This window comes from Caballeronia sp. NCF2, from assembly GCF_023631205.1.
GTDB lineage: Bacteria > Pseudomonadota > Gammaproteobacteria > Burkholderiales > Burkholderiaceae > Caballeronia > Caballeronia zhejiangensis.
The window spans coordinates 57,672-113,948 of the sequence record NZ_JALQDN010000050.1 but is presented as its reverse complement, the minus strand read 5'-3'; the positions used below and the strand labels follow the sequence as shown (position 1 = coordinate 113,948).

General features: G+C 64.6%; 54 protein-coding genes and 1 pseudogene (2 of these 55 running past the window's edge). 31 read left to right on the top strand and 24 right to left on the bottom strand.

The features are described from left to right. Positions 1-808, bottom strand: partial view of an FAD-dependent oxidoreductase gene (locus tag NCS02_RS16950; RefSeq protein WP_250502941.1) — the 5' end (the start) only. 932 nt of this gene lie to the left of the window's left edge; only the first 808 of its 1,740 coding nucleotides appear in the window; the start codon lies at positions 806-808; the stop codon falls past the left edge of the window. Then, positions 805-2,583, bottom strand: coding sequence for an FAD-dependent oxidoreductase (locus tag NCS02_RS16945; RefSeq protein WP_250502940.1), 1,779 nt, complete (start codon positions 2,581-2,583; stop codon positions 805-807). Before NCS02_RS16945 ends, NCS02_RS16950 begins: the two co-directional genes overlap by 4 nt. A gap of 94 nt (positions 2,584-2,677) precedes the next feature. On the opposite strand from NCS02_RS16945, the gene NCS02_RS16940 reads away from it, so the two are divergent. From NCS02_RS16940 to NCS02_RS16925, 4 genes are all read left to right on the top strand, one after another. After that, positions 2,678-3,565: an NAD-dependent epimerase/dehydratase family protein gene (locus tag NCS02_RS16940; RefSeq protein WP_250502939.1), complete on the top strand. Its 888-nt coding sequence runs from the start codon at positions 2,678-2,680 to the stop codon at positions 3,563-3,565. 67 nt (positions 3,566-3,632) lie between these two features. Then, the gene (locus NCS02_RS16935) at positions 3,633-5,327 is read left to right on the top strand and encodes a SulP family inorganic anion transporter (RefSeq protein WP_250502938.1); all 1,695 of its coding nucleotides are present in this window, start codon (positions 3,633-3,635) and stop codon (positions 5,325-5,327) included. A gap of 174 nt (positions 5,328-5,501) precedes the next feature. Further along, positions 5,502-6,329, top strand: a complete 828-nt coding sequence (locus NCS02_RS16930) for a shikimate dehydrogenase family protein (protein WP_250502937.1) — start codon at positions 5,502-5,504, stop codon at positions 6,327-6,329. Positions 6,330-6,586: 257 nt separating this feature from the next. After that, the gene (locus NCS02_RS16925; RefSeq protein ID WP_250523240.1) at positions 6,587-7,051 is read left to right on the top strand and encodes a hypothetical protein; all 465 of its coding nucleotides are present in this window, start codon (positions 6,587-6,589) and stop codon (positions 7,049-7,051) included. Here the strand turns inward: NCS02_RS16925 and NCS02_RS16920 are convergent. Further along, positions 7,018-8,367, bottom strand: a complete 1,350-nt coding sequence (locus NCS02_RS16920; RefSeq protein ID WP_250523239.1) for a hypothetical protein — start codon at positions 8,365-8,367, stop codon at positions 7,018-7,020. The genes NCS02_RS16925 and NCS02_RS16920 overlap by 34 nt on opposite strands. Before the next feature lie 382 nt (positions 8,368-8,749). Here NCS02_RS16920 and NCS02_RS16915 point away from each other — a divergent pair, with 382 nt between their 5' ends. Further along, positions 8,750-9,595, top strand: a complete 846-nt coding sequence (locus NCS02_RS16915) for an alpha/beta fold hydrolase (RefSeq protein ID WP_250502935.1) — start codon at positions 8,750-8,752, stop codon at positions 9,593-9,595. 200 nt (positions 9,596-9,795) lie between these two features. Then, positions 9,796-10,272: a hypothetical protein gene (locus tag NCS02_RS16910; protein WP_175979286.1), complete on the top strand. Its 477-nt coding sequence runs from the start codon at positions 9,796-9,798 to the stop codon at positions 10,270-10,272. Positions 10,273-10,275: 3 nt separating this feature from the next. Here the strand turns inward: NCS02_RS16910 and NCS02_RS16905 are convergent, their stop codons facing one another. Together NCS02_RS16905 and NCS02_RS16900 are read right to left on the bottom strand one after the other, a co-directional pair. Continuing rightward, positions 10,276-11,598: an MFS transporter gene (locus NCS02_RS16905; RefSeq protein ID WP_250502934.1), complete on the bottom strand. Its 1,323-nt coding sequence runs from the start codon at positions 11,596-11,598 to the stop codon at positions 10,276-10,278. A gap of 102 nt (positions 11,599-11,700) precedes the next feature. Then, complete coding sequence (locus tag NCS02_RS16900) at positions 11,701-12,660, bottom strand: MBL fold metallo-hydrolase (protein ID WP_250440560.1); 960 nt, start codon at positions 12,658-12,660, stop codon at positions 11,701-11,703. Between the two features lie 122 nt (positions 12,661-12,782). On the opposite strand from NCS02_RS16900, the pseudogene NCS02_RS16895 reads away from it, so the two are divergent. Next, positions 12,783-14,392, top strand: a pseudogene (locus tag NCS02_RS16895) (IclR family transcriptional regulator). Here the strand turns inward: NCS02_RS16895 and pdxY are convergent. Next, positions 14,389-15,270 (bottom strand): pyridoxal kinase PdxY, encoded by an 882-nt coding sequence (gene pdxY / locus NCS02_RS16890; RefSeq protein WP_033536161.1) that lies wholly within the window; start codon positions 15,268-15,270, stop codon positions 14,389-14,391. The pseudogene NCS02_RS16895 and the gene pdxY overlap by 4 nt on opposite strands. A gap of 469 nt (positions 15,271-15,739) precedes the next feature. Here pdxY and glgC point away from each other — a divergent pair, with 469 nt between their 5' ends. Together glgC and glgA are read left to right on the top strand one after the other, a co-directional pair. Beyond that, positions 15,740-17,014 carry a glucose-1-phosphate adenylyltransferase gene (gene glgC, locus NCS02_RS16885; RefSeq protein WP_008353483.1) on the top strand — a complete coding sequence of 425 codons (1,275 nt, stop codon included), beginning with the start codon at positions 15,740-15,742 and terminating at the stop codon, positions 17,012-17,014. Positions 17,015-17,057: 43 nt separating this feature from the next. Further along, a complete protein-coding gene (gene glgA, locus NCS02_RS16880) occupies positions 17,058-18,521 on the top strand; it encodes a glycogen synthase GlgA (RefSeq protein ID WP_250502933.1) in 1,464 nt (487 codons plus the stop codon). On the opposite strand, the gene NCS02_RS16875 is transcribed toward glgA, so the two are convergent. Continuing rightward, positions 18,497-19,915 carry a dienelactone hydrolase family protein gene (locus NCS02_RS16875; protein WP_250519896.1) on the bottom strand — a complete coding sequence of 473 codons (1,419 nt, stop codon included), beginning with the start codon at positions 19,913-19,915 and terminating at the stop codon, positions 18,497-18,499. The two genes, glgA and NCS02_RS16875, sit on opposite strands and share 25 nt — an antisense overlap. Before the next feature lie 115 nt (positions 19,916-20,030). Between NCS02_RS16875 and NCS02_RS16870 the strand changes: the two genes are divergently transcribed. Then, complete coding sequence (locus NCS02_RS16870; protein ID WP_175979254.1) at positions 20,031-20,831, top strand: SDR family oxidoreductase; 801 nt, start codon at positions 20,031-20,033, stop codon at positions 20,829-20,831. Between the two features lie 14 nt (positions 20,832-20,845). Further along, positions 20,846-22,282, top strand: coding sequence for a dihydrolipoyl dehydrogenase (locus NCS02_RS16865; RefSeq protein WP_175979253.1), 1,437 nt, complete (start codon positions 20,846-20,848; stop codon positions 22,280-22,282). A 60-nt stretch (positions 22,283-22,342) separates the two neighbouring features. Here NCS02_RS16865 and NCS02_RS16860 read toward each other — a convergent pair whose 3' ends face one another. From NCS02_RS16860 to NCS02_RS16850, 3 genes are all read right to left on the bottom strand, one after another. After that, positions 22,343-22,699, bottom strand: coding sequence for a hypothetical protein (locus tag NCS02_RS16860; protein WP_033536128.1), 357 nt, complete (start codon positions 22,697-22,699; stop codon positions 22,343-22,345). A 268-nt stretch (positions 22,700-22,967) separates the two neighbouring features. Further along, positions 22,968-23,861 (bottom strand): 3-hydroxyisobutyrate dehydrogenase, encoded by an 894-nt coding sequence (gene mmsB / locus NCS02_RS16855; protein WP_250519895.1) that lies wholly within the window; start codon positions 23,859-23,861, stop codon positions 22,968-22,970. Between the two features lie 12 nt (positions 23,862-23,873). Next, on the bottom strand, positions 23,874-25,406 hold the full coding sequence (locus tag NCS02_RS16850; protein ID WP_250502930.1) for a CoA-acylating methylmalonate-semialdehyde dehydrogenase: 1,533 nt from the start codon (positions 25,404-25,406) through the stop codon (positions 23,874-23,876). A 190-nt stretch (positions 25,407-25,596) separates the two neighbouring features. Here NCS02_RS16850 and NCS02_RS16845 point away from each other — a divergent pair, with 190 nt between their 5' ends. The 6 genes from NCS02_RS16845 to infA all read left to right on the top strand — a co-directional run bounded on the left by NCS02_RS16845 (position 25,597) and on the right by infA (position 30,557). Then, on the top strand, positions 25,597-26,577 hold the full coding sequence (locus NCS02_RS16845; protein WP_502800883.1) for a LysR family transcriptional regulator: 981 nt from the start codon (positions 25,597-25,599) through the stop codon (positions 26,575-26,577). A gap of 292 nt (positions 26,578-26,869) precedes the next feature. Beyond that, the gene (locus NCS02_RS16840; protein WP_008353496.1) at positions 26,870-27,820 is read left to right on the top strand and encodes a M23 family metallopeptidase; all 951 of its coding nucleotides are present in this window, start codon (positions 26,870-26,872) and stop codon (positions 27,818-27,820) included. Further along, a complete protein-coding gene (locus NCS02_RS16835) occupies positions 27,807-28,172 on the top strand; it encodes a hypothetical protein (RefSeq protein WP_250456711.1) in 366 nt (121 codons plus the stop codon). Before NCS02_RS16840 ends, NCS02_RS16835 begins: the two co-directional genes overlap by 14 nt. A 60-nt stretch (positions 28,173-28,232) precedes the next feature. Next, positions 28,233-28,667: a bactofilin family protein gene (locus tag NCS02_RS16830; protein WP_175979247.1), complete on the top strand. Its 435-nt coding sequence runs from the start codon at positions 28,233-28,235 to the stop codon at positions 28,665-28,667. Positions 28,668-28,836: 169 nt separating this feature from the next. Next, entirely contained in the window at positions 28,837-29,814 is a 978-nt protein-coding gene (corA, locus tag NCS02_RS16825; RefSeq protein WP_008353501.1) for a magnesium/cobalt transporter CorA, read from the top strand. Between the two features lie 476 nt (positions 29,815-30,290). Further along, positions 30,291-30,557 carry a translation initiation factor IF-1 gene (infA, locus tag NCS02_RS16820; RefSeq protein WP_250502928.1) on the top strand — a complete coding sequence of 89 codons (267 nt, stop codon included), beginning with the start codon at positions 30,291-30,293 and terminating at the stop codon, positions 30,555-30,557. A 137-nt stretch (positions 30,558-30,694) separates the two neighbouring features. On the opposite strand, the gene NCS02_RS16815 is transcribed toward infA, so the two are convergent. The 3 genes from NCS02_RS16815 to zwf are packed head-to-tail and all read right to left on the bottom strand — an operon-like array spanning position 30,695 to position 33,991. Next, positions 30,695-31,573 carry an HAD family hydrolase gene (locus tag NCS02_RS16815; protein WP_250502927.1) on the bottom strand — a complete coding sequence of 293 codons (879 nt, stop codon included), beginning with the start codon at positions 31,571-31,573 and terminating at the stop codon, positions 30,695-30,697. After that, a complete protein-coding gene (locus tag NCS02_RS16810) occupies positions 31,573-32,394 on the bottom strand; it encodes an ROK family protein (RefSeq protein WP_372492552.1) in 822 nt (273 codons plus the stop codon). Before NCS02_RS16810 ends, NCS02_RS16815 begins: the two co-directional genes overlap by 1 nt. Positions 32,395-32,434: 40 nt before the next feature. Next, a complete protein-coding gene (gene zwf / locus NCS02_RS16805) occupies positions 32,435-33,991 on the bottom strand; it encodes a glucose-6-phosphate dehydrogenase (protein ID WP_250502926.1) in 1,557 nt (518 codons plus the stop codon). A 208-nt stretch (positions 33,992-34,199) separates the two neighbouring features. On the opposite strand from zwf, the gene NCS02_RS16800 reads away from it, so the two are divergent. The 6 genes from NCS02_RS16800 to NCS02_RS16775 all read left to right on the top strand — a co-directional run bounded on the left by NCS02_RS16800 (position 34,200) and on the right by NCS02_RS16775 (position 38,633). After that, positions 34,200-35,042, top strand: coding sequence for an arylamine N-acetyltransferase family protein (locus NCS02_RS16800; protein WP_250502925.1), 843 nt, complete (start codon positions 34,200-34,202; stop codon positions 35,040-35,042). Positions 35,043-35,055: 13 nt separating this feature from the next. Beyond that, positions 35,056-36,759, top strand: coding sequence for a peptidoglycan D,D-transpeptidase FtsI family protein (locus tag NCS02_RS16795; protein ID WP_008353508.1), 1,704 nt, complete (start codon positions 35,056-35,058; stop codon positions 36,757-36,759). 104 nt (positions 36,760-36,863) lie between these two features. Continuing rightward, positions 36,864-37,229 carry a hypothetical protein gene (locus NCS02_RS16790; protein WP_008353509.1) on the top strand — a complete coding sequence of 122 codons (366 nt, stop codon included), beginning with the start codon at positions 36,864-36,866 and terminating at the stop codon, positions 37,227-37,229. 12 nt (positions 37,230-37,241) lie between these two features. After that, entirely contained in the window at positions 37,242-37,532 is a 291-nt protein-coding gene (locus NCS02_RS16785) for a hypothetical protein (RefSeq protein WP_034471787.1), read from the top strand. Positions 37,533-37,805: 273 nt separating this feature from the next. Further along, entirely contained in the window at positions 37,806-38,111 is a 306-nt protein-coding gene (locus tag NCS02_RS16780) for a hypothetical protein (RefSeq protein WP_008353512.1), read from the top strand. Positions 38,112-38,300: 189 nt separating this feature from the next. Further along, complete coding sequence (locus NCS02_RS16775) at positions 38,301-38,633, top strand: hypothetical protein (protein WP_008353516.1); 333 nt, start codon at positions 38,301-38,303, stop codon at positions 38,631-38,633. Positions 38,634-38,640: 7 nt separating this feature from the next. Here NCS02_RS16775 and NCS02_RS16770 read toward each other — a convergent pair whose 3' ends face one another. Together NCS02_RS16770 and NCS02_RS16765 are read right to left on the bottom strand one after the other, a co-directional pair. Further along, entirely contained in the window at positions 38,641-39,498 is an 858-nt protein-coding gene (locus tag NCS02_RS16770) for a formate/nitrite transporter family protein (protein ID WP_008353518.1), read from the bottom strand. 82 nt (positions 39,499-39,580) lie between these two features. Further along, positions 39,581-40,648, bottom strand: coding sequence for a HoxN/HupN/NixA family nickel/cobalt transporter (locus NCS02_RS16765; protein WP_008353519.1), 1,068 nt, complete (start codon positions 40,646-40,648; stop codon positions 39,581-39,583). Positions 40,649-40,813: 165 nt separating this feature from the next. Between NCS02_RS16765 and NCS02_RS16760 the strand changes: the two genes are divergently transcribed. The 7 genes from NCS02_RS16760 (at position 40,814) to NCS02_RS16730 (ending at position 46,482) form a co-directional block, all read left to right on the top strand. Then, complete coding sequence (locus NCS02_RS16760; RefSeq protein ID WP_175979242.1) at positions 40,814-41,818, top strand: fatty acid desaturase; 1,005 nt, start codon at positions 40,814-40,816, stop codon at positions 41,816-41,818. Between the two features lie 25 nt (positions 41,819-41,843). Beyond that, complete coding sequence (locus NCS02_RS16755) at positions 41,844-42,656, top strand: phosphate/phosphite/phosphonate ABC transporter substrate-binding protein (protein ID WP_250502923.1); 813 nt, start codon at positions 41,844-41,846, stop codon at positions 42,654-42,656. Positions 42,657-42,779: 123 nt separating this feature from the next. Continuing rightward, positions 42,780-43,775: an LLM class flavin-dependent oxidoreductase gene (locus NCS02_RS16750; RefSeq protein WP_008353522.1), complete on the top strand. Its 996-nt coding sequence runs from the start codon at positions 42,780-42,782 to the stop codon at positions 43,773-43,775. 241 nt (positions 43,776-44,016) lie between these two features. After that, positions 44,017-44,262 (top strand): hypothetical protein, encoded by a 246-nt coding sequence (locus NCS02_RS16745; RefSeq protein WP_008353523.1) that lies wholly within the window; start codon positions 44,017-44,019, stop codon positions 44,260-44,262. A gap of 364 nt (positions 44,263-44,626) precedes the next feature. Then, positions 44,627-44,959 carry an H-NS family nucleoid-associated regulatory protein gene (locus tag NCS02_RS16740; RefSeq protein ID WP_008353524.1) on the top strand — a complete coding sequence of 111 codons (333 nt, stop codon included), beginning with the start codon at positions 44,627-44,629 and terminating at the stop codon, positions 44,957-44,959. Between the two features lie 463 nt (positions 44,960-45,422). Further along, positions 45,423-45,827, top strand: a complete 405-nt coding sequence (locus NCS02_RS16735; protein ID WP_008353526.1) for a helix-turn-helix domain-containing protein — start codon at positions 45,423-45,425, stop codon at positions 45,825-45,827. Positions 45,828-45,876: 49 nt separating this feature from the next. Further along, positions 45,877-46,482, top strand: a complete 606-nt coding sequence (locus NCS02_RS16730) for a copper-binding protein (protein ID WP_250502922.1) — start codon at positions 45,877-45,879, stop codon at positions 46,480-46,482. Between the two features lie 180 nt (positions 46,483-46,662). On the opposite strand, the gene rhaS is transcribed toward NCS02_RS16730, so the two are convergent. The 6 genes from rhaS to rhaM are packed head-to-tail and all read right to left on the bottom strand — an operon-like array spanning position 46,663 to position 52,521. Continuing rightward, on the bottom strand, positions 46,663-47,676 hold the full coding sequence (gene rhaS / locus NCS02_RS16725; RefSeq protein WP_008353534.1) for a rhamnose ABC transporter substrate-binding protein: 1,014 nt from the start codon (positions 47,674-47,676) through the stop codon (positions 46,663-46,665). A 52-nt stretch (positions 47,677-47,728) separates the two neighbouring features. Next, the gene (locus NCS02_RS16720; protein ID WP_175979240.1) at positions 47,729-48,733 is read right to left on the bottom strand and encodes an ABC transporter permease; all 1,005 of its coding nucleotides are present in this window, start codon (positions 48,731-48,733) and stop codon (positions 47,729-47,731) included. Next, positions 48,726-49,766: an ABC transporter permease gene (locus NCS02_RS16715; protein ID WP_502800884.1), complete on the bottom strand. Its 1,041-nt coding sequence runs from the start codon at positions 49,764-49,766 to the stop codon at positions 48,726-48,728. Before NCS02_RS16715 ends, NCS02_RS16720 begins: the two co-directional genes overlap by 8 nt. After that, complete coding sequence (locus NCS02_RS16710) at positions 49,766-51,280, bottom strand: sugar ABC transporter ATP-binding protein (RefSeq protein ID WP_008353538.1); 1,515 nt, start codon at positions 51,278-51,280, stop codon at positions 49,766-49,768. The genes NCS02_RS16715 and NCS02_RS16710 overlap by 1 nt, the downstream gene beginning before the upstream one ends. A 10-nt stretch (positions 51,281-51,290) precedes the next feature. Then, on the bottom strand, positions 51,291-52,175 hold the full coding sequence (locus tag NCS02_RS16705; RefSeq protein WP_008353541.1) for an amidohydrolase family protein: 885 nt from the start codon (positions 52,173-52,175) through the stop codon (positions 51,291-51,293). Positions 52,176-52,206: 31 nt separating this feature from the next. Further along, positions 52,207-52,521, bottom strand: a complete 315-nt coding sequence (rhaM, locus tag NCS02_RS16700; protein ID WP_250502921.1) for an L-rhamnose mutarotase — start codon at positions 52,519-52,521, stop codon at positions 52,207-52,209. Between the two features lie 163 nt (positions 52,522-52,684). Between rhaM and NCS02_RS16695 the strand changes: the two genes are divergently transcribed. Beyond that, on the top strand, positions 52,685-53,653 hold the full coding sequence (locus NCS02_RS16695; RefSeq protein ID WP_008353543.1) for a LysR family transcriptional regulator: 969 nt from the start codon (positions 52,685-52,687) through the stop codon (positions 53,651-53,653). On the opposite strand, the gene lra1 is transcribed toward NCS02_RS16695, so the two are convergent. The 3 genes in view from lra1 to NCS02_RS16680 are tightly spaced (at most 29 nt apart) and all read right to left on the bottom strand, a layout consistent with a single transcriptional unit that may run on beyond the window. Then, positions 53,647-54,429, bottom strand: a complete 783-nt coding sequence (lra1, locus tag NCS02_RS16690; protein WP_008353544.1) for an L-rhamnose 1-dehydrogenase Lra1 — start codon at positions 54,427-54,429, stop codon at positions 53,647-53,649. The genes NCS02_RS16695 and lra1 overlap by 7 nt on opposite strands. Positions 54,430-54,439: 10 nt before the next feature. Continuing rightward, positions 54,440-55,618: an L-rhamnonate dehydratase gene (gene rhmD / locus NCS02_RS16685; protein WP_008353545.1), complete on the bottom strand. Its 1,179-nt coding sequence runs from the start codon at positions 55,616-55,618 to the stop codon at positions 54,440-54,442. A gap of 29 nt (positions 55,619-55,647) precedes the next feature. Further along, on the bottom strand, positions 55,648-56,277 hold the 3' end of the coding sequence (locus tag NCS02_RS16680; RefSeq protein WP_008353546.1) for an MFS transporter. 690 nt of this gene lie beyond the right edge of the window; the window shows 630 of its 1,320 coding nt (coding positions 691-1,320); the start codon falls outside the window, past its right edge; the stop codon is at positions 55,648-55,650.

The window sequence follows — 56,277 nt, the reverse complement described above, 5'->3', positions numbered from 1 at the left end:
CGCACGCGAGCACGACGCCGCGCCGCGCGCGCACGTCGTGCATGACGCCATCGATCTCGACGCGCGCGCCCGTCACGCGATTCGCCTCGCGCGTCAGCGATACCGCCTTCGCCCGCGTGCGCAGATCGACGCCGCGATCCGCCGCCGACTTGAGCAGCCGCGCGACGAGCGCATTGCCGTTCACCAGATGCATCGAGCGCCGATAACGCAGCATGTGCCACGCAAACGTGGCGAAACGCTTCGCGACGTGCCACGCCGACTTCGCGCTGCGCGTCGCGTTCAGGAAGTGCGCGAGGTCTTGTCCCGACGCGATCGCCATGCCCTTGATCGTTACTTCGGCGAGCGGCGGACGCAGCTTGTCGATGAGCGGGCCGAGCTCGCGTCCGTCGAACGGCATCGCGCAGACCGAGCGGCCGCCCGTCGCCGCGCCTTGCGTCGTGTGGAAATCGGGGATGCGGTTGCCGTCGATGAAACGCATCGACGTATTGCGCTCGAAGAATTCGATCATGCGCGGACCGTGCTCGATGAGCGCATCGGCTTTCGCGGCATCGAAATGCGCGCCGAGTTCGCTCTTCAGATACGTGCGCGGCGCGCTTTCATCCTCGACGATGCCCGCGCGCGTCGCGAGCGGATTGCGCGGAATCCACATCCAGCCGCCCGACCACGCGGTCGTGCCGCCGAACACGTCTTCCTTCTCGCAGACGAGCACGGACAGGCCGCGCGTGGCCGCCGTGACCGCGGTCGACAAGCCGCCCGCGCCGGAGCCGAGCACGAGCACGTCGCATTCGAGAATCGGTTCGAGCTTCATTTGGCGTGCGCGTGCATTGAAAGATCGACCGGAAGATCGAGCGCTTCGTCCTGCTTCGGTTGCTTCGCGCGCGACGTCGCGTGGCGCGCCGCGAGGTAGCCGAACGCGAGACCGGGTCCGAGCGTGATGCCGGGGCCGGGATACACGCCGCCCATCACCGATTGCGCATCGTTGCCGCAGGCATAGAGGCCGACGATCGGCCGGTCGTCGCGGTCGAGCACGCGCGCGTCGGTATCGATAACGAGGCCGGTCGCCGCGCCGATATCGCCCGGATAGAGCCGCACCGCATAGAACGGCGCCTGGCCGATCGGACCGAGGCACTTGTTCGGGCCGGTCCAGTTGGCGTCGCCGTTGGCGTTCTGATAATCGGTCGTGCCGCGCTGGAAATCCGCGTCGACGCCGGTTTGCGCGTAGCGATTCATGCGCGCGACGCTATCGGCGAGACCGGCCTTGTCGATATCGAGCTTGTCCGCCAGTTCGTCGAGCGTCTTGCCTTCGACGAGATAGCCATCGGCGAGAAACGGCGCGAGTCCCTTGCCGCCCGGACGCACCATGCCAAGGCCGTACTTGCGCAATCCTTCGGAGTCCGTGACGAGATAGGCGGGCACGGCGGGCGTCGTCTTGTTCGCCGTCTGCATCGCAATCCCGAACAGGTGATACGACGTGTTTTCGTTGAGAAACCGCCTGCCGGACTTGTCGACGGTCATCATGCCGGGCTTGCCGCGATCCATGATGAAGTGCGGAAACACGGCGGTCGTACCGTCGGCGCGCTTGCGCACGGAGACCGGCGCCCAGAACGCGTTCGACAGCCCGCCAACGCCGAAGCGCGCGCCCGCCGCGAGCGCGAGATCCTGCGCGTTGCCGCTGTGGCCGGGCGCGCCGGGACACCACGCCGCATCGGCGCCCGGCAGCATCTCGGCGCGCCGCATCGGATGACGATTGAATCCGCCGCTCGCGAGAATCACGCCGCCCTTCACGTTGACGCGCCGACGCTCGTTGATCTGGCTCAGCGTCACGGCTTCGATGCCATTCGTGCCCGCGTGCAAAGCCTCCACCTTCGTGCTCGTCAGCACGGTCACGCCGCGCTGAAGCAGCGAGTAAAGCAGACGCCCGATCAGCGCGTTGCCCATCACGAGACGCGTGCCGCGCGGCGAGCTCATGCGGTCGCGTGCATGACGCGCGAGCAGTTTCGCCGCGTGCCTGAACGATGCCAACGACTTCGTCATGTTCAAAAGATGCCCGACGTCGTCGCGGTCGACCATCATGCCGCCGAGCACGGTGAATTCGGGAATCGGCGGACGAATCAGCGAGAACGCGCGGCCGAGCTTGCGGCCGTCGAACGGCAGCGGCTCCAGCGCGCGGCCTCGCAAGGTCGAGCCTTCGATTTCCGACAGATAGTCCGGATGGAACGGCCGCGCGCGATATTTGACATCGGAGTTCGCTTCGATGTGCGCGACGGCCTTCGGGCCGGCGTCGAGGAACGCGCGGCGCATCGCGGCGCTGCTGCGCTCGCCGACCGCGCGATTCAGAAAGCCTTCGGCATTCGCGGACGAATCGTCGCGATTGACGCTCGCCGCGTGCTTCGACGCGGGAATCCACGTCGTGCCCGCCGAGTACGCGGTCGTTCCGCCGACGTATTCGGTGCTCTCGACGAGCAGCACCCGCGCGCCATCGACCGCCGCGACCAGCGCCGCCGACATGCCCGCGCCGCCCGCGCCGACCACGATTACATCGAAGGTCTCGTTCTGTTCCAGTTTGTCCAGTGTCTCCGCCATGTGCGCGCTTCCTGTAGAACTCTCTTTGATATTGGAATGCTATTCCATAAACGCGACGTAAGCCAAGTTCTTTTTGAGACGATGGAGAAACGGTATGCGAGTGCTGGTTACAGGCGGAAGCGGCTTTCTGGCAGCGTGGGTCATGCGGCGGCTGCTCGCGCGCGGCATGGATGTGCGCGCATTCGATGTCCGCGAGGACGCGCGCCTTCTGTACGCGCTCGCGCCCGAACGCGCCGGTGACGTGCAATGGCGGATCGGGGATATCGGCGAGGCGCGCGATGTGGCGAACGCGCTCGACGGCTGCGATGCCGTCGTACATCTCGCGGGCGTGCTTACGCCCGCGTGCGCCGCCGATCCTGTGCGCGGCGCGCGCATCGATCTGATCGGCACGCTGAACGTGTTCGATGCGGCCATCGCGTGCAATTTGCGCTCGGTGCTTTACGCGAGCAGCGCGGGCGTCTTCGGCCCCGACGATGGCGCGACGCCCTTTCCGCTGACGCACTACGGCGCGTTCAAACTCGCGTGCGAAGGCTCGGCGCGGGCGTACTGGCACGATCATGGAATCGCGAGCATCGGATTCCGGCCGCTCGTCGTGTACGGCGCCGGACGCGAGACCGGTTCGAGCGCGGGTCCGAGTCTCGCGTGCCGTGCGGCCGCGCGCGGCGAGCCGTACACGATTCCCTTCACGGGCGCGACCGGCCTCGTCTACGCCGATGACGTCGCCGCCGCCTACGAACTCGCGCTCGTGACCGCGTTCGACGGCGCGCACGCGTTCACGCTCGCAGGCGACATCACGCCGATGCAAAGCGTGGTCTCGACGCTCGAGCGCATCGCGCCCGGCGCGCGCATCGACGCAGCAGGCGCGCCGTTGCCCATCGCGACATCCTTTCCCGACGATCCCGCGCTCGCCCGATCGCTGCCCGGCGTTCCGAAAACGCCACTGATCGACGGATTGCGGCAAACCGTGGCGTTCTATCGATAGATGAAGCGGGTCTTGGCACCGCCTGTTCCTTGGGGCACGATCGCCTCTTCAGGAACACGGTGCCAGCATGCAAAAAACGACACTGCTCAAAGGCATCCTGCCGATCAGCCGCGCCGCCGCGTGGCGCGACGCGCTCGCGGGCATCTCGCTCGCATCGATGGACATTCCGCAAGTGCTCGGCTATGCGCGCATCGCCGGCATGCCCGCGGTGACGGGCCTCTACACCGCGTTCCTGCCGCTCATCGCGTTTGCGCTGTTCGGGGCGTCGCGGCATCTGGTCGTCGCGGCCGATTCGGCGACCGCGACGATCTTCGCGAGCAAGGTTTCGTCGATGGCCGCGATGGGCAGCCCGCAATACGTCGCGCTGGCGGGCATGGTCGCGTTGCAGACGGCCGCGCTGCTCCTCGTCGCGCGGCTTTTCAAACTCGGCTTTCTCGCCGATTTCCTGTCGCGCACGGTGCTCACCGGTTTTCTCGCGGGCGTCGGCGTACAGGTGTCGATCGCGATGCTCGGCGATCTCTTCGGCATGACGGTGCCGTATCCGTCCTCGCGCAGTCTGGCCCAGCTTGCTTACGTGCTCGGTCATCTCGTGCACGCGCACGGACCGACGCTCGTGCTCGCGCTGGCCGTGGTCGTCGCGATTCTCGGCTGCAAGCGTTTCGCGCCGCGCCTGCCGATGCCGCTCATCGCGGTAATCGGCAGCATCGCCGCGAGCAAGGCGTTCGATTTCGCCGCGCACGGCATCTCGGTGCTCGGTCCGGTCGATGGCGGCCTGCCCGCGATCCGTTTTCCCGACATCACCTGGCAGCAATCGCTCGACCTCGTGCCGGTCGCGCTGTCGTGCTTCGTGATGATCATCGCGCAGAGCGCCGCCGCGGCGCGGGTCTTCGCGCAGCAGTATCGCGAGGACGTCGATACCAACAGCGACATCCTCGGTCTGGCCGCGGCGAACGCGGCGGCGGCCGTGAGCGGCACGTTCGTCGTCAACGGCAGTCCGACGCAGACCGCGATGGCCGACCGCGCCGGCACGCGCAGCCAGTTCGGACAGCTCGTGTTCGCGGCAGTCGTCGCCGTCGTGCTGCTCTTCTTGAGCGGCTATCTGCGCTATCTGCCGCATTGCGTGCTGGCGGGCATCGTGTTCACGATCGCGATCGGGCTGATCAACGTGCAAAGCCTGAAGGACATTCGCGCGGAAAGCCCCGGCGAGTTCGCGCTCGCGCTCATCACGGCGGCTGCGGTGGTCATGGTGGGCGTCGAGCACGGCATTCTGCTCGCGGTGGCGTTATCGCTGCTGCGGCACGTGCGCCACAGCTATCATCCGCACACGATGGTGCTCACGCCCGTCGCGCCCGGCAAACCGTGGCAGTACGAGCCGACGAAGCCCGCCGCGATGACCGCGCCGCACCTGATCGTCTATCGCTTCGGCGCAGATCTGTTCTATGCGAACGATCACTTTTTTGCGTCGGAAGTGACGAATCTCGTCGATACGGCGCCGGACGAGTTGCGCCATTTTGTCGTCGATGCCGGCGCGATCACGGACCTCGATTATTCGGCGGCCCGCACCATCGGCGAACTTGTCGAAACGCTGCGCGCACGCGGCGTCGTCGTGATATTCGGACGCGTGAACCGCTTCCTGCGCAGCGACATGGACCGGCACGGACTGACGCCCGCGCTCGGCGCATCGAACGTGTACGACACACTTCACGAAGCGCTGGCAGCGGCTGGCGTAAGTCCCGGCGCGCACGAGCCGAACGTTCTCTGAATGCGCGTTGGCAGCCGTCTTTCTGCCGGCGTTTTTTGGTGGTCGCGGCTCGGGAAGACCGTTAGTTGCCTTCCTTCAAGTAGCAATTTTGTTGAATAGCATTCCATTTTCAACTAGCATTCAGCGAGTGCGGTCACACTATTTTCCGATCACGGATCAGGAGGCAATCGAGGCATGGCGCAGGACACTTCTTTTTCCGCATCGCTCGATGCGGGCTTGAGCGGCGCGACGCGCGTCTATTTCATCGTCGGCGATCCGATCGCGCAGGTACGCTCGCCTTCCGGCGTAACAGCGGCGCTGCGTGCGGCGGGACGCGATGCAATCGTGATTCCGGCGCACGTCGCGCCCGAAGATCTCGGCGCGTTTTTCGCGGGCATCGCGCCGCTGCGCAATTGCGACGGCGTGATCGTCACCGTCCCGCACAAGTTCAGCGCGACCGAATACTGCCGTTCGCTGACCGATGAAGGCGCGTTCCTCGGCGCGGTCAACATGCTGAAGCGCAATGCCGACGGCACCTGGCACGGCGGCGCGTCGGACGGCATCGGCATGGTGGCGGCGTTGAGAGATGCGGGCTGCGACCCGAAGGGCAAACGCGCGCTGCTGATCGGTGCGGGCGGCGCGGGTTCGGCGATCGGCCACGCGCTCGTCAATGCGGGCGTGGCCTCGCTCGCGATCCGCGATTTCGACGCCGCTCGCACCGGCGCCCTCGCCTCGCGCCTCGCTGCGCTGGGGCGCGGCGCGGTGAGCGTCGCCGACGATTCGGCTGCCGAAACCTACGATCTCATCGTGAATGCGTCGCCGGCGGGCATGCGTCCGGGCGACCCGCTGCCGATCGACGTCTCCCGCCTGCCACCGACGACCTTCGTCGGCGATGTCGTGACCAAGCCGCCGGTCACGCCTTTCATCGAGGCCGCCCGCGCGCGAGGCTGCACGACCGTCACCGGCACGCAGATGTTCGGGCGCGTGTGCGATGCGATCGTCGCGTATCTATTGAAGGGGTGAATCGCGGGACCGTTTGCCGTGCGAGTAATCGGAGCAATCTGGTTCAATCGCGAAACACGATCAGTCAACATTCCCGCCGCGCATTCGCGTCCCTCGCGAAGCGCGCCGGCTTGCAAGCTCCGGAACGAATCGTCGACGAACGCCGCCCTTTCGAAGGCGGCGTATTTCTGCGCCACGTTCCCGCCACGCCGGCGCTAGCGGCCGATTCCACAAGACTCGTGCGCTCGCATCGAGGGCAATGGAAGCAAGAGGCTGGAATGAACTCGGATCAAAAAACAATTCAACGCGTTGCGCGAGCTGGCTTCGCGGCCATCGCATGTGCCGTGCTCGCGGCGTGCGCATCGGGACCGGGCGCATCGGCGCCGCTGCCGGCTGACGGCACGCTCGCGACCGGCCGCATTGTCGGCAAACAGTATTTGACGACTGTGTCGACGAACACGGCTTCTTCTTCCGGACCGACCGTCGGCGTGGGCGGCGGCGGCATCGGCGGCAATGGATGGAACGGCGTGGGCGGCGGCGCAGGCCTGAGCTTCGACCTGACGAACCTGTTCCAGAAGGCCCCGGAACAGACCGCGAAAATCTACCGCTACAGCGTGCAGATGAAGGACGGCTCGAAGCGCGACATCGACAGCCCGCTCGATCTCAACGAGGGTGCCTGCGTGACGACGATCGACTCGAGCCAGCCCGGCTACCCGAAACTGACGGGCGCGGACGCCTGCTGATCTTCCGGCGCCGCTCGTCCGATGAGCCGCCCCGACACCGCCGCGGCGACGCGCCTGATAACCGGGGCCCAATCGCCCGGTTCGCGCTGACGAATGAGCCGCACCGAGTCGTACCACGGCTGCGTCTCGTCTTCACCCCAACACCAATGCGACGCGCGATCGATCATCGCCAGCACCGGCTTGCCGAGCGCGCCGGCGAGATGCAGCGGCGAACTGTCGATGGTCACGAGCACATCCAGCGCGCTGACGAACGCGGCGGAATCATGAAACTGCTCGCGATAGTCGGGCACGCCGGCGATACGCGCGCCCGCCGAACGCATTGCGGCAATATCGTCTTCGCGGCCCGGCGCAACGGGATGGAACGTGACGTTCGGCAGGCTCCAGAGCGGCGCGAGCGCTTCGACGGGAATGCTGCGCTGGGCGTCGCGACGATGCGTCGGGCTGCCCGCCCACACGAGACCGACGCGCAACGCATGGGTGCCGTCCGATGCGAGTTCGCGCCGCCACGCGTCGATGCGCTCAGGCGCGGCGTGAAGATACGCGCGGCCATCGACGTGATGCGGCAGCAGACCGATCCAGACAGGCAGGCTCATCATGCCGACGGTGTAATCCACCGTGCCGAAGTCGTGCGCTTCGATCTGCACGCAGTCCGGCACGAACCGCCGCACCAGCGGATACAGCGCCGAACGCACCGCCAATAGCGCCGCGCCGCCGTTTCTTCGCACGCCCTCCGCGAATTGCGGAAAGTACCGCACGAATTGAATGTCGTCGCCGAGGCCGAGTTCGCTGTAAACCACGACGCGCTTGCCGTCGAGCGGCTGCCCGCGCCAGCCCGGCGCGAGCCGCTCCATGCGCGCGACGACGCCGTTGTCGCCCTGTTGCGATGTGCGGCGATCGAAGCGCATCCAGCCGCTGCGCCACGCGCCGCGCCGCAATTCGAGGTCGGCGAGATCGACGGCGAGCCAGGCCGCATCGGGCGTCTGCGAGAGCGCCAGACGGTACATCGCTTCCGCTTCGCCGTAGCGCGACTGCTCGTTGAGGTACATGGCGATTGCGCCGGTCACGTGACCATTGTCCGGATGATGCCGCGCGGCCTCGCGCATGATCGCTTCCGCCGATACGCTGTCGTGACGCAGCCAATAGCAATGACTCAGTTGCCAGCGAAGCTCGTAGTCTCTCGGGAATCGTTCCAGTGCTTCGACGCAGAAACGTTCGAGCGCGAGCCAGTCGCCCGAGCGGCGAATGTCGAGCGCGACGGCCAGCGCGTGGTCCGGATCGGACAAAGAGAGCGGAGGTGCGAATGAATCGGAGTACATGAATGACTGCAATAGAACGGTGTTTGAAACGCGTGCTGAGTTTATATGAATCAAGGTTCATAGGAATACCGTAAAGCACGAGATAAATCCGAAAATAGCAATGCCGGATCGTTTAATCTGCATATCGAACTATCTTCAGGTCATGCTGAAATGCAGTGATTCGAATCGGCGATTGTGTGCGGCGCGGCGCTTTGCCATACTGAGTTCATTCGCCCTGTCTCCTCAAGCGTCCGCACTCGACTAACGAGCCCACAAGCGGACGCTCTCGCCGCCTCCCCGGGCGGCGTTTTTTTGCACACGGCCTATTACCTCTGGCGTAATTGTCCGGCTCACTTTCTCCTGCGACGATGCACTCACACTGTTCATCGACGAGGAGACGGAAATGCCTGCAAAGCACTCACGCCCAGGTTTTATCGCGACCGCAGACGGCGTCGAATTGTTCTATCGCGACTGGCATCCGCAAGGCACGCCGGGCAACGGCAGGACGATCGTCTTCGTTCCGAGCTATTCGCTGCCAGGCGACATGTGGGCCTATCAAATGCTGTCGCTCGCGCGACAGGGCTTTCGCTGCGTCATCTACGACCGGCGCGGCCACGGACGATCGAGCGATCCGGGCGGCGGCTACGACTACGACACGCTTGCGGACGATCTCGCCGCACTCATCGATGCGCTCGATCTGTCGGACGTGACGCTCGTCGGGTATTCGATGGGCGGCGCCGAAGCCGTGCGCTATCTGACGCGTCACGGCAGCACGCGCGTTGCGCGCCTCGCGTTGATCGCTTCGACCTTGCCGATGCTCGCGAAGACGCCGGACAATCCCGACGGCATCGACCGCGACTACAACGATGCCTTCCTGCACGACTTGACGACGGACTATCCGCAATGGCTGGCCGACAACGCGCGTCCCTTCGCCGGGCCGGGCGCGTCGCAGGCCATGATCGACTGGATTCGGGAAATGGCATTGCGCACGTCGCATCAGGCGCTTTTCGCGTGCAACGAAACCGTCAATCGCGGCGATTTCCGCAACGAGTTGCGCGACATCGACGTCCCGACGCTCATCGTGCAAGGCAATCGCGACGAATCGAATCCGCTCGAACTGACTTCGCAGCGCACGGCGCGCCTGATTCCGAACGCGCGGCTCGTCGTCTATGAAGGCGCGCCGCACGGCATCTTTCTGAGCGACGCGGCGCGGCTGACGGCGGATATCGGCGCGTTTGCGTCGGCGTAGCGATTGGCGCTCTGTTGCGGCGGCTTAATAACAAGTTCGGCGTTTGTCGGATAAGCGCTGAGTCCTGACGCGTTTGAAAACACTCATAACAATAGACTCTGGAAGAATCCCGGCACACCATAGCACTGCGAATCGACATTCCACCGCGCGGCTCTGCAATCGCCGCGCAATCCGCCCCACGTCCACCGGAGTCCATCGCAATGATCTTCCACGCCTCCATTCCCGCCCACGATCCGAAACACGTCGCGCAAGTGCTCGCCGAACTGTGGGATGGCTTCGCCGCGCCCTTCTCGCCCTTTCCCGGCGCGTGGATGGCGGTCGCCGGCGACGATCGCGGCAGCATCATCGAGGTCTATCCGAGCGATCAGGTCATCACGCCGGGCGGCGGTCACGAGGAAAGCGTCAGCTATGGCGCGGACACGGTGAAGCGCCCGCAGTACAGCGCGTTCCACATGGCCATCGCGACGAAGCTGAACGCAGAGGAAGTCATCGCGATCGGCGAACGCGAAGGCTGGCGCGCGGTGCGCTGCACGCGCGGCGACAACTTCTTCCACGTCATCGAATTCTGGATCGAGAACTCGACGATGCTCGAATTCCTCACACCCGACATGCAGGCCGAATATCTCGCCTTCGCGACGCCGGAAAACTTCAAGGCGATGGCCGCGGCTGCGGCCTGACGCTCACTTGCCGCGCCGCAGCCCGAAAAACAGCGCGGCGCCGCTCGCGAAGAGCAGCAACGAAAGCAGATGCACGGCGAGATCCATGCTGCCCGTCGAGGTGCGGATCTGGCCGATCACCCACGGACTCACGATCCCGCTCGTGATGCCGATACTGCTGATGAAAGCGATGCCCGCCGCCGCGCTCTTGCCCGGCAGATGGCTGGCGGGCACGGCCCAGAAGATCGGCAGCGCGGCGAAAATCAGCGTCGCGGCGAGCGAGAGAATCGCGAGCATCAGCGGGAAGCTCGGAAAATGCAGCGTGAGGGCCGCGAGCGCGATGCCGCCGCCGATCGTGCAGCACGCGAAGTGCTTGCGCCGCTCGGCGACGCGATCCGAATGGCGCGCGATCAGAATCAGACCCACCGCGCCGATCGCGTTCGGCACGACGGTGTAGAGGCTGACCGACATGACATCGGTGATGCCGAAGTCGCGGATCATCAGCGGCATCCAGAAGCTCAGCGTCAGCGACGCGCACGTCAGCGAGAAATAGATGAACGCGAAGAGATAGACGCGCGGATTGCGCAGCGCATCGAGCATGCCGCTGTTATCGTGCTTCTCGTGATGGCCGGTCGCGCAGAGTGCCGTGAGCCGATCCTGCTCCGTTTGCGTGAGCCATTGCGCATCGCGCGGCGTGTCCACCAGCAGGCGCAACGCGATAAGACCGAGCAGCACCGCGGGCGCGCCCTCGATCGCGAACATCCACTGCCAGCCGTGCAGGCCCATCACGCCGGCCATGTCGCGCATGATCCAGCCGGACACGAGTCCGCCGAACACGCCCGCGACGGCCACGCCCGCGAAGAACACCGACATCACGCCCGCCCGCCGTTTCGCCGGAAACCAGTACGTCAGATAAAGCACGATGCCCGGAAAGAAACCCGCTTCGAACACGCCGAGCAGAAAGCGCAGCAGATAGAAATGGCCGGGCGTCGATACGAACATCATTCCGACCGACGCCGCGCCCCACAGCAGCATGATCCGCGTGAACGTGCGGCGCGCGCCGAACTTCGCGAGCAGCAGATTGCTCGGCACTTCGAAAAGCACGTAGCCGACATAAAACACGGCGGCGCCGAGGCCGTACATTGCATCGGAGAAGCCGAGATCGTGCTTCATCTGCAATTGCGCGAAGCCGATGTTGATGCGGTCCAGAAACGACACGACGTAGCACAGGAACAGAAACGGAATGATGCGCCACGCGATTTTGCGGAACAGCGCGTCGTCCGATTGGGCGTGCGCATCCGCGACGGCGCTGGGCTCAAGCGCCGCCGTGCTGATCGACTTCGACATGTCTCGCTCCAGATGGGCGTAATGAGGCCGGCGTCTTGCGCGCGCCTTTTGCCTTGAGAGAGGGAGAAGCGGCGCGTCAGTGCGCGCCGCAAGAAACGGCGGTCAGTCCTGCAGTGCGGCCCACATTTCCTGGTCGCGCTGGGCCGTCCAGATACGCGGATGCTTGATGCCGCTCGCTTCGTCGTAAGCGCGCGAGACGTCGAACGGCAGGCAGTGCTCGTAGATGAAGACGTGACCGAATTTCGGATCCATCGCCTTGCGCGTCAGCGCCATCGATCCCTTCAGGTCGAGCTTCTCGGCGACGGCCTCGCGGCCCGCCTGCAAGAGCGTCGTGACGAAGTCCTTCGTGTAATCGAGGCCCTTGTCGACTTCCGCCGGCGAGAGCAGCGCCGGACCGCGTCCCGGCACGAGTTTGTCGGCCTTCAGCGCGCGCAGCGCTTCGAGCGTCGCGGGCCATTCTTCGAGTTGGGCATCGCCGCAGTAACAGGCGGCGTCGTACTCGACGAGATCGCCCGAAAACAGCACTTTCTGCGACGGCAGCCAGACGACCGTATCGCCCTTCGTGTGACCCGCGCCGAGATGCGCGATCTTCACTTCGAGCTTGCCGAGGAACAGCGTGATTTCCTTCTCGAAGACGAGCGTCGGCCACGTCAGGCCCGGCACCGTCTCGACACCGGCGAAAAGGCGCGGAAAGCGCTCGATCTCCGATTTCATGTCCTGCTCGCCGCGCTCGACGATCATTTCATACGTGCCGCGGCTCGCGATGACCTGCTGCGCGCCTTCCGCGAAATACGCCGACGCGCCGAGCACGCGCACCGCGTGATAGTGCGACAGCACGACGTACTTGATCGGCTTGTCGGTGACGCTGCGGATTTTCGCGATGAGATCCTGCGCCATTGCGGGCGTGGCGGTCGTATCGACGATGAGCACGCCGTCGTCGCCGATGATCACGCCCGAGTTGGGATCGCCTTCCGCCGTGTACGCGTACGCGTTCTCGGAGAGTTGCGTGAACGTGATCTTCTTCTCTTCCAGATCGGCCTGCGATGCGAATGCTTTTGCCATGGTCGTGTCTCGCTTCCATTCTCGTGGGGATGGGTTGATGATCGGCGTGATGCCGTTGTTTGTCAACAGCAAGCGTACTTGCTATTTGCAAATTACGGGTAAGTACCGAATCGCTTCATCGGATGATTCCTGCTCGGCTAACATCTGCGGTTCGTTCATCCTTTATAGATCGCGGAGTGCTTTTGGCTCGTTCCGAAATCGGCGAAGAAAAGAAACAGCGCGGCATCCAGAGCGTCGAAGTCGGCGCGCGTCTGCTCGATGCGCTCGCCGCGCGTCGCGAGCCGCTTGCGTTGAGCGCGCTGGCCGAAGCGGCCGAACTGTCGACCGCGCAGGCCCACACGTACCTCGTGAGCTTGACGCGGCTCGGTCTCGTCAAGCGCGACGCGCTCACCGGGAATTACGAGCCGGGGCCGCTCTCGCTCAGGCTCGGCCTGTTGAATCTCGAGCATCAGCCGGCGTATCGGGCCGCCGCGCCGCGCGTGTCGGCGCTGGCGCTCGCGACCGGCATGAGCGTCGCGGTCAGCGTCGCCGGGCCGCAAGGGCCGACGATCGTGCGCTATGAGCGCGGCGGCTATCCGCTGCATGTGAATCTGCACGTGGGCACGGTGATGTCGCTCTCGGCGACGTCCACGGGCCGCGTGTTCCGCGCGTTCGACGACGACACCCGCGTCGCCGCGATGCTCGCGCATCAGGCCGAAGCCGATGCGCCGGAGATGGCCGCGTGCATCGAAGCGATTCGCGCGCGCGGCATCGAACGCAGCGTCGATGCGCCGAGTCCCGGCGTGAGCAGCATGAGCGTGCCGGTGTTCGACGGCGCGCATCGGATGCAGCTCGCACTGACGGCGATCGGACCGACCGGCCTCGTCGACGTCGCGTGGGACGGCCCGCTCGCGCACGCGCTGAAGGACGCCGCGCGCGACATTTCCGGGCTGCTTTCATGACGATCTTCGACGAAGACACGAAACCGCAGCGCGGCATCAACGCGCTCGACGCGACCGGCGATCTGCTGCGCGCGCTGGTCGCCGCCGGCGAGCCGCTCACGCTGCGCGACCTCGCGGCCGCGGCCGGCATGCCGCCCGCGAAGGCGTTCGCGCATCTGGTGAGTCTGGTGAAGGTCGGCCTGCTCGCGCGCGACGACGCCGGGTTATTCCACGCCGGCCCGCTGAGCCGCGAGCTCGGGCTGATCGCGCTGCAGCGCCTTTCGCCGATCCGCGATGCCGAAGCCGAGATCGTCGCGCTCGCCGCGAGCACATCGATGACGGTCGCCGCCGCCGCGCTCGGACCGCTCGGCCCGACCGTGATCCGGCTGGAGGAATCGGCGCGGCCGCAGCATGTGAGCTTGCGCGTCGGCACGGTGATGTCGCTCGTCAACACCGCGATCGGGCGGGTGTACGCCGCGCACCTTCCCGCCGACATGCTCGCGAGCCTGATGACGCAGGACGCCATCCGCCTCGCGGGCGCGCAAGCGGCTGCGGGAAGCGACGCCGCGTATCGCGCACGGCTCGACGACATCCGCGAACGCGGCCTCGATACGGCGCTCGGCGCGCCGGTGCCCGGCATCCATACGCTGGCCGCGCCCGTGTTCGATCACACCGGCAGCGTGTGCCTCGTGATCGCGTTGATCGGTTCGTCGGGGGGCTTCGACAGCGCCGCGGACGGCCCGCTCGCCCGCGCGCTGCTTTCCGCGACGCGGCGCCTTTCGTGGCGTTTCGGTCTGATGGACGCGAGCTAGCCGCCCTTGACCATCTCCGTGCCGGTCACGCGGATCGCGGGGAAACGGTCGGTCGGCTTCGCGATCTCGTCCTGCGATGCGACGATCTCCAGTTCGTAACGCCCGGCATCGTACGTTGCCTTGACGACGGCATTGACCGCCGCGAGCGTGTGCTCGAGCGCGGTGCGCAGCGAGTCGCCCTGCAAGGTGCGCGCGACGAAGACCGCGCTGGTCAGATCGCCGACGCCCACCGGCTGGCGCGCGAACGGATACAGCGGGCGCTGCGCGAACCACGCCTCGCCGGGCGTGACGGCGAGCATATTGAAGGTGTCGGCGCGGCTGTTGCGATCGAGCAGATGCTTCACCAGCACGATGCGCGGCCCGCGCGCGATCACTTCGCGGCATGCGTCGACGGCTTCCTCGACCGTCTCGATCGGACGCCCGACGAGCTTTTCCAGCTCGACGTGATTGGGCATGATCGCATCGGCGATTCCGGGCATCGTCGTGACGAGGAAATCCTCGATGCCGGCCGCGACCGTGCAGCCGCCCGTCTGACCCATGACCGGATCGCAAAAATAAAGCGCGCGCGGATTCACCGCCTTCACCATCTTCACGATTTCGACGACCGCGCGGCCCTGCTCCGGCGCGCCGAGATAACCGGAGAGCACCGCGTTGCAGCGCCCGAGCACACCGATCGCGCCGATGCCTTCGATGACGTTCTGCAATTCGTCGGCATCGAAGGCGCTGCCTGTCCAGCGGCCGTACTGCGTGTGATTGGAAAACTGCACGGTGTTGAGCGGCCAGACGTTCACGCCGAGTCGCCGCATGGGAAAAACCGCCGCGCTGTTGCCCGCATGGCCGAACACCACATGCGATTGAATGCTCAGGACGTTGTTCATGTTCTGCTTTCCCGATTGATCGTGTCCGGTCGGATGAAACGTCGAAACGCTCGTCGCGCGCCAGCGCCGTGCAGCGCAACGCGACGATGGTTTCGGAAAGCACGCCCGCGGACGCCGTGCGCGGGCAGTGCAACCTTCATATTGTGCCGTGCCTCGACGCACTGCGGCATGGCGTGCCCGTTATAAATTGCGCGGACGCGTTTTGTCGAGCGATGCGACCGACAGGAAGTCCAAAGGTCGCGCGTCTGCAACACCGCAGCACGCTCGTGCGCGTTCGGCACACGCATTGCTCGATGCGGACGGCGAAACGGTCCGCATCGCCCGGCGAAAAAAACGGGCGACTTCAGCACACGAATTCGAATGCGCGCCGGATAATGCTCCATCGACAGATACCGACAAAAGCATACGAGGACGCACACACGGCAAGACATCGAACATCAATAGTCGCAGGTCAAATCAGGAGGCTGACATGGAGATGCTGGCTAAGAATCGCACCGATTTGCAGAAGTCGACCCTCGCAATCGTCCTCGCCGGCGGGCGCGGCACCCGGCTCGGTCCGCTCACCGACAAGCGCGTGAAGCCGGCCGTCCACTTCGGCGGCAAGTACCGCATCATCGACTTCGCGCTGTCCAACTGCCTCAATTCCGGCATCCGCCGCATCGCGGTCGTCACGCAATACAAGGCGCATTCGCTCATCCGCCATCTGCAGCGCGGCTGGGGTTTCCTGCGCGGCGAGTTCAACGAGTTCATCGATATCTGGCCGGCGCAGCAGCGCGTGGATTCGAGCTGGTATCGCGGCACCGCCGACGCGGTCTATCAGAACCTCGATATCGTCCGCTCGATCGGGCCGGAGTTCGTCATCGTGCTGGCGGGCGATCACATCTACAAGATGGATTACACGCGCATGGTGCTCGACCATGTGGAAAGCGGCGCGGACTGCACGGTCGGCTGCATCGAGGTGCCGCGCATGGATGCGGTCGCGTTCGGCGTGATGCACGTCGATGAAAACCGCCGCGTCACCGATTTCCTGGAAAAGCCCGCCGATCCGCCCGCGATGCCCGGCAAGCCCGACATCGCGCTCGCGAGCATGGGCATCTACGTGTTCAGCGCGAAGTATTTGTATGACCTGCTGCAGGAAAACATCGAGACGTCGAACACGGATCACGATTTCGGCAAGGACATCATTCCGCGCGTCGTGACGACCGGCAAGGCGATCGCGCATCCGTTCAGCATGTCGTGCGTGACGTCGAGCAGCGATCCGGAAGCGCCCGCGTACTGGCGCGATGTCGGCACCGTCGATGCGTACTGGTCCGCGAATCTCGATCTCGCATCGACGATTCCGGAGCTCGATTTGTACGACCGCAAATGGCCGATCTGGACGAATCAGGAGCAGTTGCCGCCCGGCAAGTTCGTACGCGACCTGAACGGGCAGCAAGGCGCGATCACCAATCTGCTCGTGTGCGGCGGCTGCGTGATCTCGGGATCGCAGGTGTCGAAGTCGGTGTTTTCGTCGGCGGTGCGGGTCCACTCGTTCTGTAACATCAATGAGGCAGTCTTGTTGCCGCAAGTGACCATCGGGCCGAGTTGCCGTTTGCAGAAGGTCGTGATCGACCGCGGCTGCACGGTGCCCGAAGGTCTCGTGGTCGGCGAGGATCCGGACGACGATGCCGCGCGTTTCTTCCGCACGGAGTCCGGCGTCACGCTCATCACACGCGACGCGCTGGCGCGGCTCGGACAGCGTTAGACGCCGCGCGCCGGCCAATAAAAACCAATCGACGGGAGTGCCGATGACCGTATGCGTGCTGCATGCCGCAGCAGAAATGTTTCCGCTGTTGAAAACCGGCGGCCTCGCCGATGTCGTCGGCGCGTTGCCGCCCGCGCAATCGCAACTGGGCACGAACGCGCGCGTCGTGCTGCCGGGCTTTCCCGCCGTGCTCGCGGGTCTCGACGATCTTCAGCCCGTGGCCGATCTCGGCAGCGCGTTCGGCGCGGGCAATATCCGCCTCGAGCGCGGCGTGCTGCAGCCGCACGGCATCGTCGTGTATGTGGTGCGCGCCGATCAGTTTTACGATCGTCCGGGCAATCCGTATATGGATGCGACGAATCGCCCCTATGCCGATAACGATCGCCGCTTCGCGCTGCTCGGCTGGGCGGCGGCGCGCATCGCGACGGGCGTGGACCCGGCATGGAAGCCGCGTATCGTCCACGCTCACGACTGGCATGCGGGACTTGCGCCGGCGTATCTGCGCGCGTTCGAGCGCGGCGGCGCGGCGCGGGTCGGCACTGTGATGACGGTGCACAACCTGGCGTATCAAGGCACGTTTCCGGCTTCGGAATTCGGCGCGCTGCAATTGCCCGGCGATTTCTACGCGGTGGAAGGCGTCGAATTCTACGGCCACGTCTCGTTTCTCAAGGCGGGGCTTTATTTCGCCGATCGCATCACTACCGTCAGCCCGACCTACGCGCGCGAAATCCAGACGCAGGCGCAAGGCGCCGGACTGCACGGTCTCCTGCAGACGCGCACGCACGACATCACCGGGATTCTGAACGGCGTCGATTATTCGATCTGGAGCCCGACCGCCGATGAATCCATCGCGTCGAAATACACGCAGGCGAAGATCGGCGGCAAGTCGAAATGCAAGACGGCGCTGCAGGAGCGCATGGGTCTCGCGAAGGACGACGACGCCCTGCTCTTCGGCGTCGTCAGCCGTCTGACGGAGCAGAAAGGACTCGACCTGCTGCTTTCGGCCGTGCCCGATATCGTCCAGCGCGGCGGCCAGCTCGTCGTGCTCGGCACCGGCGACCCGGCGCTCGAAACCGGCATGAAGAACGCGGCGGCGGCGCATCCGGGCGCGGTCGCGGTCGAACTCGGCTTCGACGAGACGCTTTCGCATTCGATCATCGCGGGCAGCGACGTCGTGATGGTGCCGTCGCGCTTCGAGCCGTGCGGGCTCACGCAGCTCTACGCGCTCGCGTACGGCTCGCTGCCGCTCGTGCATCGCGTGGGCGGGCTCGCGGATACCGTCGTCGATTCATCGCTCGAAAATCTCGCCGAGGATCTCGCGACCGGCTTCGTCTTCGATACTTTCGATCGCGCGGGCATCGTCGGCGCGATCCGGCGCGCGTTCGCGCTCAAGGCGCGTCGCACGGAGTGGAAGGCCGTCGTCAAGCGCGCGATGGGCCAGAGCTTCGGCTGGGAAGACGCCGCGCTCAAGTACGCGGAGGTTTATCGGGATCTGACGGGCGGCTGAGCCGTCCAGACGACGTCGCCATCCGCCGCGTAGAGCGCGCAGCCGCGATGCTTGCGACTGCAATGCGCGATCGCCGATGCGATCGGGTCCGGCCCGAGTGCCGCGATCGACCACGCGCCATCCGGCGCGATCACGAAAGCGCGCGGACGCGGCAACTTCAGAAACGCGTCGTAGCCCTTGCGACCGGCGGCGTCGATGAACGGCACGGCGCTCGCATCGGCAAGCGCGGCGAAACCGGTCGCGGGCGGGCCCGAGCGCGTCCAGACCACCTGATCGTCGTACGCATAGAGACGGCAATCGGCCGTGAGCGCCGCACAGTCGCGCAGGGCCTGCGTCAACGGATCGAAGCCGCCGTGCGCCGCCGCGCCGCCGTTCGGTCCGATTGCAAACGCGCGCGGAATCGGCTTCGAGAGGAACTTCCGATACAGCGCGCGCATGCCCTCGCTGCCGAGATACGGCACGGCGGCGATGTCGTCGACGGCGGCGTATCCGCTCGAGGGCGGCGTCGCCATCGGCATGTTCTCCGGGTAAATCGACGCGAACGGCATGCCGATTTTCTTCAGGAACGCATCGAGTTTCGGCGTCCACACGCGCAAGCCTTCCCATGAACCCAGCAGCTTGTGGGAATCGGTCATGAAGGCGCCGTAGTTCGCCAGTTCGGCGTTCGCGCCCGCCGACGTGTAGCGCGCGAACATTTCCCGCCAGGTGCCGGCCGGAAAGAACGAATCGTTCTCGCCGTACAGCCACAGCGACGGAACGTGCGCACGCGCGCCGAGCGCCGCGCTGTCGCGGATGAGCGCAGCGTCGTCCGACGCGCATACGTCGACGCGCACGCCGCCGTAGAAGTTCACGACGCCCTTCACTTCCGGCGCGTTTCGCGCCCCGAACGCGAGGCTGTACCAACCGCCCGCGCTCTCTCCTGCGACAACGACGCGCGAACCGTCGACGTAAGGCTGCTGACGCATGTACGCGATGACCTTGCCGATATCGTCCGCCGCCTTGTTCGCGAGCCCCGCCAGATCGCACCCGTGCGCGCGCAGTTCGCCCGTCGATCCCGCGTAGCCGCGCATCATCGGCAGCGCAACCGCATAGCCGCGCGACATGAAGTAGTTCGCCAGATAGGTGAGATGAAAGCGTGGCATCGTCGCCTTCGTTTTCTTGCCGTAACCGCCATGATTGATGACGGCGAGCGGAAACGGTCCCGCGCCCTCCGGCATCGCGATCGTCACCTGCAATTGCGCGGTATCGCCGCGCTCGCCGACCGGCACTTGCACGACGCGTTCGCCGGGCAATGCGGGAACCGGCGCACGCAACGCGTCGTAGGCGCTGGTTGCATGACTGTCCGATAGATGGAATGCCATCAGAAAGACGAAAAATAGCTGCAGTCGAAACATGGTTCCCGCGCGCGTAGCCTAAAGGCCGCATTATCGGCGTTTCCTGTTCGCGAACTTGCGCCGGCGGGCGCGCAATTTGCCTCAGGCACAAATTAATACAAATGCAGGAGCGCATATGCATAAACCCCTCGCAGGCCAGATTGCGCTCGTGACGGGCGCGAGTTCGGGCATCGGCACGGGCGTCGCGACCGCGCTCGCCGATGCGGGCGCGCACGTCGCCATCAACTATCACTCGCACGCGGAACCCGCCGAAAAGCTCGCCGCCGCGATCACGGCGAAAGGCGGCGAAGCGTTCGCGGTCGGCGCGGACGTCTCCGACGAAACCCAGATCGACGCGATGTTCGATGCCGTCGTGAAGCGCTACGGCACGGTCGATATCGTCGTCGCGAATTCGGGCTTGCAGAAGGACGCGAAGTTCACCGCGCTCACGCTCGACGACTGGAAGACGGTCATCGAAACGAATCTCACCGGCCAGTTCCTCACCGCGCAGCGCGCCGTGCGCGAATTCGAGCGGCGCGGCATGCGCGACGTGTCGAAGGCGCTCGGGAAGATCATCTGCATGAGTTCCGTGCACGAGGTCATTCCGTGGGCGGGACACGTGAACTACGCTGCGTCCAAGGGCGGCATTCAGATGATGATGAAAACCATCGCGCAGGAAGTCGCGCCGCAGCGCATTCGCGTGAACGGCATCGCGCCCGGCGCAATCCGCACCCCGATCAACAAGGACGCTTGGGATACGCAGGACAAGCTCGACAAGTTGCTGACGCTGATTCCGTATGGGCGCGTCGGCGAGGTCGAGGATATCGGGCGCGCGGCGGTGTGGCTTGCGTCTGACGATAGCGATTACGTCGTCGGCACGACGCTTTTCGTCGATGGCGGCATGACGCTCTATCCGGGATTCGCGGATAACGGCTGATGGCGGACAACGGAATGAACCCAATCAAGGTGGACGTCGCCGTGATCGGCGCGGGCACGGCCGGCATGGCCGCGTTTCGCGCGGCGCGGCTCGCGGGCGCGAACGCGGTGCTGATCGAGGGCGGCGAACCGGGCACGACCTGCGCGCGCGTCGGCTGCATGCCGTCGAAGCTGCTGCTCGCGGCGGCCAACGGCTTGCACGACGCGCATTCGCTCGCCGCGCGCGGCATCGAAGGCACGCACGCGCTCGAAGCCGATCGCGCGCGCGTGCTCGATTACGTGCGGCGCGAACGCGATCACTTCGTCAAGGGCGTACTCGACGAAATCAAAGCGCTGCCGGATGGCATGCTGCTGCGCGGCAAGGCGCGCTTCGAAGCGCCGACGCGATTGCGGATCGGCGACGACACGCGCGTCGAGGCCAAAAGCGTCGTCATCGCGACGGGCGCCGCGCCGAGCGTGCCCGACGAGCTGAAGGTGTTCGGCGACAAACTCATCACGAGCGACGATCTCTTCGAACTGCGCACGTTGCCGAAGCGCATCGCCGTGTTCGGCGCGGGACCGATCGCGCTCGAGTTGGGGCAAGCGCTCGCGCGGCTCGGCATCGAAATTTTCATGTTCGGCAAAGGCGGCAGCGCGGGAGCGATTACGGACAAACCGGTGCGCGATGCGCTTATCGCCGCGCTCGCCGACGAGTTCTATTTCGATCCCGACGCGAAAATCGACGGCATGTCGCTAGAGGGCGGCCAGCCGACGCTGCGCTTCACGTCGCCGGACGGCGTGGCGCGCGTCGAACGCTTCGATCTCGTGCTCGCCGCGACCGGACGCGCGCCGAATCTGAAGCCGCTCGCGCTGGAAAACGCGGGCATCGAACTGAACGAAAAAGGCGCGCCGCTTTTCGACGAAACAACGATGCAATGCGGCGACAGCGCGATTTTCATCGCGGGCGATTGCGACGGCGCACGCCCGTGGCTCCACGACGCCGCCGACGAAGGCAAGCTCGCCGGCGACAACGCCGCGCGCTTTCCGGACGTGCAGCGGATCGAGCGCAAGGTGCCGTTCTCGATCGTGTTCTGCGAGCCGCAGGTGGCGATCGTCGGCGCATCGTATGACGATCTCGACAAGCCGATGACGGTCACAGGAGAAGCATCGTTCGAGAATCAGGGACGAAGCCGCGTCATGCGTCAGAATCGCGGCCTGCTGCACGTCTATGCCGACGCGAAAACCGGCAAGCTGCGCGGCGCGCAAGGCTGCGGCCCGGCGATGGAGCATCTCGGGCATCTGCTGGCGTGGGCGCTGCAACTGGAATTGACGCTCGATGAAGCGCTCAAACTGCCTTTCTATCATCCGGTCGTGGAAGAAGGCTTGCGCACCGCGCTAAAAGATGCAGATAGAAAATGCTACGAGGAAAGATCGGAAACACCGCCGGCATTACCAAGCGCCGCGGGTTGCTGATCCAAAAAAAACGAACGCCGGTTGCAAGCAACCGGCGTTTATCGTCGGAAAGAGCAAGGATCAGCTTCCGCTCAAACCATATTGCAGTGCGAGATCGAACCCGAGCACGACGAGCGAACAGAAAAGCCCCAAGGACAAATTCGCCAGTCTATGTCCGACGTCCTTGTGCTTCGTCAGCACGGCGCCCGCGAGGAACGCGATTTCCACGATGACCTGCATGCAAAACACGGCAATCATCAACGCGAACTCGTAACCCATCGAGTTGAAGTTCAGAAAGTTAAAGCCGTTCACCGCCACCCAAGACCCCACTCGCCAAGCTTCGTATGCCAATAGCAGCAACGGGAAGAAATAGCTGGCTACATAAGTCGGCACCGTGGCGTGCCGCAATTCCATATTTAAGTGACGTGTTACTTGCATCGCGTACTCCTCATCTGATTGCCCGAAAACGACGGGCGTTCTACCTGCACCGTGGCGCAAACCGGAGCGTTCTGATCGAACGGCAGACGGGCGTCGTGCTTTCAGAATAGGACAATTTTTTGGAAAGCGAATCATCGTATTCCCGATGATCGTATCCAATAAGGCTTTACGCGCTTCGTTGTGCAGTGCAACTGAATAAAGCAGTTATTTCCCGGCCCTAAATTCGACACGCGCATACGTGCCGATTTCCTAAAGTGTTCGAGCCGTATTAAGCGCCAGAGTTCTTCGCGTACAACTTGATAATGCCCGAAAAATCGAGCCCGCCGAATCCTTGCTGGCTCATCGACTGATACAACTGTTGTGCCAGCGCACCCATGAATACGGGCTGCTCCGCGGCGCGCGCTGCATCGACGGCAAGTCCGAGATCCTTGAGCATTAAATCAGCGCCAAAACCGCCCGAATAACCGCGCGACGCCGGCGCGGTTTCGACGATGCCCGGATAGGGATTACACGTATCCGAGCTCCAGCAACGCCCAGTCGATGTATTGACGATACTCGCGAGTTTCGTCGGATCGATGCCGAGCGTTTCGCCGAGTTTCATCGCTTCGGCGACGCCGATCATGGAAATCCCTAGCAGCAAGTTATTGCAGATCTTCGCGATCTGGCCCGTGCCGGTTTCGCCGCATCGCACCATGTTCTTGCCCATGCCGGATAAGACGGGACGCAATGTTTCGAAGAGCGTTTCATCGGCGCCGACCATGAACGTCAGCGTACCCGCCTGCGCGCCGACGACGCCGCCGGAAACGGGGGCATCGGCGAACGGGTTGCCCTGGTTCGCCGCCGCCTCGCCGATGAGCTTCGCGGTCGCCGGATCGATCGTGCTGCTGTCGACGAGCGGCACGCCTTTCGCAACGCCCGCGAGCACGCCGTCGTCGCCCAGATAGACCGTCTTCACATGCTGCGCCGCGGGCAGCATCGTGATGACGACTTCCGCGCCTTCCGCCGCCGCGCGCGGCGATGCGGCGAGCGTCGCGCCCGCCGCCTTCGCCGCATCGAGCGCGGCGGAGACGAGATCGAACGCCGTCACCGCGTGGCCGGCCTTCAGGAGATTGGCGGCCATCGGACCGCCCATGTGACCCAAACCAATGAAGCCGATTCGCATGGACATCTCCCTTTAGCGAAGCGCGATGGTCGTGTTGACGCCGTCGTTCACGGTGGCGTCGTCGAACCAGCGCGCGGTGACGGTTTTCGTCTGCGTGTAGAACTGCACGACCTGCTTGCCGTACGGGCCGAGGTCGCCGAGCTTCGAGCCGCGCGAGCCGGTGAAGCTGAACGCGGGCACCGGCACCGGAATCGGAATGTTGATGCCGACCTGACCAATATCGATCTCGCTCTGGAACTTGCGCGCCGCCGCGCCGCTTTGCGTGAAGAGGCCGACGCCGTTGCCCATCGGATTGCGATTGACGAGCGCGATGGCGTCATCGAGCGTATCGGCTTCAAGCACGCACAGCACCGGGCCGAAGATTTCCGTCTTGTAGATCGACATGTCGGTATCGACGTTCGTGAAGATCGTCGGTCCGATGAAGTTGCCCTTCTCGTAGCCCTTCACGTCGATATCGCGGCCATCGAGCGCGAGCGTCGCGCCCTCTTCCACGCCCTTGCTGATGAGCCCGAGAATGCGCTCCTTTGCCGCTTTCGACACGACCGGGCCGACGTCCGTATTCGGCTCCGTGCCGCCGTTGACCTTGAGCGTCCTGGCCTTCTCGACGAGTTCCGGCACCCAGTCCTTCGACGCCCCGACGAACACGGCCACCGACGTCGCCATGCAACGCTGACCCGCCGCGCCGAAGCCCGCGCCCGCGAGCGCGTTGAGCGTCTGCTCCTTGTTGGCGTCGGGCAGGACGACGGCGTGATTCTTCGCGCCCATCATCGACTGCACGCGCTTGCCGTGCTGGCTCGCGAGGTTGTAGACGTGCGTGCCGACGGCCGTCGACCCGACGAACGAAATCGCCTTGATATCGGGATGCGTGCAGATCGCATCGACGACTTCCTTGCCGCCATGCACGACGTTCAGCACGCCCGCCGGCACGCCCGCTTCGAGCGCGAGTTCGACGAGTTCCATCGTCGAGAGCGGATCCTGTTCGGACGGCTTCAGTACGAACGTGTTACCGCAGACGATCGCCATCGGGAACATCCACAGCGGGATCATGGCGGGGAAATTGAACGGCGTGATGCCGGCGCACACGCCGAGCGGCTGCCGTAGCGTGTACGTGTCGACGCCGCCCGCGACGTTTTCGGAGAATTCGCCCTGCTGCAGCGTCGAAATCGAACACGCGTGCTCGACCACTTCGAGACCGCGAAAGATGTCGCCTTCGGCATCGGCGAGCGTCTTGCCCTGCTCCGCCGTCAGCGTCCGCGCGATGCGCTTCTGGTTCTGGCGCACGAGGTCCTGAAACTTGAGCATCAGACGCATGCGCGTGCCGAGCGGCGTCGTGCGCCACGTCTGAAACGCCTTGTGCGCGGCGGCCGCGGCGGCGTTGACTTCATCGACCGTCGCAAACGGCACGCGACCGACGACTTCCTGCGTCGCAGGATTGACGATGTCGCGCCACTCCGTCGTCTTCGAATCGACGAACTGGCCGTCGATCAGCAGTTTGGCCGTACGGACGGACGCACTCTGCGCCGGATGTTCAGCAGCGATATTCACGAGTCACTCCTTTTGGATGAGTTGTCACGAAGGGGAACGAAAACGCGCGGACGGAGCGCCGGTGCGGCGCCGAAGGGAAAAGGCATGTCGTCTCCGTTTATAAGAAATCGGCGCGCAGTGCAGCACGCTCGTTTCCTTGAGTATAGTTATGCAAAAGTCCATCATGGCACTAGAAAAACACCCGATCGATATGCAAAAAAACGCCATGCCAAACGTTATTCCAAGCGCCAAGCTCGATATCGGGCGCCTCAACTGGGACGACCTGCGCTTCTTCCTGGAAGTCGCGCGCACGCAGCGCGCGAGCGGCGCGGCGAAGCGTCTGGGCGTCGATTACACGACGGTCGCGCGGCGCGTTCGCGCGCTGGAGGACGCGCTCGGCACGCTTCTGTTCGACAAATCGCGCAGCGGCGGATTCATTCTGACGGCCGAAGGCCAGCGCCTGCTCGGTTACGTCGATTCGATCGAGACGACGGTGCAGTCCGCGACCGAGCAGATCGCCAACACGGGGCACGCGCTGTCCGGACACGTTCGCGTCGGCTCGACGGAAGGCTTCGGCTGCTTCTTTCTCGCGCCGCAACTCGCGCGCTTTCAGGACGCGCATCCGAACATCTCCATCGATCTGCTGCCGGTACCGCATTTCGTGAGTCTGTCGAAGCGCGAGGCGGATATCGCCGTCACGCTCGAACGACCCGAGCAGGGCCAATACGTTTATACGAAGCTGTGCGATTACCGGCTCAAGCTCTACGCGACCGCCGACTATCTCGACGCGCACGAACCGATCCGCACGAGCGACGATCTGCGTCATCATCGTTTCGCAAGCTATATCGACGATCTCGCGTTCAGCTACGAATTGCTGTATCTCGAACGCGCGGTGCCGGGCGCGGTGTCGCGCTGGCGCAGTACGAGCGCGATTGCGCAGTACTTCGCCGCGCTGCAGGGCCGCGCGCTCGCGATCCTGCCGTGCTTCATGACTTCGCCCGATCCGCGCTTCGTGCCGGTCTTGCCCGACCATATCGTCGTGACGCGCGCCTTCTATCTGTCCTGCCGCGAGGATTTGCGCAAGCTGAAGCGCATCACGGCTGTATGGGACTACCTGCGCGCGGCGGCCGAAGCGAACCGCGGCTTCCTGATGGGAGACGGCGCGCAGATGGCCTGGGTCGATGTCAAGTGATCCTGACCGGCGACACGCTTTTTGACAGCGATTCGAGACCGAACGTGGTATGCGTGACGCCACCGCGAACATCACAAAATTTGACTCGATAAATTCGTGGAATTTTGCTTCGATGTCCTTCCGAAACGTCACTCGCCCACGCGAGCTCGGGCATAATCGCCGGCCAGTTTCATTGCATTGCCGTGGAGAGCGCGGCGCACTCCATTCCCGTGATTTCCTCTAGTTTCTTTCCCGCTGCCCCGACGGGCCGCGCCGTGCGCTAATGGCTTTCGTCATCTGGTCACGGCGGTCCATGTCCCGCCAGCGCATCCGTTTCGTCGAGGCCCGCACGGCGCGCGCCATCGCGGTCATCGGCGCCATTACGCTTCTCGTGGCCGCGCTCGCGCTCGGCATCGCGATCGGCACCATGTTCGCGCGCAGCCATCTCGGCGAGGAGCAGACGCTGATGTCGCGCCGCTCGTACGAGATCGAAGAGCTCGGCCGCATCAATGCCGCGCTGATCGAGCTGACGCCGCGCGTCGAAGGCCTGTCCGCGCAAGTCAGCGAGCTGCACGAATTCGACACGCATCTGAAGGCCGCGCACGGCGCGGGCGGCACGTCCGGCGTGCATGACGTGCCGCCGCTGCCCGACAGCGAGGAGCCAGCCACGTCGCTCGACGGCGCGGGCGGCCCCGCCTTGCCGCCGCGCCTGTGCGATATCGGCCGCGCGGCGGCGGGCGCGCCGCGGCAGCGTTTGAAGAGCGCGCATCGGATCATCGATTGCCTGAACGACGAAGTCTCGCAATTGCAGACGCAAACGCTCGCCCACTACGCCGCGTACATGGCCTTTCCCGGCCGCAATCCGGCACCCGGCCTGCGCAGCGGCTCGCCTTACGGCAACCGTCTGGACCCGTTCACGGGGCGTCTGAGCTTTCATCCCGGCATCGACTTCGCCGGACCGGCGGGCACGCCGATTCTCGCCAGCGCGGGCGGACGCGTCATCGCGGCGGGCGAGCGCAACGGCTACGGCATTTCGGTCGACATCCGCCACAGCGACGGCATGGTGACGCGCTATGGACACGCGTCGCGCATCTTCGTGAAAACCGGCGAATTCGTGATGCCGGGACAGGTGATCGCGGAAGTCGGCTCGACCGGCCGCTCGACGGGGCCGCATCTGCATTTCGAAGTGATCGTCGACGGCGCTCAGATCAATCCTTCTCCCTATCTCGCGCTCTTCAGGCGTTTGTCGCATGCGCAAAGTTGATTCGAAGCGGCTGTCGCTGCAACTCTCCCGCCAGTCCTATTCGCTGACGCCGAGGCGCGGCGCGGGCATCTGGCTCGGACTGATCGCGGCCGTGTGTGCGATCGCGGCGCTCGCCGCCGCAGGCTTCGCACTCAAACGCTCGCATGAAGACGTGCGCAAGCTCGACACGCTCTGCGCGCCGCCCGTCTCCGAGCAGAAGCTGCGCGAGCAGCTCGCGCATGCTCAGCTCGCGCTCGAACAGGAGATGGCGAGCCGTACCTCGCTGGAAGAACGCGTAAAGGACAGCGCGGCCGAAATCCAGCGTCTGCAGACCGATCTCGCTTTCCTCAGGAAGCAGCAAAAACCCAATTGAGCGGCACGCGTCAGCGCGGGCTTCGTGCAGCAACCCTTTACCGCATCGCAAGGACTCGACATGTTTTCATCGAAGAAGGATTCCAACGGCATCAAGATGGCCAAGCTCGCGACGCTCGTCGCGCATAACGTGCATATCTCGGGCGATCTCGAGTTCAGCGAAGGCCTGCGCATGGACGGCCAGGTCACGGGCAACGTGGCCGGCCGTCCCGGCGAAGAAACGCTGCTCGTCGTGAGCGATCAGGGCGCGATTCGCGGCAACGTGAGCGCTTATAACGTCATCATCAACGGCTGCGTGACGGGCGATGTCACCGTCGCGCATTTCGTCGAACTTCAGTCGAACGCGCGCGTGCTGGGCAACATTTACTATCAGCAGTTGCGCATGGATATCGGCGCGACGGTCGAAGGCAAGCTCACCAAGTTCGATTCGCAGGCGGCGCACGTCCCGAGTCTGCCGGCGCCGCCCGAATACAACATCGACCTCGTCTCGAACTGACGGCAGACAACGAGCGCCGGAGAATCCGCGCGTGCTGGCAGCCGTGCGCGTGTCCGGCTAAGATTCGATGGATCAAGGCCACGCGCTCGCGCCCCTGGCGAAATCACGCGACTTCGAGCGTCCATCGACACGTGGCCGGTTATATCCAGATAACGATAAAGGGCGCCCCATGCTGGTCAATTGCGCGGCTTATCAGAATGGCCGAAAGCTCGCGGACGTCGAGATCGACGACATCAACGCCTATCGCGATCTGCCCGACTCTTTCATTTGGGTTGCATTGAAAGAGCCCGGTCCCGGCGAACTCGCGCACATGACGCAGCAGTTCGGCTTGCACGAGCTGGCGGTCGAAGACGCGCAGCACGGTCATCAGCGGCCGAAGATCGAGGAATACGGCGACTCGCTGTTCGCGGTCTTTCATACGGTCGAATTCGACGAAGAAGGCGAAGTGCTCGTCGGCGAAATGAACGTGTTCGTCGGCACGAACTACGTGCTTTCGGTCCGCAACCGCACGACGCAAGGTTTTCAGGAAGTGCGCAAGCGCTGCGAGCGCGAGCCGCATCTGCTCAAGCACGGCCCCGCGTTCGTGATGTACGCGCTGCTCGATGCGGTCGTCGATCGATACTTTCCCGTGCTCGAGACGCTCGGCGCGGAAGTCGACGAAGTGGAAGAGCGCATCTTCGAGCAAAAAGGCTCGGTGGAATCGCGCGAGATCATCGAGGATCTGTACTCGCTCAAGCGGCGCATGACGATCCTGCAGCATCACACCGCGCCGCTGCTCGAAGCCGTCAGCAAGCTGTATGGCGGGCGCTCGCCCGGCGTGTGCTCCGGCATGCAGGAATATTTCCGCGACGTGTACGATCACCTGCTGCGCATCGTGAAGACCATCGAAGGACGGCGCGAAATGATCGTCACGGCGATCCAGGTGAATCTCGGTCTGATCGCGCTCGCGGAAAGCGAAGTGACCAAGCGCCTCGGCTCGTTCGCCGCGCTCTTCGCCGTGCCGACGATGATCGCCGGCATCTACGGCATGAACTTCAAGTCGATTCCCGAGCTGGACTGGGTCTACGGCTACCCGACGTGTCTCGCGGTCATGCTGGTGGTCGATGTCGTGCTCTACTGGCGCTTCAAGAAGGCCGGCTGGCTGTAGCAAGAATGTTCCTTTTCGGAACCTTCGGGCGAAATTCGTTGTCTAATCAAGCGATTTGCGAGAGAATGTCATCTGGCCTTGCAAAATCGGCCTATCGACCGCACATGACGTAAGCGCACGGCAGAAGCGCTCACTTCCGCAGCACACGTTGCTTTTCCGTTTCAACCGCACATCGGCTCTGCTGTTGCCGATGTCGCCGTCCCGGTCATGCCGGCCACGGCGCGCCGCATCCGCGGTTCGCCCTGTCGTCCGGCCTATGCCGTCAAGCTCACGACGAGCCTGAGATAGAGACGCGGCGCGCCCCGCATGCACGTTTATCGTGCATGGACGCGCCAGGCCACGCTTTGCATCGCCACTTACGATTCGTAGCGACGACGCTTTCGGGCAGCGGCGCAGAACGGTTCGTTGGCGTCGAATGCGCGTTTTTCGCGCGATGCGCGGCAGCACCCACTACAACTCATTACAGGAGCCCCCATATGGCGAAAGAAGAACTCCTCGAACTCGACGGTATCGTTGACGAAGTGCTTCCCGACAGCCGCTATCGCGTGACGCTGGACAACGGCGTCGTCGTGGGCGCTTACGCCTCGGGCCGCATGCGCAAGAATCACATCCGTATTCTGGCCGGCGACCGCGTGACGCTGGAACTGTCGGTGTACGACCTGACGAAGGGCCGCATCAACTTCCGTCACAAGGACGAGCGTGCCGGTGGCGGCGCCCCGCGCGCACCGATGCGCCGTCGTTGATTTCCCTGCATCATCCGTAACGAGCGTGAGCCTGATCCGCAGCGCGCGCTTTTGAACCAACCACGCGGATCATTCTGAACTTCGACGCGGCCGCTCATCCGTCAAGGCTGCGCAGCGCGTCGATGTCCCTTCTTCCTTCAGCCGCGCGCCGCCAAGAGCGCGTCGATGCCGACCGCGAAGCCGTCCTCGTCGTTGCTCTTCGAGACCAGGCTCGCGCGACGCTGCACGCTGTCGGATGCCTGCCCCATCGCGATCGATACGCCCGCGATCTCGAACATCGCCACATCGTTGCCCATGTCGCCGAGCACGGCCACGCGTTCGAGCGGCACGTTCGCGAGTTGCGCCAGTTCTCGCACCGCGGTGCCCTTGTTCGCTTCCAGGCTCGTGATATCGAGGTAATAGGTCTGCGAGCGCGCGGCGTGTCCGCGGCCTTCCAGTTGCTTTTGCACGCTGCTTTCGACGCGCGCGAGCAGCGCCGTATCGGCGGTCGAGCCGACGATCTTGTCGACCTCGCCGAGATCGACATCGTCGAAACGCGTGACGAGCACGCCTTCGTAGCCGACCGTGCGCGTCTCGAGCGGCACGTAGGTGCCTTCGGGATTCGTCAGATACCAGGCGTCATTGATGAACACCCACGCGTCGACGTTCGCCGACGCGAGCGCCTCGAGCGATGTCTGCACCACATCGCGCGGCAGCTTGTGCGACGACAGCAAATCCCACGTGCCCGGCCTGACGAGACTGCCGCCGTTGTACGACGCGTAAGGCATGTCGACGTCGAGCGCCTCAACGATATGCCTCATGCCCTTGCCCGGCCGGCTGCTCGCCACGGTAAAGCGCACGCCCGCTTCCTTCAGGCGACGCACGGCGTCAATCGCCGGTTGGCCCAATGCCTTGTCGGTATGGAGCAGCGTGCCGTCGCAATCGGTGACGACGAGTTCCGCTTTGGCGAGCGCGGCGAACGCCGCATCGGCGTCGCCGTTCACGCTGTGAAGTCCGTATTTGCTGTTGGCGTTCATCAGTGCGCCCCTTCACGCTGATTGAAATGCGGCAACTGGCGCGTCTCGCGCACCGAGCGCGGATGCCACAGCCGCGCGCCGCCTTCGATGCCCGCCGCATTCGACACGACCGCGACGTTATCCGGCAGCTTGAACTTGATATGCGCCGCGTTGCCGCCGCCGATCCACAGCTTGTCGTAGTTCGTCAGCGTCGCCAGGATGCCGATGATCTTCTCCACGCGCCGGCTCCAGCGCTTCTTGCCCGCCTTCTCGCGCGCCGCGTTGCCGATGTACTCGTCGTAAGTCTTGTCCTTCGCGACCGGATGATGCGCGAGCTCCAGATGCGGCATCAGTTCGCCGTCGCGAAAGAGCGCGGTGCCCGCGCCCGTACCGAGCGTCAGCACCATTTCGATGCCGCGCCCTTCGATCGCCGCGAGCCCTTGCATCTCGGCGTCGTTGATCATGCGCGCGGGCACGTTGCCGAGGCGCTCGGCGATCAGTTGCGCGAGCGGCACGCCGCGCCAGGCGGGCGTGCCGAGATTCGGCGCGGTCAGCACGACGTTATCGCGCACGACGCCCGGAAAGCCGATGGAAATGTGCGTCGGCGGCTCGGCGACGATCGGCGCGATCAGTTCGATGAGCGTCTCCACGACCACGTCGGGCTTCGCCGGATGCGGCGTCGCCACGCGCACGCGGTCGCTCTTCATCTCACCGTCCTCCGAGATGATGGCCGCCTTCAACCCGGTCCCGCCGATATCGATCGCGAGAATGCGTTCCGCCTTGATCGCGAGTTTGTCCGCCGTGACGTGGGTCTTCTGCTTGGCTCTTGATTCTGTGCTCACGCTCGTTGTCCTTTTGAGTTTGCGTTGCGATGAGATGAGTTCAGTTCTTCTTGTGCGCGTCGGTCAGCGGTCGCCACGCGCGGCCGTCGTCGGCAAGCAGCTCGTCCGCTTCGGCCGGCCCCGCGCTGCCCGCCGCGTAACCGCGCACGGGCAGCGGACTGTCCGGATGCAGCACGCGATCCACCGCCGCCCAAGCCGTCTCGATGCTGTCCGCGCGCTGAAAGAGCGTCGCGTCGCCGAGCATGCAGTCGTAGAGCAGCGTCTCATAGCCGACGTTCGCGCGCTCCGCGAAGAAGTCGGCATAGTCGAACCTCGAACGCACCTTGCCGATCTGCATTACCGGTCCCGGCACTTTCACGTTGAAATCGAAGCTCGTGCCGTGCGCCGGATCGATGCGCAGCGTGAACACATTCGGCGTCAGCGCATCGACGGGCGTATCGCGAAACAGCAAAAACGGCACCGCCTTCAGTTGCACCGCGATCTCCGTGCGACGCTCGGTGAGCCGCTTGCCCGTGCGCAGATAAAACGGCACGCCGGCCCAGCGCCAGTTCTCCACGTACACGCGCGCCGCCGCGTAGGTTTCGGTCCGGCTATCTTTGGCCACGCCCGGTTCTTCCTTGTAGCCCGGCCCGGCGGGTCCAGCTTCGTACTGGCCGAGCACGACGTCGTCGGCGGTGAGCGGACGGATCGCATCGAAGACTTCGGCTTTTCTGTCGCGCACGGATTCGGCATCGAAGGAATTCGGCGGCTCCATCGCGACCATGCCGAGCAACTGGAACAGATGGTTCGGCAGCATGTCGCGAAACGCGCCCGTCTGCTCGTAGAACTTGCCGCGCCCTTCCACGCCGATCGTCTCCGCCGCCGTGATCTGCACGTTGTCGATGTACTCGCGCCGCCAGATCGGTTCGAACATCGCGTTGGCGAAGCGCACGGCGAGAATGCTCTGCACCGTGTCCTTGCCGAGAAAATGGTCGATGCGGTACACCTGCGACTCGTCCGCATACTTGAGGATGCAGCGGTTCAGTTCCTGCGCCGACGCCAGATCGCTGCCGAACGGCTTCTCGATGACAAGCCGTCTGAAATTGCCGTCCTTCTCTTCGAGCATGCCCGCCGCGCCGAGATGCTCGATGATCGGCTGAAAGAACCGCGCGCCCACCGCGAGATAGAACACGACGTTGTCCGACTTCGCCTGCGCGAGCCGCGCCTTGAGCCGGGCGAAGGTTTCGTCCTCTTCGAATTCACCGGGGAAATATTCGAGCCGCCCGACGACCCAGTTCCACGCGTCCTCGTTCAACTGCGACGTGTGAAACGTCGCGGCCTTGTCGGCGGCGAACGTGCGCAGCGATTGCGTGAGCTCGTCGCGCCATTCGGACGTCTCGCGCTCGCCGTGATTCACGCCGATGATCTCCATGCCGTCGTCGAGCAGCTTGTCGGCGGACAGGTTGTAGAGCGACGGCATCAGCAAGCGCTTGGTGAGATCGCCGCCCGCTCCGAAAATCACGAGCGTGCATGGCGGCGCGGGATGCTTGCCGGCGCACGTCGCGCTGGCCGGGTTGTTTTCCTTCGATTGATTCGCTTCGTTCGATTCTTTCGGCATGGCGTATCGCCCCTTGTCAGTTGCGCTTGAACCTGGAAAGACCTGCATCGATGCGGCACAGTTCATTCGAACGACGCGTTGCAAGCTCGCGCGACGAATAACGTATGCATTTTGTAATTTTTAACCTTTCGTGTCGTAAAATATGCGCGCCTGACGACAGCACTCGCGGACATTGCGACATCGAAGCTTGACGAAGCCTGAACTCCATATGAACGCACATGACACTTCCATCGACCTCGCCGCCTACTTCGAGCGCATCGGGTACGCGGAATCCGTGCGGCCCGCCCCGACGCTCGACACACTGCGCGCGCTGCATCTGCTGCATCCTCAGGCCATTCCCTTCGAAAATCTCGACGTGCTGATCGGCCGCCCGATCCGGCTCGATCTCGAATCGATCCAGCGCAAGCTCGTCGCCGGACGGCGCGGCGGCTACTGCTACGAGCACAACCTGCTGTTTCGCAGCGTACTTCAGGCGCTCGGTTTTCGCGTGCGCAGCTTCGCAGGACGCGTCCTGTGGGGCCGCGAGCTGTCTGACATGCCTGCGCGCACGCATATGCTGCTGCTCGTCGATCTCGACGAAGGCGCGTTCCTCGCCGACGTCGGCTTCGGCGGCATGACGCTTTCCGCTCCGCTCGCGCTCCAGACGGGCCTCGAACAGATCACGCCGCACGGCGCTTTCCGCCTCGAAGGGGCCGGCGAAGCGCCCGGCTACATCCTGCAGGCGCTCGTGAACGGCGCGTGGACGAACGTCTATCGCTTCGACCTCGATCCGCAGTATGACGCCGACTACGAGATGGCCAATCATTTCGTGTCGATGTATCCGCAGTCGATCTTCCTGCACAACCTGCTCGCCGCGCGTCTCGCGCCGGGCAAGCGCCTCGCCCTGTTCAACCGGCGTTTCTCGATCCACGACGAACGCGAAGGCAGCGATCATCGCGAACTCGACGGCACGGCCAGTCTGCGCCGCGTGCTCGAAGGCGAACTCGGCATTCGTCTGCCGGATGGCGCCGAACTCGACGCCGCCCTAGCCCGTCTGCCCAACCAAGCTTAATCAGAAGACCACGATGTTCAAGAAGAAGACGCGCGGCGGCAGCGATTTCCAGACGCATCACCGCAGCGCGGTGCTCGCAAACCGGCTGCCGGCCTGGCGCTCGCGGCTCGTCGTCATCGGGGTGACGGCGGCGTTTTTGACGCTAGCCGGACGCGCGCTGTGGGTCCAGGTCATCGACCACAAGTTCTATATCGGCGAAGGCCAGAAGCGCTATCAGCGCACGCTGGCGCTCTCGGCGACGCGCGGACGCATCGTCGATCGCAATGGCGCGATGCTCGCCGTCAGCCTCGCGACCTACGAAGTCTGGGCGACGCCCAAGCTCTTCGACGGCGATCACGGTGGCGAGATCGCGCGCCTGCTCGACATGCCGCCGAAGGATCTGCAGCGCCGCATCGACGGGACTCGCGCGTTCGTCCTGCTCAAACGTCAGGTGGAAGCGGAAACCGCCGAGCGCATCGCGACGATCGGGCGCGCGGGCATCACGCTCGTGCCGGACACCAAGCGCTTCTATCCCGAAGGCGAATCGGCGGCGCACGTCGTCGGCTTCACGAATAACGAGGATCACGGGCAGGAAGGCGTCGAGCTGGCCGCCGACGCGCGTCTGACGGGCGCGGCCGGCCAGCGCGAAGTGATCCGCGACCGGCTCGGGCGCGTGGTCTCGCAGATCGGCGAGCCGGCCATGCCGCAGAACGGCGAAACCATTCAGCTGACGATCGACCGGCGCATCCAGCAACTCGCGCATTCGCAACTCAAGGCGGCGATCGCGAAGCACAAGGCGCGCGCGGGCAGCGTCGTCGTGCTGGATGCGAAGAACGGCGAAGTGCTCGCGCTCGCCAACTATCCGAGCTTCGATCCGAACGATCGCTCGCGCCTCACCGGCGAGCAGTTGCGCAACCGCGCGCTCACGGACACCTTCGAGCCCGGCTCGACGATCAAGCCGCTCGTCGCCGCGCTATCGATCGATCTCGGCCGCGTGCGGCCCGAAACGCGCATCGACACATCGCCGGGCACGTTCAAGCTCGGCCCGAACGTGATTCACGACACGTCGAATCACGGCGTCATCACCGTGTCCGAGGCGGTGCAGATGTCGAGCAACGTCGCGCTCACGAAGCTCGCGCTGCAGATTCCCGCGCAGACGATCTGGGACAAGTACCGCGAATACGGCATCGGCCGCGCGCCCGAGCTGACGTTTCCGGGCGCCGCGACCGGCCGCCTGCGCGCGCCCGAGCGCTGGAAGCCGATCGAACAGGCGACGATGGCGTATGGCTACGGTTTATCGCTGTCGCTCGTGCAGATCGCACAGATCTACACGGCGTACGCCGGCGACGGACGCTTTTATCCCGCCACGCTGATTCACGGCGAAACGCGCCGCGACGCCGTGCAGGTGACGAAGCCCGCGACCGCGAAGGCCGTGCGCAACATGCTCGAAAACGCGACCGGCGACCACGGCACGGGCCGCGCGGCGGCGGTGGAAGGCTATCGAGTCGGCGGCAAGACGGGCACGGCGCGCAAGCAGGTCGGACGCTCGTATGCGGCGAACAAGTACCGCGCGTCGTTCGTCGGCATCGCGCCGATGAGCGATCCGCGCGTGATCGTCGCCGTGATGATCGACGAGCCCACGGGGGGCACCTATTACGGCGGAACGGTCGCGGGGCCGGTGTTCTCGGGCATCGTCGGCGCGACGCTGCCGCTGCTCGGCGTGCCGCCCGACGCATGAAGCGCGGCGCACGCGGGCGCGGGCCTTGCTGCAGCGTGACCTGACTGTCAAGGGCTTGTGCTCTAATGTCGTGTTCCGCACCAGAAGATCAAACGGGAAAGACCATGAAAAAACTCGCCGCGGCGCTCGCGTTGCCTGTGCTTTTCGCCGCCTGCGCCCAATTTCATAACGAAGATGCAGGACAACCCGAAGTCGAGAAATCGTCGACGGAAAACAAGGTGAACGGCATCGTGCAATGCATCGCCGCCGAAGCGAAAAAGCACGACGCCCAATACAAGCAGACGTCCATCCCGCAAGGCGTGATGCTCGAATTCGGCGATTCCAACGTCATCAAGGTCCGCTACGACAACGGCGAGACCACGTACCGGTACTATCCGGGGCAGCGTCATCCGTCGAACATGTGGATCGAAGGCGCGGGCAAGAAATGCGCGCCGGCGGACGCCACCGCTCACGACGAACCTCAGAAATAAGCAGACAGGACCATGCGCTCGACCAAAGCCATCAGCGCCGTCGAACGGCTCAAGACGCGCAGCGGCAACGCGAATTACGCGGCCATCTCGATGCCGGGCGGCTACTTCTATCTCGCCGAGCGCGCGCCCGAAGGCACGAAGAAAATCTCCGAGCCGATGCCGATGGACGACTTCGTCGCGTTCGTCAACGCCCGCGATCCGGCCAAGCCGCGCAAGGCCAGCAAGCTCGATCTCGCGATGGAAGAACAGATCGGCCGCAGCGGCAAACGCACGGCAAAAACGCCGTCCGCGAACGACGAATGATCGGCCTGCGTCGCCCTTGCGCGACGCAACATCGAAATCCCCGCGTTGCTCTCACACCAATGTGCGATGACAGACGGAGCCATCAGGTCCGCGTTGCGTACATTTTTGTTAACGATCGAAATCGCCGAGACAGGCAACGATCGGTCATCCGAAGAAAAGAGCAAGGGCCACCCGCTTAGCCACAAAAATATGCGCGGGTGAACGGGGTGCCTCAACGGCGCGCGTGTCCGATGTCGGGACAAGCCGTCGTATGGCCGAGAGGAAGACCAAATAATGAAGAAGAAAAACGAGACCAAGGGCAGTCTCTTGCCCTCGGCGTTGGCTGACGTCGAGCTTCAGCACATCGAGCGCGCACTCGCGCAACTTCGCACGATGCACAAGCAGTCTTCCGGCACGCTCAACGTCGAATACTGGCGGGAGCGGCTCGCCGCCGTGGTCAAGGGTTACGCGCTCGTGCCGGCGCAGAAGCAACGCATCGAAGCGTTGCGCGTCGCGCTCGACACAGTCGACAGCGGTCCGCGCGACGGCTCCGGCAGCCGTAAAAGATCGACCAACAGGCTTTGGGCGAAAGCGGCCTAAGAACCGCTTTCGCCGCTCGCGCTGCGGCGCGAATCCCTCGTTCGCGCCCGCGTCTCGCGACGAAGCGGGCGTGCAACGGTCCTTTGAACTTCCGACGATTCACGGCACGCGCGTTTCAACGCGCCGCTTTGCCGCGTCAGGCACCGTTCATGCTCGAAAGCTAGTCTTTCGATCATGCCGGGAATCGCCATGTCCACTTTCTTTCACGACCGCGCGGGCGCATCGCGCCGGCCCTCGCCGATGCTCGCGAACGCGATCGTCGCCAGTCTCATCGCGACGTTCAGCACGGTCGGCGTCGCGCAGATCACGAACGGCGGCGGCTCGGAGCGACAGGAAAGCCGCCAGTCGGATTCGAGCTCGCGCGCGAATCCATCGGGCTCGCCGCTGGTCGAATCGCAGAAACCGCAATCGAAGGATGCCGCGCAGGGCCGCGCCGCGACCGCCGACAAGAAGCACAAGGCCGAGGGCAGCACCGGCTTCAACAACGGCCTTTACGGCACGGGCGCGGGCAACAACAAATGATGCGCGCTTAGTCGCGATGCCGCTGCGGCGCGCTCGTGATCTCTGGCGCGATCGCCGCGTGATTGACGATCGCGACGAGCGACACGCCGCCAATCACATTGCCGATGAACGTCGGCACGAGGAACACGAAGAAGTAGTCGGAGATGTCCGCCGCGCCGATCATCACCGCGTAGGCCGCTTCGACCGATCCGGCGATGACGTGCGTGAGCTTGCTCACGGCGACGGTGTAGGTCACGAGCAGGATCGTGAGGAGCCGCCCCGAGCGCGCGCTCGGCAGCAGCCATACCATCAGCGCGATCAACCAGCCGGAAAACACGCCGCGAACGACGGTCACGCCGAAATCCGCGGAAAGCGGCGTCATCGCGACCTTGGCGAGCGCCTCGCTCACTTCCGGCGAAAAGACGCCGCGAATCTGCAGGATCGCCGCGAAGATCGTCGTGCCGACCAGGTTGAAGAAAAGCACGATCGCCCAAAGGCGCAGCGCCTTGAACAACGTCGACAAATCGCGCCGCGTAAGGACCGGCAGCACCGCCGTCAGCGTGCTTTCGGTGAAGAGCTGCTGACGTCCGAGGATCACGAAGACGAAGCCGATCGTGTAGCCGAAGCTCGATACGAGTCCCGTCCAGCGGGCCTCCGGCAGCGCGCTTTCGAGAATCGACTGGACGAGAAAGGAGAATCCCATCGACAGGCCGGCGGCGAGCGCCGACCACATCAGCGCGGCGAAGGTGCGCTCCATCGCGACTTCGCCTTCCTCGCGCACGATCTCGTGGATGACGAGCGGATGCGGTGCGGAATGCTCGGCGGCTTGCTCCTGCTCGGCGCTGTCGAGATGCGGCGAGTCGGCCCCCGCTTGCGGGTCGTTCATGTTCTTTCTCCCTGAACGCCGCTCGATGCGAAATGTGGATGAGCGGCTGGCGCATCCACGAAGCAGGAAGAATGCCCGTTGATTATCTGGCGACGCCGCCGTCGAGCGATTCGTAACCGCGCCACTTGTAGATGAGCGCGGAGACGATCCAGCACGCCGCGAACAGCGCGACGATGCCGTAGCCGAGCATCCCGAAGTGCTCGGAGAGCGACGCTGCCACGTCCCACAGTCCGCCCTTCAGCCGCAGCCGGTCCGCGATCAGCCCGAGCGCCTCGATGCCGCCGATCAGCACGGCAATCAGCACCGAGACGAGCGTCACGGTGAGGTTGTAGTAGAGCTTGCGGATCGGCTTCATGAAGGCCCAGCCGTAGGCGCCGGTCATCAGCAGGCTGTCGGCGGTGTCGATGAGCGACATGCCCGCCGTGAACAGCATCGGGAACACGAGAATCGACCACACCGGCATGCCGCGCGCCGCTTCGGCCGCCGCGATGCCCATCAGCCCGATTTCGGTCGCCGTGTCGAAGCCGAGGCCGAACAGAAAGCCGAGCGGATACATGTGCCAGCTCTTGCCGATCAGCCTGAAAAGCGGACGGGCGATGCGCGCGAGCGGACCGCCGCCGACCGTGAGCATGTCGATGTCGTCGTCGCGGCAAGTTTCGCCGCGCCGCACGCGACGGAACGCGCGCCATACGCCGCGCAGCACGAACAGGTTCATCGCCGCGATCGCGAACAAAAAGAGCGACGACACCGACGTGCCGATGATTCCGCCGATCTCGCGGTACTCGGCGAACCGGCCGTGCACGGCCATCGCCGTCGCGGCGATGAGCGCGGTGGCGGCGATGACGATCGTCGAATGTCCGAGCGAAAAGAAGAAGCCGGCGAAGTGCGGCCGCTTGCCTTCGTGCATCAGCTTGCGCGTGACGTTGTCGATGGCGGCGATATGGTCGGCATCGACCGCATGGCGCAGCCCGAGCGAATACGCGAGCAACGACGTGCCGAGCAGCAGCGGATAGTGACGGAACGCGACCAACGCCCAGAGCCATGCGAGCACGTTGAACGCGATCAGCCCGCCGATGAGCCGCGCGGATTTGCGCGGCAGGTTGCGATGCGCCTGATGCGGCGCGGAAGCGGGCTCGATCGGTTCGGACATATGCGCGCGCTTGCGAGGATGAAGGGACAAAGCATAACGTGCGCCGATGCATGGTCAAAAATCGGATGCATATTGCGTCGAATGCGAAATCCTTAGCCGGATTCCTTGGTTGGGAGGCGTGCGACGCGCCGCTACCATGGCCCTTCGCCATTTTCGACGTCCGCCATGCCCCGCTATCTCGACGACGCCCAACGCCAGGAACTCCAACGCCAGCGCGAAACCTGGCGCTGGCGCAGCGAATGGCCGACGTGGGCGGTCGCCGTCGCGATCTACGGCGGATGGTTCGGCGTCGCGCTCAACGCGCGCGCGATCGGGCTGGTTCCGGCCGTCGCGCTGCTCGCGGTGCTGTCGTGCTGGTATATGTCCCTGCAGCACGAGCTGATGCACGGTCATCCGACGCGCTGGCCGCTCGTCAACATGCTCATCGGCATCGCCCCGCTCGCGGTGTGGTTTCCGTATGAGGTGTATCGCGAGTCGCATCTGCGGCATCACGACGACGCGCATCTGACCGAGCCGGGACGCGATCCCGAGAGCTATTACGTGACGCCCGAACAGTGGGCGAGCGCGGGCCCCGTCCTGCGCGCCGCGCTCGCCGCGCGCAATACCTTCGCGGGCCGGATGCTCATCGGGCCGTGGTTCTCGATCGCGGCATCGTGGCGCGAGGCGGCGCAGGCCGTCGTCGAGCGGCGCTGGAAAATCGTCGCGAGCTGGATCGTGCATCTCGCGTCGCTCGTGCTGCTCGCGAGCTGGCTCGACACGCGATGCGGCATTCCGTGGCGCGCCTTCGTGTTCGGTGTCGGCTATGCGTCGCTCGCGCTGGCGTCGATTCGCTCGTTTCAGGAGCATCGCGCGGCGGAGAGCCATAGCGAACGCACGGTCGTCAACGAGGCTGCGTGGCCGTGGCGACTGCTCTTTCTCAACAATAACTTTCACGCCGTGCATCACGATCTGCCGGGCGTGCCGTGGTTCGCGCTCGGGCGGATCTATGCACGGCGGCGCGATGCCTATCGCGCGAGCAACGGCGGTTTCGTCGTGCGCGGATACGGCGAATGGGCGAGCCGTCACGCGTTCGCGCAGGCTGCTGAACCGGTACATCCGTTCGCCGCGCCGGACGCATCTGCCGATCGACGCCGCGACGCGCGCCGCGAACCCGCGCGTCTCGCGAGCTGACGCCTCCCACGGTACGATTCGCGTCATGCACTGGATCGCCGCCCTGCCGATGTACAACGTCGCGCCCGCGCTCGCCGCGGATTGGCGCACGCTGCTCGAACGTGTCCGCGAGCATCTCGCGGACTGGCTACGCGCACGCGGCGATACGCTCGAGATCGTCGATCCCGGTGCGGATCTCACCGCGTTCTGGCTGCGCGACGACGTGTTGTTGTCGCAAACCTGCGGCTATCCGCTCGTGCATGCGCTCGCGAATCGCGTGCAAGTCGTAGGCGCGCCCGATTTCAACGCGCCCGGCTGCGAAACCGGCGCTTATCGCAGCGTGATCGTCGTCGGGGCGCGTGTCGGCGCGCAATCGGTCGAAGACTGCCGGAACCTGCGCGCAGCCTACAACGACGACGATTCCAACAGCGGCATGAACCTTTTCCGACACGCCGTCGCTCCTTACGCGCACGACGGGCGTTTTTTCGCGTCGGTGACGAAAACCGGCGCGCATCTCGCGTCGCTCGCCGCAATCGCCGAAGCGCGCGCTGACATCGCCGCGATCGACTGCGTCACGTTCGCGTTCGCGCAGGCGCATCTGCCCGAATTGACGGCGGGCGTGCGCGTGCTCGACGTGACCGCCGGCGCGAGCGCGCTGCCGTTCATCGCGTCGCTGCGCGTGCCGCCGGATTCCATCGACGCAATCCTCGACGCCCTCGCCGATGCACTCGCGGACGACCCCGCGCTCGCCGCACGGCTGAGGCTCAAAGGCATCGTCAGACGCACACAGACGGACTACGCGGCCATTCTCGACTACGAGCGCGAGGCCATCGAGCGCGGCTATCCTCGCCTCGCCTGACACTTCGCCCCACGGTGCATTCCGGCAGATTCCGCGGACTTTCGGCACAATCGGTCTTTTCAGCGCGTTAAACCAGCGCGATGCCGGATGCATCGCGATCCGTCACGCTTTCGGAAAGCCGCAATGATCCCCTTCTCGCTACTCGACCTTTCCCCGGTTCCGCTCGGCTCGACGCCGGCCGACGCCTTCGCCCATTCGCTCGATCTCGCCCAGCACGCCGAGCGCTGGGGTTATCTGCGCTACTGGCTCGCCGAGCACCACAACATGACGGGCATCGCCAGCGCGGCGACCGCCGTCGTGATCGGCCATATCGCGGCGGGCACGAAGACGATTCGCGTCGGCTCGGGCGGCATCATGCTGCCGAATCACGCGCCGCTCGTGATCGCCGAGCAGTTCGGCACGCTGGCTTCGCTGTTTCCGGGACGCATCGATCTCGGACTCGGACGCGCACCCGGCACCGACCAGACCACGGCGCGAGCGCTGCGCCGCGACCTGCACGGCAGCGCCGAATCGTTTCCCGATGACGTCGTCGAATTGCAGCGCTACTTCGCCGATCCGGTCGAAGGCCAGCGCGTGCGCGCGGTGCCCGGCGCCGGCCTGAACGTGCCGATCTGGCTGCTCGGCTCGTCGCTGTTCTCGGCGCAACTCGCGGCCGCGCTCGGGCTGCCGTTCGCGTTCGCGTCGCATTTCGCGCCGGATTATCTGCTGACCGCGCTCGAGGTCTATCGCAAGCAATTCCGCCCTTCCGCGACGCTGCAAAAGCCCTACGCGATGGTCGGCGTGAACGTGTTCGCCGCCGATACCGCCGATGAAGCACGCTTTCACTTCACGTCGCTGCAGCAGCAGTTCATCAATCTGCGGCGCGGCACGCCCGGACAATTGCCGCCGCCGGTCGAGTCGATCGCGTGGAGCGACGCCGAGCGCGCGGGCGTCGAGCATTCGCTCGCGTGTTCGGTCGTCGGCGCGCCCGCCGATGTCGAAGCCGGGCTGCGCTCGGTCATCGATCAGACGCAGGCCGACGAGCTGATCGTCACCGCGCAGATCTTCGATCACAAGGCGCGTCTGCGCTCGTTCGAGCTCACGAGCCAGGCGCGCGACGCGATCGGCGCGAGCGCCTGAAACATCGGCCTGAGCAGAGAAAATTAGGGGTCGCAAGGCTTCGACGGGTCTCCCGCTTTACGCGCGCGCTTTTGACAGGCAATAATGAGATACCGGAGGACGGCGCGGGCCGCGCCATCCTTCGCGTCCGCTTCACTTGCCAAGTTGAAACTCCGCATGGCGCGCCCGATATTCGTGCATGCCGGTGTTCGGCGCGGCGACACAACAACAACGACGTCGCAAGACGGGAGGAAGAATGTCGATGCCGAGAAGCGCCGCCACTGGCGCCATGACGCTCCTGACGGAATACGACGATGCCAGCGGACAGGAAGTGCGTTCGCTGCGCCTCGAACCGGCAGCGGACGGCAAAGCCGTACTGCTGATTGAAATCGACGAGCGCAAACCCGGCATTCACCGCGAAGTGCGTTATGAAATTACGCCCGCGGAGCTGATTGCCGCCATTCGCGCGCACGGTGCCGAATTACCTGGGGAACAACACAGTCGTTAAAACGTTTTAATAGTTGCCATCGGCAGCATACAATAGAGTTAGCGAGGTTTCGGCCGCCATGCGGAATTGGCGGAGCGGCTTCGCCATCGGTTCGTGGCTCCCCACGTGACGTTCCGCGCGCTTCCCGTTCGCGCGTCCGTCACGGCGATGCTCGGGCGGGCGAACGTTCGCATTGGTGGCAATGCACACATTAAAGGCAAAGTCATCGCGCGAATTAATAGGCGTGCGGTAATACACTAATTGACGCGTGCCATGCACTGCGTCACGCTTCATAAAACACATATATTCAAGTCATCGAACCGCCCCGGTCCGCGCGGGGTTTCGGTTCGTCCTCTGAAAATCAAAAAGCTGAATCAGGAAAGCCGTGGACGAAAGAAAGCGAGACAGCATCATTGCGTATTTGCGCAGCCGAATGGCTGAGTTCGGCATTTCGGAAAGAGCGTTGGCCGAAGCATTGGCCGAAGCGCCGGCGGAGAATCCGCCGCCGCCCTCCTTCACCAAGACCAACGGGACTCATGGCGCACCCAAGGCAAAGCGGCCGATGCCGCAATTGCCCCTGATACCGCATTCGTCGGATGCCGGGGCGCCGATATTCCGAAACGCGAGCGGCGATACGTGGGACGGCATCGGCGATATGCCCGAGTGGCTCAAGCGTGCAGTGCACGCCGGGCAGGACATTGAGTTTTATCGCGTTTGAGCGTCGTCGGCACATTGCCGAGGCAGGCCGCGCCTCGCTCGCGGCGGTTCGCGCGCGTCCTTTGAAACGCAGACCCGGTACATTGCGCCCAGCGCGCTCGCCGGTCGCGTTTTCGCTGCTCATAGGCAGCGTTCATAGGCAATTCACAGGGATTTATCAAGCCCAAAAAATTTTCGCCGATGGTTGCCCATCGAGCCTGAAAACGTTTATTGATACTTCTCTGTAAGTCGGCTCCTATTCGAGCCACGCATCGGCCTGACGTCAAGCACGCCCGATCAAGTCCCGCCGTCTCCATTCGACCAGGGGGCACGCATGAACGCATACGGACGCCGCAACGTTGCACCCGCCGCTCGCCGGCATCGACCGGCACAGGAACGCGCGCGAGGCACCGGCTCGGGTTCGCACAGTGGCGCCTGACGTCCCGGTCAACCGAAGTAATCCTAACGATCGAGCGGCGCGCGCCATGCTCTCCCGTCCCGACACACTGCCGAGCGTCGTGCGGCGCATGACGGCCGGACGCATGCTGCTCGGTGGCGCGTCGGTCGAGGCGGTGGCCGAGGCGCTGCATCTTTCCTTGCAAACGGTGCGGCGTTACAAGGCGATCGTCGACGAAGGCGGCCTCGACGCGCTCGGCAAGATGGGCGTCGGCGGGCGCGCCTCGGTGCTGGATCGCGAGGCGCTCGACTGGATCGCCGCCGCGCTGCGTGGGCCCGCGCGCGCGCACGGTTTCGAGAGCGATACGTGGACCAATGCGCGTCTGCGCGAACTGATCGAGCGGCGCTACGGCGTGCGTTACTCGCGCGTCTATATCTGGCAGATCGCGACGAACCTCGGGCTCGGACATTTGCTGTCCAAGTCGCGCCGCTGAGCGCGTTCCGCAAGTTGACTGAAGCAACACGAACATAAGGAGGCACGGCATGTTCCGCTCGTCATCTCAAATTTCGCATCGTTCGGTCAGGATTCTCGCTGCCTGCATGGCGCTCGCTTTCGGCGCGGTCGGAAGCGCATCCGCCGACGATGCCGCGTCCGCCCCGACGACGCGCGGCGCGGCGGCCATCGCACAGGTGCAGGCGCGCGTGGTCGGCATCGATCCGACGACGAACAGCGTGTCGCTGCAGGGTCCGGGCGGGCGCGTCGTCGAAGTGGCGGTGAATCCCGAAGTCGGCGATGTGAAGAAACTTCAGCTCGGCGATATCGTGAACATCGAATATCGCAGCGCGGTGCTCGTGAGCGCGACGAAGGTGAAGTCGAACGGCATCCGCGAGCGCATCGACACGGACGCGTTGATTCCCGCGTCGGGGGGCGTGGCGGCGGAGGCGCGCGTCGTCGAGGTGATCGGGACGATCGAGCGCGTCGATGCGAAGAACCGGCGCATCACGCTGCGCGGGCCGAACAAGACGGTGACGCTGCAAGCCGCGCCGGATGTGCCGCTCGCCGGGTTGAAATCCGGGGATATGGTGCACGCGCGGTTCGAATCGGCGACCGCCGTGCAGGTGATGCGCAGCGGCCAGGGGATCAAATGAATGTGTGCGGTTGTCCACAGTTTTTGTGGAGAGCCTTGTGGATAGCCGTGGGAGCATCGCCTCAACGCTTTGATCGCAAAGGCTTTTCCTTCGTGCATCGACAACGCGGCAGCCGCTGAAAAACGAAACGCCCCGCAGGGCGTTTCGTCATCCTCTCAGGCTCGAAGCGCGCCCTTCTCGTCAGAAATTGAAGTTGTCGATATTCGCGGCATCGAAGGTCGTCGGCGGGCCGAGAATCACTTCCCCGCTCTTGCCCACCGTGCGCTTGCCCAGCTTGCCCGCCTCGAACGAATCGCCTTCCTTGCCGGTGATCGTCCCCGATGCGAGATTGGCCGCCGCGAACGCCGCGAGATAACCCAGTTGACCCGGATCCCACAACTGGAACGCCTTGACCGTGCCGTTCTTCACGAACGCGCGCATCTGATTCGGCGTGCCGAGGCCCGTCACGACGACCTTGCCCTTCGCCGGCGAACTGGAGATATAACGCGCCGCCGCCGCGATCCCGACCGATGTCGGCGCGACGATACCCTTCAGGTTCGGATAAGCCTGCAACAAGCCCTGCGTCTCGACGAAGGACTTCTGATCGTCGTCGTTGCCGTACGCGATCTTCACGAGCTTCATCTTCGAATATTCGGGCTTCTTCAGTTCCTCCTGCATCCACTTGATCCAGGTGTTCTGATTCGTCGCATTGGGCGTCGCCGAGAGAATCGCGAATTCGCCCTCGCCGCCGATCAGCTTCGACAGCAACTGGATCTGTCCGCGCCCGATCGCTTCCGAATCGGCCTGATTGACGAAGATCTGCCGGCCATCGGGCGCCGTGTCCGAGTCGAAGGTCACGACCTTGATCCCTTGCGACATCGCCTTCTTGAGATACGGCACGACCGCGTTGGCATCGTTCGCCGCGATCACGATCGCGTTCTGCCGCTGCGTGATGAGCGTGTTGATGTAGCTCACCTGCGACGACGCGCCCGCATCCGACGGACCCACGACCTTGCCATCGCCCTTGAGCTCCTTGATCGCGGCCATGCCGCCGTCGTCGGCGATCACTTCGTACGGGTTGTTGATCTGCTTCGGCAGGAAAGCGATCTTCAGGCCGCTCTTGATATCGGCGGCGCTCGCCGAAAGCGCCACGGTCGCCGCGAGAAAGGCCGCCGCCAGCGCCGGCCCGCGCAGGAATCGATGAGGTTTATTCATGTTGGCATGTCTCCTGTCATTGCGCATTGGCTGCGCTGGTTGATTACGACGTTCAAAGCGCCTGCGCCATCAGACGCTTCTCGCGCGCGGCCCGCCAGCGCGCGACGAGATTCGGGATCAGCACCGACGAAAGCAGCAGCGCGCCCGTCACGATGGTGAGCGTTTCGCTCGATACGTCCGCGAGCGTCAGCGCATTGCGCAGCACGCCGATGATGACGAGCGACAGCAGAACGCCGATCATCGAGCCGCGTCCGCCGAAGATGCTCACGCCGCCGAACAGCACCGCCGCGATCACCGAGAGCTCGAAGCCTTCGCCGTTGTCGCCGCGCGCGCTCGTGAAGCGCAGCGTGTAGACGATGCCCGCGAGCGCCGCCATCGCGCCCGACATCATGAAGAGCTTCAGCTTCGTCTTCGCCACATCGATGCCGGAAAATTGCGCGGCCGTCGGATTCGCGCCGATCGCGAAGAGGCTGCGGCCGAAAGGCGTCGCTTGCAGCAAGACCGTGAAGATGATCGCGCCTGCAATGACGAGGACGAACGGCATCGGCAGGAAGGTGTCGCCGACCGTATCGATGCCGAACGCCGTGTACGACGCGGGAAAATCCGCGATCGCCTGATCGCCGAGCAGCACGTACGCAAGGCCGCGAAAAAGCGCGAGCGTGCCGATCGTCACCGCGAGCGATGGCAGACTGAAGCGCACGATCACGAGGCCGTTGAGCAGGCCAGCAAGCGTGCCGAACGCGAGCACGAGGACGATCACGAGCGGCATCGGCAAGCCCATGTGCCACAGCACGCCCATCAGCGCGCTCGATGCGCCGAGCACCGACGCCACCGACAAATCGATCTCCGCCGCGACGATGATGAGCGTCATCGGCAGCGCGATCAATGCGATCTCGGTGAAGTCGGCGAGCATGTTCGAGATGTTCGCCGTCGACAGGAACAACGGCGACAGCACGCGCCCGGCGACGAGCGATACGACGAGCACGATCGCGAGCATCGCTTCCCATTGCAGAGGGCGGCGTTTCGTCGTGGACAGAGCGGAATCCGGTTTAGCCATGATCGCGTTTCCTCATCATGCGGCGCGCGACGGAACGCGCGAGCAAGGTATCGAGCGCGATCGCCGCGACGATCAGCGCGCCTTGAATCGCCTGCTGCCAGAACGGCGACACGCGCAGCACCACCAGTGCGATGTTGATGACGCCGAGCACGAGCGCACCGAGCGTCGCGCCGGCGATGGTCCCGACGCCACCCGTGATCGCGACGCTGCCCACGACCGCCGCGGCGACGACTTGCAGTTCGATGCCCTTCGCCGTGCTGGCATCGACGGTGCCGAAACGCGCGAGCCACAGCACGCCCGCGAGCCCCGCGATCGCGCCGGAAAGCAGGAAGCCGATCATCACGCGGCGATCCACGCCTATGCCCGCCAGACGCGCGGCCTCGGGATTCGAGCCGATCGCATAATGCTCGCGCCCGCCGCGATACTGCTTCAGATACACCGACAGCGCGATCAGCACGACGAGCGCGATCAGCACGAGATTCGGCACGCCGATAAGCGAGCCCGTCGCGATGGACGCGAATGCGTCCGGCAGGCTCGTCGCGTTGATCTGGCCGCCGTGGACCCACGCGTAATCCGCGCCGCGCACGATATAGAGCGTCGAGAGCGTCGCGACGAGCGACGGCACGCGCCCGAACGTGACGAGCGCGCCGTTCACCGCGCCGATCACGAAGCCGATGCCGATGCCCGCGAACATCGCCACGATCACCGGCATGTGCGGGAACATGACGAAGAGGCTGCCGACGCCATACGCGCTCACGCCGACGACCGACGCCACCGACAGATCGATATGCCGCATCAGCATCACGATCGTCATGCCCGCCGTCAGCAGGCCGATGATCGACACGTTGAGCAGCACGTCGCGCAGGTTCTGCAGGTTCAGGAAATCGGGCTTCACCGCGGCGGTCGCGCCGATCAGCACGAGCAGCACGATGAAGAGCGTCAGCTCGCGGCTCTTCGCGATCGTGACCGCGAGGCTTTCGCGCTTCGTATCGGCGGCGTGCATCGCGGGGAGTGAAGATGTAGGTCGAGTCATCATGCTGCGTGCCCCAAAACGGCAGGCGATGCGCCCAGCGCAGCGCTCATTACGCGTTCTTCGTTCGCCTCGGCGCGCGCGATATCGGCGCTGATGCGGCCTTCGTGCATCACGAGCACGCGATCGGCCATGCCGAGCACTTCGGGCAGCTCGCTGGAAATCATCAGCACGGCCATGCCTTCTCTGACGAGTTCGGCGAGCGTGCGATACACCTCCGCTTTCGCGCCCACGTCGATGCCACGCGTCGGTTCGTCGATGATGAGCACCTTCGGATTCGTCGCGAGCCATTTGCCGAGCACGACCTTCTGCTGATTGCCGCCCGACAGCGTGCCGACGGGCGCATCGAGATCGCTGGCCTTCAGACGCAGGCGCTTGCCCCAGTCGGCGGCGAGCGTCGATTCGCTTCTCGCCGTGATGAGCCCGTGGCGCATCAATCGGCCGAGCACCGTCAGCGATGCGTTGCGCGCGATGCTCAACTCCAGCGCGAGCCCTTGCGCGCGACGATCTTCCGGCACCAGCGCGAGCCCGGCGCGCACCGCCGCCGCCGGATGCCCAAGCGCGAGCTTCTTGCCGGCGATCTTCACCTCGCCGCCATCGACCGGATCGATGCCGAAGATCGCGCGCGCCACTTCGCTTCGTCCCGCGCCGACGAGTCCCGCGAGCGCGACGATCTCGCCCGCGCGCACATCGAAGGACACGTTCTTGAACACGCCTTCGCGCGTGAGATTGCGCACCGAAAGACGCACGTCGCCGGGCGCGACATCGGCTTTCGGATAGAACGTGTCGAGATCTCGGCCGACCATTTTGCTCACGATCGCATCGATGTTCATGTTCTCGGTGAGCGCGTCGTGGACCTTCATGCCGTCGCGCATGATCGTCATGCGCTGCGTCAGCGCGAACACTTCATCGAGACGATGCGTGATGAAGAGAATCGCGGCATCGCGCTCGCGCAACGCACGCACGATCGCGAAGAGCCGCTCGACTTCGGGCAGCGAAAGCGCGGCCGTCGGCTCGTCCATGATGAGCACGTTCGCGTCGAGCGACAGCGCCTTCGCGATCTCCACGACTTGCTGATCCGCGATCGACAATCCGCGCACGAGCCGTTGCGCGCGCAGATTCACGCCGAGCGACGCGAGCAACGCATCGACTTCGCGATGCATCTCGTCGTAGCGAATGCGCCCGAAGCGATCGCGCGGCTGGCGGCCCATGTAAATGTTCTCGGCGATGGAAAGATCGGCGAAAAGCGTCGGCTCCTGATAGATCACGGCGATGCCCGCATCGCGCGCTTGCGCCGGATTCGCGAAGCGGCGCGCCTCGCCTTCGACGAGCAACTCACCCGCATCCGGCTGATAGACGCCCGCGAGCAACTTCACGAGCGTCGATTTGCCCGCGCCGTTTTCGCCGAGCAGCGCGTGCACTTCGCCGGGAAAGAGTTGCAGGCTGCCGTCGCCGAGCGCGCGCACGCGGCCGAACGATTTGCTGGCGTGTCTCAGTTCAAGACGTGGCGTCGTCATGTCGTTTTCCTCAGATGCGGTAGATGCGTTCCGCGTTGCGCACGAAGAGCGCTGCTTTCTCGCTGTCGCTCGCGTCGGCGACGATGCGCGCATACGCGTTCCACAACGCCGTGTACGTGCCGAACAGCCGATCCACCGGAAAGTTCGATGCGAACATCGCGCGCTCGACGCCGAACGCATCGATCGTCTCGTGCACGTAAGGACGCAGGCTTTCGATAGTCCAGCCGTGATCGAACATCGCAAAGCCGCTCAGCTTCACCGCGACGTTCGGGCAAGCGGCCAGCAAGCGCATGCCGTCGCGCCACGCGCGATAACCTTGCGTCGATGCGCGATCCACGAACATGCCCGCATGATTGACGATGAATTGCGTATCCGCATGCTCGCGCGCGAGTTGCGCCGCCTCTTCCATCTGCGATGGATAAAGCTGCAGATCGAACGACATGCCGAAGCGCTTGAGCAAGCCGAAGTGCCTGCGCCATTGCGGCTCGCGCATGTAATGACGCCCGACGTAGTCGTAGAGCTTGCTGTCATGCACGTTGAGAATCTGGCGGATGCCGCGCGTATTGGCGAACGCCGCATGCGCTTCGAGCACTTGCTGCGCGTTATCCGCCGACAGATCCGCGCCCGCGACGATGCCGTTCGGCATGCCTTCGATATCCGCGATCGATTGAAGCCAGCGCGTTTCCTCGACGGGATCGGCGGGATCGTGATTTGCATCGACGTGCACGAGCTTCAGCACTTCGATGTCTTCGGCATCGCGCAGCAGATCGGTGAGCAGATAGTCGTGCTGCAAGTCGCGCGCATCGCCGACGAACGACGTCTGCGGATTCGCAAGCCACGGGTAATGATGCGTCTTCAAGTCCCACAAATGAATGTGCGGATCGACGACCTGCATGATGGCGTTCCTCGCGAAAGAGGCGAACGTTTCAGGGAAGATGAAAGACCGGCACGAGCGGCGTCGTCACGGGCGAATTGTCCGCGTGCGTGTCCATCAACTCGGCCATGAGGTTCCACCACTTGCGCATGATGGGCAGCGTCGGCAACACATCGGTCGTGTGCGTGTCGGTGCGCTGATAAATGGCGAAGAGATGCCCGTTCGAGTCGTCCAGAAAGATCCGGTAATCGCGGATTCCGGCGGCGCGCAACGCATCGGCCAGTTCCGGCCATATCTCGCGATGACGCTTCTCGTATTCCTCGCGCATGCCCGGCTTGAGGGTCATGCGAAATGCCACTGTCTCCATGGCGGACCGCCTTTTTATGTTTGGTGAATCCCTGTGTTCGGGACTTGTCGTGCTGCGACTATAATTCGCCGACCGATAACACGACAATCCGATTGCAGGATTGGCCGATCGCAAAAACGTATCGCTGCGCCGTATCATCGCGCGGTTTCGAGCGGACTGTCGAATGAACCAGAACGTGTCCCAAAGTGTGTCGTCCAGCCTTTCACCGATCGCGCTCGTCAATCGGCTGAAGTTCAAGCATCTCGCCCTTCTCGTCGCGCTCGACGACGCGCGCAATCTGCATCAGGCCGCCGACGCGATCAACGTCGCGCAGCCGAGCGCGAGCCGTATGCTCGCCGACATCGAGGAAGCATTCGGCTTTCTGCTCTTCGAGCGCAATGCACGCGGCATGCAGCCGACGCCGCTCGGCACCGCCGCGCTCGCTTACGCGCGCCGCTCGCTCGCGGACCTGACGCGCTTCGCCGACGATCTCGACGCCAAGCGCCGCGGCGGTCACGGTCAACTGACGGTCGGCGCGATCATGGGCGCAGCGCCCGACGTGCTGGCGATGGCCGTCACCGAATTGAAATCCGAACGTCCGCTACTGAACGTGCGCATTCTCGGCGAGACGAGCGATCAGGTCGTGCAATTGCTGCATCGCCGCGAAGTCGACCTCGCGCTCGGACGCCTCACCACGCCGTTGCAGCACAACGATTTCGACTTCGAGCCGCTCGCGCGCGAAGCGATGCGGCTTGTCGTGCGCGCGGGGCATCCGTTGGCGGACAAGGCTTCGCTCGAGCTGCAAACGCTCGTCGGCTGGCCCTGGATTCTGCAACCGATCACGAGTCCCGCGCGCGGCCTCTTCGAAGACGAACTCGCGCGCGCCGGGCTGACGACGCCCGCCGATATCGTCGAATGCGCGTCGATCTTCGCGACGCTGCAACTGCTGCAAAACAGCGAAGCCGTCGCGATGCTGCCGGAATCAGTCGTGCGCGACTATCTGCGCGCGCAATTGCTGATCGAACTGCCGATCGAGATCGGCAAGAGCCTGTCCGGATTCGGCTTGTTGCGGCGCAAGTTCGAAACCTTGAGCGAACCGGCCGAGTACTTCATCGCGTTGTTGCGCAAGTACTCGGCGTCGTCGCGTCACTGAAGGTTCACGAACAGCCCGCCATCGACGAGCAAGGACGCGCCCGTCACATAGCGCGCCCGATCCGAAGCCAGAAACACGACGCACTGCGCGACATCGTCCGGTGCGCCGAGACGTCCGAGCGGGATGCGTTTTTCCATGTAGGCGCGCTTGTCCTCGTTCGAGAGATCGTCGGCGTTGAGGTCCGTCGCGATCGTGCCGGGCATCACCGAATTGCAGCGGATGCCGTACGGTCCCAACGCGATCGCGCAGGATTGCATCAGCGAATGCACGCCCGCCTTGGTCGGCGTGTAATGCGTCTGCATGCCGCCGCCGACGAGCGCGCTGATCGAACTCGTCGCGACGATCGCACCGCCCGTGCCCTGCGCTTTCATCTGGTTCGCGGCGGCCTGCGTGACGTAGAACGCGCCGTTCAGATTCACGGCGACCGTGGTTTCATAGACAGAAGCCGGCATGTCGAGGAACGCGTGAAACGGACAGATGCCCGCGTTGCTCGACAGCACATCGACGCGCCCGAACGCTTCCACCGTGCGCCGGATCAGTTCGATGCCGGTTTCGCGCTCGGCGACGTTGCCTTCGACCGCGATCGCGCGCCGCCCGAGCGCCTCGATCTCGCCGACGATCGATTCCACCGCCGACGCCTTCCCGTAAGACGTGTCGTTGTCGCGCCAGTAGTTAATCGCGACGTCCGCGCCTTCGCGCGCGCTCGCGAGCGCGATCGCACGGCCGATGCCGCGCGAGCCGCCCGTCACTACGACGACCTTGTTCTCCAGCAACATGCGATGCCCCTCAGTGTGTGTAAGGCCGCGTCAACGCGCATTCCGGATTCAGCCGCACGCCGAAGCCCGGCGTCTCCGGCACCTTCATGCGGCCGTTGACCGGCACGGGTTCGTCGAGCAGCAAGGGCGTAAACATCGGCACGACCTGATCGGCCTTGGGCGCCATCATCAGAAACTCGGCGAACGGCGAGTTATGACGCGTCACGACGAAGTGATAGCTGTACACCGACGAACCGTGCGGCACGACGAGCACGTTGTGCGCGTCCGCGAGCGCCGAAATCTTGATGAGCTCCGTGATGCCGCCGCACCAGCCGACATCCGGCTGCACGAGATCCGCGCAACCCATTTCGAACAGCATGCGAAAGCCCCAGCGCGTCGCTTCGTGCTCGCCGGTCGTCACCATCATGCCGCCCGGCACGGAACGGCGCAGTTCGGCATAGCCCCAGTAGTCGTCGGGCGGCAGCGCTTCTTCGATCCACTTCAGGCCGTGCTCGCGCGCCGCGTTCGCGAGGCGCTTCGCGTAGTTGAGATCGAGGCTCATCCAGCAATCGAACATCAGCCAGAAATCGTCGCCGACTTTCGCGCGCATGTCCGCGAGCTTCGCAATGTTCTTGTGCAGCCCTTCCTCGCCTTCCGCCGGGCCGTGCTGCAAGGGCATCTTGCCGCCGATGAAACCCATCTCCTTCGCGAGATCCGGACGCGCGCCGGTCGCATAGAACTGCAGCTCGTCGCGCACCGGTCCGCCGAGCAGATGGAACACCGGCTCACGGCGCACCTTCGCGAGCAAATCCCACAGCGCAAGATCGACGCCCGAAATCGCGTTGAGCACGATGCCCTTGCGCCCGTAATAAAGCGTCGCGTTGTACATCTGATCCCACATCTTTTCGATGTCGGTCACGCGCTGGCCTTCGAGAAAGCGCGCCAGATGCTTCTCGACGATGAACGCGCCGATCTCGCCGCCCGTCGTCACCGCGAAGCCGACGGTGCCGTCGCTCGCTTCGATCTCGACGACGAGCGAGCCGAGCACGTTCAGCCCGAACGACTGGCGGCTCGCGCGATATTCGGGATAGCGGGCCATCGGCGTGGCGATGTGATCGTCGATCCAGTGATCGGCGCCCTGATCGTGGTAATCGGCGCCGCCGCCGCGAACGGTGAAAGCGCGTACTTGCTTGATCGTCGGCATGGACATGTGTTCGTCTCCTTCTCGGTTCTTTCTGTTCAGGATGCGCTGGCGGTTTCGCCGCGCGTAATCGAATGACGTTCGGGCACGCGCACCAGCACGACGATGACAAGCGCCGCGAGCACGCTCGCGCCCGCCAGCACCATCAGCCCCGCGCTCGCCGAATGGAACGCGGCTTCGGCGGCGGTGCGGGCCATCGGCGCAAAGAAGCCGCCGAGTCCGCCCAGCGAATTGATGAGCGCGATGCCCGCCGCGGCGGCCGCGCCCGTGAGATAACGCGTCGGAAAGGTCCAGAAGAGCGGTTGCGCGGCGATGAAGCCGCTCGCCGCGCAGCACAGCGCGATCAGCGACACGACCGGCGATCCCGCGATGCCCGACACGGCGATCGCGACGCCCGACATCGCGAGCAGCGCGACCGCGCACACGCGATGCCGGCCGGTGCGATCGGCGTAGCGCGGCACGATCCACGTCACGATCACGGCGGCCATCCACGGCAGCGCCGTCACCAGTCCCACGCGAAATCCGACTTTCGTGCCGAGCAGCGCCGACACCTGTTGCGGCAGATAGAACACGACGCCGTACACCGCCGCCTGAATCAGGAAGTACACGCAACAGAGCACGAGCACGCGCGGATCGACGAGCGACGCGAGCACACTGCGCGGTCCGTG

Excerpts from the sequence above, each read along its gene's own strand:
- NCS02_RS16945 (WP_250502940.1), bottom strand. The coding sequence starts at position 2,583 with ATGGCGGAGACACTGGACAAACTGGAACAGAACGAGACCTTCGATGTA.
- NCS02_RS16940 (WP_250502939.1), top strand. The coding sequence starts at position 2,678 with ATGCGAGTGCTGGTTACAGGCGGAAGCGGCTTTCTGGCAGCGTGGGTC.
- NCS02_RS16935 (WP_250502938.1), top strand. The coding sequence starts at position 3,633 with ATGCAAAAAACGACACTGCTCAAAGGCATCCTGCCGATCAGCCGCGCC.
- NCS02_RS16930 (WP_250502937.1), top strand. The coding sequence starts at position 5,502 with ATGGCGCAGGACACTTCTTTTTCCGCATCGCTCGATGCGGGCTTGAGC.
- NCS02_RS16925 (WP_250523240.1), top strand. The coding sequence starts at position 6,587 with ATGAACTCGGATCAAAAAACAATTCAACGCGTTGCGCGAGCTGGCTTC.
- NCS02_RS16920 (WP_250523239.1), bottom strand. The coding sequence starts at position 8,367 with ATGTACTCCGATTCATTCGCACCTCCGCTCTCTTTGTCCGATCCGGAC.
- NCS02_RS16915 (WP_250502935.1), top strand. The coding sequence starts at position 8,750 with ATGCCTGCAAAGCACTCACGCCCAGGTTTTATCGCGACCGCAGACGGC.
- NCS02_RS16910 (WP_175979286.1), top strand. The coding sequence starts at position 9,796 with ATGATCTTCCACGCCTCCATTCCCGCCCACGATCCGAAACACGTCGCG.
- NCS02_RS16905 (WP_250502934.1), bottom strand. The coding sequence starts at position 11,598 with ATGTCGAAGTCGATCAGCACGGCGGCGCTTGAGCCCAGCGCCGTCGCG.
- NCS02_RS16900 (WP_250440560.1), bottom strand. The coding sequence starts at position 12,660 with ATGGCAAAAGCATTCGCATCGCAGGCCGATCTGGAAGAGAAGAAGATC.
- pdxY (WP_033536161.1), bottom strand. The coding sequence starts at position 15,270 with ATGAACAACGTCCTGAGCATTCAATCGCATGTGGTGTTCGGCCATGCG.
- glgC (WP_008353483.1), top strand. The coding sequence starts at position 15,740 with ATGGAGATGCTGGCTAAGAATCGCACCGATTTGCAGAAGTCGACCCTC.
- glgA (WP_250502933.1), top strand. The coding sequence starts at position 17,058 with ATGACCGTATGCGTGCTGCATGCCGCAGCAGAAATGTTTCCGCTGTTG.
- NCS02_RS16875 (WP_250519896.1), bottom strand. The coding sequence starts at position 19,915 with ATGTTTCGACTGCAGCTATTTTTCGTCTTTCTGATGGCATTCCATCTA.
- NCS02_RS16870 (WP_175979254.1), top strand. The coding sequence starts at position 20,031 with ATGCATAAACCCCTCGCAGGCCAGATTGCGCTCGTGACGGGCGCGAGT.
- NCS02_RS16865 (WP_175979253.1), top strand. The coding sequence starts at position 20,846 with ATGAACCCAATCAAGGTGGACGTCGCCGTGATCGGCGCGGGCACGGCC.
- NCS02_RS16860 (WP_033536128.1), bottom strand. The coding sequence starts at position 22,699 with ATGCAAGTAACACGTCACTTAAATATGGAATTGCGGCACGCCACGGTG.
- mmsB (WP_250519895.1), bottom strand. The coding sequence starts at position 23,861 with ATGCGAATCGGCTTCATTGGTTTGGGTCACATGGGCGGTCCGATGGCC.
- NCS02_RS16845 (WP_502800883.1), top strand. The coding sequence starts at position 25,597 with ATGCAAAAAAACGCCATGCCAAACGTTATTCCAAGCGCCAAGCTCGAT.
- NCS02_RS16840 (WP_008353496.1), top strand. The coding sequence starts at position 26,870 with ATGTCCCGCCAGCGCATCCGTTTCGTCGAGGCCCGCACGGCGCGCGCC.
- NCS02_RS16835 (WP_250456711.1), top strand. The coding sequence starts at position 27,807 with ATGCGCAAAGTTGATTCGAAGCGGCTGTCGCTGCAACTCTCCCGCCAG.
- NCS02_RS16830 (WP_175979247.1), top strand. The coding sequence starts at position 28,233 with ATGTTTTCATCGAAGAAGGATTCCAACGGCATCAAGATGGCCAAGCTC.
- corA (WP_008353501.1), top strand. The coding sequence starts at position 28,837 with ATGCTGGTCAATTGCGCGGCTTATCAGAATGGCCGAAAGCTCGCGGAC.
- infA (WP_250502928.1), top strand. The coding sequence starts at position 30,291 with ATGGCGAAAGAAGAACTCCTCGAACTCGACGGTATCGTTGACGAAGTG.
- NCS02_RS16815 (WP_250502927.1), bottom strand. The coding sequence starts at position 31,573 with ATGAACGCCAACAGCAAATACGGACTTCACAGCGTGAACGGCGACGCC.
- zwf (WP_250502926.1), bottom strand. The coding sequence starts at position 33,991 with ATGCCGAAAGAATCGAACGAAGCGAATCAATCGAAGGAAAACAACCCG.
- NCS02_RS16800 (WP_250502925.1), top strand. The coding sequence starts at position 34,200 with ATGAACGCACATGACACTTCCATCGACCTCGCCGCCTACTTCGAGCGC.
- NCS02_RS16795 (WP_008353508.1), top strand. The coding sequence starts at position 35,056 with ATGTTCAAGAAGAAGACGCGCGGCGGCAGCGATTTCCAGACGCATCAC.
- NCS02_RS16790 (WP_008353509.1), top strand. The coding sequence starts at position 36,864 with ATGAAAAAACTCGCCGCGGCGCTCGCGTTGCCTGTGCTTTTCGCCGCC.
- NCS02_RS16785 (WP_034471787.1), top strand. The coding sequence starts at position 37,242 with ATGCGCTCGACCAAAGCCATCAGCGCCGTCGAACGGCTCAAGACGCGC.
- NCS02_RS16780 (WP_008353512.1), top strand. The coding sequence starts at position 37,806 with ATGAAGAAGAAAAACGAGACCAAGGGCAGTCTCTTGCCCTCGGCGTTG.
- NCS02_RS16775 (WP_008353516.1), top strand. The coding sequence starts at position 38,301 with ATGTCCACTTTCTTTCACGACCGCGCGGGCGCATCGCGCCGGCCCTCG.
- NCS02_RS16770 (WP_008353518.1), bottom strand. The coding sequence starts at position 39,498 with ATGAACGACCCGCAAGCGGGGGCCGACTCGCCGCATCTCGACAGCGCC.
- NCS02_RS16765 (WP_008353519.1), bottom strand. The coding sequence starts at position 40,648 with ATGTCCGAACCGATCGAGCCCGCTTCCGCGCCGCATCAGGCGCATCGC.
- NCS02_RS16760 (WP_175979242.1), top strand. The coding sequence starts at position 40,814 with ATGCCCCGCTATCTCGACGACGCCCAACGCCAGGAACTCCAACGCCAG.
- NCS02_RS16755 (WP_250502923.1), top strand. The coding sequence starts at position 41,844 with ATGCACTGGATCGCCGCCCTGCCGATGTACAACGTCGCGCCCGCGCTC.
- NCS02_RS16750 (WP_008353522.1), top strand. The coding sequence starts at position 42,780 with ATGATCCCCTTCTCGCTACTCGACCTTTCCCCGGTTCCGCTCGGCTCG.
- NCS02_RS16745 (WP_008353523.1), top strand. The coding sequence starts at position 44,017 with ATGCCGAGAAGCGCCGCCACTGGCGCCATGACGCTCCTGACGGAATAC.
- NCS02_RS16735 (WP_008353526.1), top strand. The coding sequence starts at position 45,423 with ATGCTCTCCCGTCCCGACACACTGCCGAGCGTCGTGCGGCGCATGACG.
- NCS02_RS16730 (WP_250502922.1), top strand. The coding sequence starts at position 45,877 with ATGTTCCGCTCGTCATCTCAAATTTCGCATCGTTCGGTCAGGATTCTC.
- rhaS (WP_008353534.1), bottom strand. The coding sequence starts at position 47,676 with ATGAATAAACCTCATCGATTCCTGCGCGGGCCGGCGCTGGCGGCGGCC.
- NCS02_RS16720 (WP_175979240.1), bottom strand. The coding sequence starts at position 48,733 with ATGGCTAAACCGGATTCCGCTCTGTCCACGACGAAACGCCGCCCTCTG.
- NCS02_RS16715 (WP_502800884.1), bottom strand. The coding sequence starts at position 49,766 with ATGACTCGACCTACATCTTCACTCCCCGCGATGCACGCCGCCGATACG.
- NCS02_RS16710 (WP_008353538.1), bottom strand. The coding sequence starts at position 51,280 with ATGACGACGCCACGTCTTGAACTGAGACACGCCAGCAAATCGTTCGGC.
- NCS02_RS16705 (WP_008353541.1), bottom strand. The coding sequence starts at position 52,175 with ATGCAGGTCGTCGATCCGCACATTCATTTGTGGGACTTGAAGACGCAT.
- rhaM (WP_250502921.1), bottom strand. The coding sequence starts at position 52,521 with ATGGAGACAGTGGCATTTCGCATGACCCTCAAGCCGGGCATGCGCGAG.
- NCS02_RS16695 (WP_008353543.1), top strand. The coding sequence starts at position 52,685 with ATGAACCAGAACGTGTCCCAAAGTGTGTCGTCCAGCCTTTCACCGATC.
- lra1 (WP_008353544.1), bottom strand. The coding sequence starts at position 54,429 with ATGTTGCTGGAGAACAAGGTCGTCGTAGTGACGGGCGGCTCGCGCGGC.
- rhmD (WP_008353545.1), bottom strand. The coding sequence starts at position 55,618 with ATGTCCATGCCGACGATCAAGCAAGTACGCGCTTTCACCGTTCGCGGC.